The organism is Kribbella sp. NPDC043289 (assembly GCF_056436705.1).
Genome location: NZ_JBWKCB010000008.1, coordinates 115,343 through 173,013, shown reverse-complemented (window position 1 = coordinate 173,013; position 57,671 = coordinate 115,343). Strand labels below are relative to the sequence as shown.

Here is a 57,671-nt window from a genome sequence, read left to right as displayed (position 1 = left end):
CGGGCTCGGCGTCCGGCTGATCGACCTCTATGTCCCGGTGCTGGTGATGGTCGGGCAGATCGTCGTCGGTCTGCAGGCGATGCCGCCGATCATCACCGGCTACCGCGAGCGCGGGATCCTGCGCCGGATGTCGGCGACGCCGGTCCGGCCGTCCGCGTTGCTGGCCGCGCAGATGACGCTGCACGGCGCGACCGGGTTGGTGTCGGCGCTGATCTGCCTGACGATCGGCCGGCTCGCGTTCGACGTCCAGCTGCCGCGTCAGCTCGCCGGCTACCTGCTGGCCCTGCTGCTGACGGCCGCCGCCGCGCTGGCGCTCGGCGCGCTCGTGTCGGCACGGGCCAAGACAGCGCGCCTCGCGACGGCGTTCGGTATGGCGGTGTTCTTCCCGAGCCTCTTCTCGGCCGGGCTGTGGCTCCCCGTCCAGTCGATGCCGCACACGCTGCGGCAGATCGTCGTACTGCTGCCGTTCGGCGCCGCGTCGCGGGCGCTCGACCAGGCCGCGGCCGGGCACTGGCCGGCGTGGTCGCACCTCGGGGTGCTGGCCGGCTGGACGGTCGTGGTGTCGGTGGCGGCGGCGCGCTGGTTCCGCTGGGAGTAGGTTCGTGCAGACTGGGCTGGTGACGACAGCCGACAGCGCGCTCGATCGGCGCCAGGCCGCGGCCCAGCGCTGGGCGCCGTACTTCCTGCTCGGCCTCGGCACCCTGCTGGCGCTCACGACCTCGGGCAGTCTGACTCCGGTCACCCGCGAGCTCGAGTTCGGGCTCGCCCTGCTCGGGGCCGCTTTGGTCATGGAGGTGTGGTGGAGCTGGAGCGGCCGCCGCCACCGCGGGCCGAACGCGGTCTCGGTGACGTTCTACGTGATCCGCTGGGTGATCGCCTGCCTGCTGACGTCGCTGAACGGCTTCTTCTCGTTCTACGTCGTGGCGGGGTACTACGACGCCGACGCGATGATCCCGGGCCGGAAGCGGCAGCGGCTCGCGCTGTTCGCGTGCACGCTCCCGATCGCCGGCGCCCAGACCGGCCACTGGCCGCCGCACGGCCCGATGTGGCTGGCGTTCTTCGGGCTCGTGATCGCGAACAACGTGCTGCTCACGGTGGTGAAGCACTTCGCCGAACAGCAGGAGGCCCGGTCGCAGGCCCGGGCGGACACCATTGCGGAGCTCGAGCGCGCCCACGAGGAGAACGCCGCGCTGCAGGCGCAGTTGCTCGTCCAGGCGCGCGAAGCAGGGGTCGCGGACGAGCGCCGCCGGCTGGCCGCGGAGATCCACGACACGATCGCGCAGGGCCTGACCGGCATCATCGCCCAGCTCCAGGCGGCGGCGAACACCTCCGACCCGGACGTGGTCCAGGACCGAGTCGGCCGTGCGAGCGAGCTGGCCCGGCACAGCCTCGGCGAGGCCCGCCGTTCGGTGCAGAACCTGGCGCCGGCCGGCCTCTCGTACGACGGTCTGCCCGAGGCGATGCGCAAGACCGTCGACCAGTGGTCGGAGCGGACCGGCGTACCCGCCGAGTTCACGCTGACCGGTGCGGCGCAGCACCTGCACGGCGAGTTCTCCGCGACCCTGCTGCGCATCACGCAGGAGGCGCTCGCGAACGTGTCGAAGCACGCCGCCGCGACCCGCGTCGGCGTGACCCTCAGCTTCATGGACGACGAGGTGACGGTGGACATCCGCGACGACGGCAAGGGCTTCGATCCGCTGGCGCTGCCGGCCCGTTCGGGCACCGGCGGGTTCGGGTTGGACGGCATGCGCGCCCGCGCCGAACGGATCGCCGGCTCGCTCACGATCGAGTCCGAGCCGGGTTTCGGTACGGCGATCTCGGCGCACGTACCGTTGGTGATCCATGCCTGACACATCCATGCCTGACATCACCCTGCTGCTCGTCGACGACCACCCGGTCGTCCGCAACGGCCTGCGCGGGATGTTCGAGGCCGCCGACGGGTTCACCGTGCTCGCCGAGGCGCCGGACGGCGTCCGAGCGGTCGAACTCGCGGCCGAACTCGAGCCCGACGTGATCCTGATGGACCTGCGGATGCCGGGCGGCGGCGGGCTGGACGCGATCACCGAGCTGACCCGCCGCGGTATCCGCTCGAAGGTGCTGGTCCTCACGACCTGGGACACCGACACCGACACGTTGCCCGCGATCGAGGCCGGCGCCACCGGGTACCTGTTGAAGGACGCCCCGCAGGACGAGCTGTTCAACGCGGTCCGCCAGGCCGCCGCCGGCCGGACCGTCCTCTCCCCCGCCGTCGCGTCCCGGCTCGTGTCCGCGGTCCGTTTCCCGGCCCCGGCCCCGCTCGCCGCCCGCGAACGCCAGGTCCTCGAACTGGTCGCGAAAGGCACGTCGAACCGCGACATCGCTCGCGAGCTGTTCATCAGCGAGGCCACCGTGAAGACCCATCTCAGCCACGTCTTCACCAAGCTGGGCGTGACCGACCGCGCGGCCGCCGTCGCCAAGGGGTACGACCAAGGGATCCTCGGGCGCGACTGACCTGCAGGGTTGGACGGGGGTACCGGAAGCGGTATGAAGCCAGCCCCAAAACTTCAGGTGGTCCGCTCCGCTCGCCGGCCGGTGAGTGCGAGCGGGCCTTTCGTCTGTAGCTGGAGCGCGGTCGGTGAGTGTGCTGTCGTCCGGGTCGCCGGAGCTATCGACGTCGGCGTACTGGCGACATTCGCCGGCGAACTCCAGCATGTGATCACGACCAAACTCCCCCGGCTCGTGGTCGACCTGCGCCGCGTCACCAGGATGGAGGCGGCGGCCCTCGAGGTTCTCTCGGACGCGCACCGTCTGGCGGTCGAGCACGGCGGTTGGCTGCGCGCGTCCGGTGCCGGGCACTGGCTGGGCGATCTGCTCAGGACCACCTGCACCGTGCATCACCTCGACCACTACCCGACGCTGGCCGAGGCGCTCCCGTCGTACCGTCCTGGGATCACTTACCGCCAGTGAAGGTGATGCCGTTGGTGATCTGCTTCTGGGCGATGAAGAAGATCAGCAGGCACGGGATCGTGATCAGCACCGACGTCGCCATCAGCAGCGGGGTGTCGGTGCCGTTGACGGACTGGAAGCCGGCCAGGGCCAGCGGCAGCGTCTTCCACTGGTCGGAGTTGATGTAGATCGCCGGGCCGAGGAAGTTGTTCCAGTAGCCCATGAACAGCAGGATCGACACGGCGACCACCGCAGGCCGGGCCAGCGGCAGGTACACGAGCAGGAACATCTTGAACCAGCCGCAGCCGTCCACCACGGCCGCGTCGGCCAGCTCGGACGGCATCCGGGCGAAGAACTGCCGGAACAGGAAGATGTAGAACGGCGACCCGAAGAACGCCGGCAGGATCAGCGGGTACAGCGTGTCGACCATGCCGAGGTTGTTGAACAGCATGAACTGCGGCACCATCGTCACCTCCCCCGGCAGCAGCATCGTCGCCAGTACGACGGCGAACAGCACCCCGGCGAACCGCACCCGCAACCGCGCGAACGCGAAGCCGGCGAGCGAGCAGGAGAACACCGTCCCGACGATCGGGATCAGTGTGGTGAGCACCGAGTTCAGCGCGTACCGCCAGAACGGGAACGACGTCACCGCCCGCGTGTAGTTGTCCCACAGGAACTCGTGCGGTACGACGCTCGCGCCCGAACTGCCCACTCCGGCGAGCGACCGCAACGACGTCGCGATCATCCACAGGAACGGGTACACGAAGACCAGCGAGCCGAGCGCGAGGACGGCGTACAGGACGACGGTGACGGTGAGGTTGCGGCGCCAGAACGGCCGGTCGGCGCGCAGGACGAGAGGTTCTGCCAGCGCGGTCATCGTTTCCTCCTCTTACGGCCGCCCAGTTCGGTCTCGTAGTACACGGCGAAGGCGCTGCCGCGGAGCGTGACGGCGGTCAGGGCGAGGATCACCGCGAACAGGATCCAGGCGAGTGCCGACGCGTAGCCCATCCGGAAGTTCTGGAAGGCGTTGTCGTACAGGTAGTAGACGAAGAACAGCAGCGAGTCCTTCGGGCCGCCGTTCGCGATGAAGCCCTGGGTGAAGATCTGCAGCGAGCCGATGATGCCGGTGAGCGCGTTGAACAGGATGATCGGCGACATCTGCGGCAGCGTGACGTGCCAGAACTGCCGCACCGGTCCAGCGCCGTCGAGCGCGGCCGCCTCGTACAGGTTCGACGGCACGTCCTTCAGGCCGGCCAGGTAGATCACCATCGCGCCGCCGACCGTCCACAGGCTCATCAGGATGACCGTCGGCAGCGCCCACGACGCGTCGTTGAACCAGCCCGGCCCCTCGATCCCGAAGCGTCCCAGGACGTCGTTCATCAGGCCGTACTGCGGGTTGAACACCCACAGGAACAGCACCATCTGCGCGACACCGGAGACGAGCGACGGCAGGTACCAGACGGTCCGGAAGAACCGCATGCCCGGGAGCTCCGTGTTCAGCAGCAGCGCGACGAGGAACGCCAGCGCGGTCTGCAGCGGCACGCTGATCACGGCGTACAGCAAGGTCACCTTCAGTGCCTGCGCGACCTTCGGGTCCTGGAACGCCTCGGTGTAGTTGGCGAGGCCAACGAATTTCGGCGGGGTGATCAGGTCCCACGAGGTCAGGCTGACGTAGACCGACGACGCCATCGGGCCGACGGTGAACAGGCAGAACCCGATCAGCCAGGGCGAGACGAACAGCCAGAAGGCGATCGTCTTGTCGGCCCGCGGCCACTTCCGCCGCGCCCCGTACGCCGCCAGTCCGATGACGGCGTACAGGACGATCAGCAGGAGCAGGAACGGGACCAGCGGAACCAGGGCGTTCGGGACGCCCCAGGACGCGGCGAGGTTCCGGATCCAGCCAACGGTCGGATTCACTTCTTCAGCGCCTGCGTGCACTTCTCGGCGAGCTGCGGCAGCACCTTGGCGACGTCGTCCTTGCCGGTGCCGAGCGCCGTGTAGCTGGTCATGCCCTTCTCGGCGTCACCGGAGATCTGCGCCTCCTTCGGCACCGAGACGTCGACCACGCCGGCCTTCAGCGCGCTGGTGAACGCGGCCAGGTTCCGCTCGGCCGGCAGCACCTTCTCGAGCGTCGGCGCGGACGCCTCGATGATCGGTACGCCGAGCGCGGTGTTCCCCTGGATCAGCTGGTCCTGGGCCGCCTGCTGCGTACTGGCGAACTCGACGAACTTCTTCGCGGTCTCCAACTGCTTCCCGCTCGCGTTCTTCGCGATGCCGAGCCCGTCGACCTCCATCGGGAATCCCTTGCCGGGCACCGGGACCAGCGACCAGTTCGGCTTGCTGATCTTGGCGAAGTCGGCGACCGTCCACGGCCCGAAGTCGCTGAACGTCGCGAGCCGGCCGGCCGCGAACCACTGCGCCTGGTCCTGACCCTGGATGTCGGTCGACGTCGGCGAGTAGCGGTTCTTCTGCATGTCGACGACGTACTGCGCGGTCTGCACGCCGGTCGGGTCGCCGAAGGTGCACGACGACGCGTCGGCGTTGTAGTAACTGCCGCCCGCGGCGGTCAGCCAGCCGCGGTACCAGAGGTTGCTGGAACCGTAGACGCGCGCCTTGCCGTCACCGTGCGAGAGCTTGGCGCTGATCGCCTTGAACTCGTCGAGCGACAGCGGCTTGGTTGCGTCCGGCAACGGTACCCCGGCGGCCTTGAAGGCGTCGGTGTTGATCGCCATCACCTTGGGCTTGGCCGCGAACGGCATCGCGTAGTACTTGTCCTGGTACTTCATCGCCGTCGAGATGTTCGGCTGCACGTACTTGCCCGGGTCGACGGTCTGCTCGGCGAAGCTCGGCGCGAACCCGGCCAGGCTGGTGTTGCTGATCTCCATCACCGTCGACTGGGTGCCGGCCGCGATCGACGTCTGCAGCTTCTGCTCGTAGTCGGACTGGATCCAGTTCGTGGTCACCTTGGTGCCCGGGTTCGCCTTCTCGAACTCGGCCGCGATCGCCTTCAGCGAGGCCGCCTCGGAGTTCGTACCCCAGAACGAGAAGCTGATCTCTGCTGATCCGTTGTCGGTGCTCGACGCCGGCGCGTTGCCGGTCGCGCAGCCGGCCGCCAGCAGGAGGGCGAGTACAGCGGGGACGGTGGGGAGGAGTTTCTTCATGAGGGGTCCTTCGGGTGCGTGACCCGGGCGGTCCGACCGGGTGCGAGGGAGTGGGTCTCGGAGTCGCCTTCTGGCCCGACCGTCACGGTGAGCGGACCCGGTCCGCTGTACACGGTGACTTCGGTGCTGTGCTTGCCTTCTTGGTGGATGCGCAGATCCCAGTCGCCGACCGGGACGTGGTCGGCGGTCAGGACGCCGATCTCGGCGGGCAGGTGGGAGGTGATGCTCAGCGCGGCGTTCGGTGCGTCCGGCCGCAGCCCGAGCAGCCCGGCGACCAGGTGCTCGACGACCGTGAACGAGATCTCCGGATAGTCGTCGCGGCTGTCGATCAGATGCTTGGTCCAGCGCCACGCCGACTCGTCCCGGCCGTGGTCGAACAGGAACTCGGGCCAGTAGCTGAACGACTCGATGTTCAGCGGCGGGTGCGACTCCATCTGGGTCTCGAGGTAGTCGAGGAACCGCTCGGTGCGCTCCCCCGTACCACTCAGCCCGAACAGCGGGACGAGCGTGTGCGACTCCAGTCCCCAGCTGAAGTCCAGCCCGTCCTTGGTGATGCCGCGCGCGAAGTGGTCGCCGTTCCACCACTCGTCGTATGTGGCCTGGATCTTGTCGGCCTCGGCGTCCCGGCCGAGTTTGCGGAGCGCGGCGTACTGCGTGGCGAGGCCGTCGCCGGCTCGCAGCAGCGGCGCCTCGCGTTCGTTGTACGTCGCCGTACCGAGGAAGATGTCGGCGGTCCCGGCGGCTTGGGGGATGCCGTCGCCGTCGGAGTCGTGGGCCGCGACGAACTCGCCGACGCTGTGCGCGTAGTACGCCGCCAGGTCGGGGTCGTCGATCCAGCGCCGGTCACCGGTCCAGTCGTACTGTTTCAGCGCCCGGTAGGTCAGGTCGAACACCGCGGGGATCTCCCGGACGAAGTGCTCGTCGGAGTGGTAGTCGAGGGCGGCGATCCGCCCGTCGAAGTGGAACGCCCAGATCGGGAACCACTTCCGCGCCGGCGTCGCCGAGCGGGCGAAGTGCCGGAACATCGCGAAGTTCTCCGCGTCCAGGCCGAGCAGGTGCGCGCCGGCCGCCTGGTGGCAGACGTCGCGGGAGTAGAACATCGCCCGGGACGGGTAGCCGGCCCAGTAGGACGGCAGGTTGCCGGGGGCGGCATCGGTCTGGACCCACGCCAGCGCCCGGTCCCGGGCCCAGGTGAAGGCGTCCTCGACGTACGCCAGGTCGGAGCTGACAGCCAGCACGAGCAATCTCCCGTCAAGAGCACTTTAGCGGTAAAACTAGAGACAGTTGACCAATTCCGTCAATACCTTCTTGCCGATTGGTTTTACCGCTATAGTCCAGCCCGTGACGACATTCGAGATCCGCTCCGGTGACGGCCGCACCCGCCGTACCGGCTCTGTGTCAGGGGCCGCCCGGCTCACCGAGCGAGCCGACCTGGAGCCCGGACTGCGGTGCTTCGACGTGGCGCCGGACGGGCCGGTGACCCTGCGCTGGACGTGGCCGGCCGAGGACGCGGTGACGCTCTGGCGGGCGAGCCAGGGATCCCGGCGCGACCTGCCGACCGACTGGGGTTCGCACCGCGAGATCCGCTCGGTCCGCTCGGCTCCGGTCGCGAGTCTGGTCGACGCGCGGGACCGCGCGCTCACGACGATCTCGTTGTCGTCGGGCGTCCGCGGCTGCGACTTCGCGGTCGGGGTGAACGAGGAGACCGCCGAGCAGCTGATCGAGCTGACGGTGACCGACTTCGAGGGCGATTCGTTCGCGCTCCGGATCGACACCCGCGAGCAACACTTCGCCGACGCATTGCGCGACGTCACGGCCGAGTGGACCGCCGAGCTCGGCGACCGGATCGCGCCGGTGCCCGCGGTCGTCCGGAAGGCGATGTACTCGACCTGGTACAGCGACCACCAGCACGTGTCGGCCGAGTCCGTCGAGCGGCACGCCCGCGCGGGAGCGGCGTACCGGACGAAGGCGGTCATCGTCGACGACGGCTGGCAGACCGACGACACGCGGCGCGGGTACGCGTACTGCGGCGACTGGGAGCCGACCAGCGAGACGTTCCCCGACATGGCCGAGCACGTACGACGTGTTCACGAGCTCGGGCAGCTCTACGTGCTGTGGCTCGCGCCGCCGCTGATCGGCGTGCACTCGAAGGCGTGGGCGCGACTGCAGGACCGGATTCTCGGGTTCGCGGACGCCGACGTCACCGCGGTACTGGACCCGCGCTACCGCGAGGTCCGCGATCACCTGCTGGAGTGCGCGATCCGCCCGGTGCGGGACTGGGGTGTCGACGGACTGAAGATCGACTTCATCGACTCCTGGGCGTTCGACTCGCCGCCGCCCGCTCCGGACGCGGACTGCGAGTCGGTCGACGAAGGCGTCGAACTGTTGCTGCAGGCCATCACCGACGAGCTGAAACGACTCCGGCCCGAGGTGCTGATCGAGTTCCGCCAGGACTACGTGAACCCGCGGCTGTGGCAGTTCGGTACGTTCCTGCGGGCCGGCGACTGCGCGCTCGACCCGGTGGAGAACCGGGTCCGCACGATCGACTGCCGATTGCTGGCCGGCGATCGCGCGGTGCACTCGGACATGCTGATGTGGAGTCCGGCGGCGTCCGTAGAGAACGTCGCGCAGCAGTTCATCGGCGCCCTGTTCAGTACGGCGCAGGTGTCGATGGAGCTGGACGCGTTGTCGGCGGAGCACGACGAGGTGGTCCGGTACTGGCTCGGGTTCCTGGACGACCACGCCGACGCGTTGCTGCACGGCGTACTGCTGCCGTCGCGACCGGACGCCCGCTACACGCAGGTGCGGGCCGTCGGCCAGTCGGAGACAGTCGTTGCCGTGTTCACAGACCCGGTTGTGCGGGTAGAGGACCCGTGCACGGTCGTCGTCAACGGCGGCGCCGACCAGCGGCTCTACGTCGAAGGGGCCGGCGGTGGGCCTGTGGACCTCGTAGTGTCTGACTGCTCAGGCCACGAGGTGCAGCGCGCGACTACGACGCCGCCCGCGGTCTGGGTGATCGACGTACCGGTCGGTGGGGTGGCTCGGATCGTCCGGACTTGAGGGGGAAAACGGACTTGGCTGCAGAGAAACAACGGCGTACGACGGTCGCGGACGTCGCGCGGCTGGCCGGGGTGTCGGCGATGACGGTGTCAAACGTCCTGAACGCGCCGCACCGCGTCAGTGAACCGACCGTCCGGACGGTCCGCGCCGCGATCGACGAGCTCGGGTACATCCCGAACCACGCGGCCCGCGCGCTGTCGTCCGGCCGCAGCCAGGTGATCGGCCTGCCGCTGTACTTCGAGGACAACTTCTCCGACGACGAGAATCCCGGTCTCGGCGGCTTCCTGCACGGGCTGCTCGGCGGCCTGGTGAAGGCGGCCGCGGTCTCCGGGTACGGCGTGCACGTCACCACACCGACCGAGGGCGCGACCGAGATCGCGCTCTACGAGAAGCTGATCGCGGCCCGGCAGGTGGACGCGATCGTGGTGCTGGAGACGATGCCGCACGACCCGCGGATCGAGTTCCTCAGCCGGCGGCGGTTCCCGTTCGTCGCGTTCGGGCAGACCGGCCCGGAGCAGCGGCAGTGCTGGGTCGACGTCGACAACGAGACCTCGATGGCGGGGATCGCCGCGCATCTGCGGTCGACCGGCCGGGAGCGGGCGGTCTATCTCGCGACCGACAGCGCGCTGCCGTGGGTCCATCAGCGCCTGGACGGGTTCGTCCGCGAGTTCCCGTCGACGGTGGTGCGATCGTTCGGTTCGCTCGACGCGGTGGCGGCGTACGTCGCCGATGCCGAGGCCCCGGACGCGTTCGTGGCCGACAACGACGCGTTCGCCGTGGTGGCGATGCGGTCGCTGCAGCGGCGCGGGATCGCCGTCGGTCAGGACGTCGCGGTCACTGGGTTCAACGACTTCCCGTTCGCGAGCATGCTCGACACTCCGCTGACGACGGCCCGGATCCCGCTCCGGGATATCGCCACCTGCCTGTTCGACCGCGCGTTGCGGGAGATCTCCGGCGAGCCGGACGCGCCGGGACGCCTCGTCACCGCGCCGCTGGTGGTCCGCTCGAGTGCCTGACCGCCGCCTCGACGAAGGCGGCCAGCTCGGTCGACCGGCTGCCGGCCGGCCAGACCACCAACATCCGGTACGGCTCGACGTCGGCGACCGGCCGATAGACGACGTCGGGCCGGATGTTGCGCTCGGCCATCGACCGCGGGACCAGCGCGACCGCCTGACCGAAGGCAACCACCTCCAGCAGTTGCGACGAGTCCTGCACGATCGGCCCGTCCACCGGGTCGTCCGGGCGCGCCGACCAGTAGTTGCGTTCGGCAACGTTGGACCGGCTCCACCGCGGCGCCGGGATCCCGGCCAGATCGTCCGCCCGGAGTACGTCGTACGCCGCCAACTCGTGCCCGGCCGGTAGCGCGGCCACCCGGGGCTCGGTGTACAGCATCTCCGCTTCGAGTCCGTGATCGTCGAACGGACGGCTGACCAGCGCGACGTCGGCGCGGCCGTCCCGCACCATGTCCGCCTGCTCGCCGAACCCGCTCACGACCACTTCGATCCTCGGCAGCTCGTCCCGGAGCTCTGTGACGATCCGGTGCAGCAGCTCGGTCGCCACCCCGGGCTTCGCGGTGACGATCAGCCCGCGCGTCGACGACCCGGCCCGTTGCGTCCGGCGGACCGCCGCGTCGAGCGCGTCGAAGATCGGGCCGGACTCCTTGAGCAGCGTCTCCCCCGCCGCGGTCAGCGCGAGCCGCGGGCCGGAACGGTCGAACAGGCCGACGCCGAGGCGGTGCTCGAGCTGGCGCATCGCGCGCGACAGCGGCGGCTGCGCGATCCCCAGCCGCTCGGCGGCGCGGGTGATGTTCAGGTCCTCGGCGACCGCGCGGAAGTACCGCAGCTCGCGGATCTCGGGTTCCGGCATACCTCCAGGGTATGGCGGACCACCTGATCGGTGTTGGTCCGCAGGGGTCGGTCCGCGCTGGACTGGTGGCATGAATCAGAACGAAGTCGCCCTGGTGACGGGCGGAAACAAAGGCATCGGCCGCGAGATCGTCCGGCAACTCGGCCGGCGCGGGCTGACGGTTTATCTGGCAGCACGCAACGCCGCCTTGGGCAGCAGCGCGGCAGCGGAGCTCGTCGGCGAGGGTCTCGACGTACGGTTCGTGCAGCTTGAGGTGACCGACGCGGAGTCGGTCACGGCGGCCGCGAAACAGGTCGACGCCGATTCCGGCCGGCTGGACGTACTGGTGAACAACGCCGGCATCGTCGCCGAGTGGGGTACGCCGGTCGCCGACATCACGGCCGAGCAGGTACGAACGGCGTACGACGTGAACGTGTTCGGAGTGGTGTCGGCGATCAACGCGTTCGTGCCACTGCTGCGCCGGTCGCCGAACGCGCGGATCGTGAACATGTCGAGCGGACTCGGCTCGGTCAACCTGCTGTCGGAGCTCGACGGCCACCTCGCGACGCAGGGCCTGCTCGCGTACAGCTCCTCGAAGGCGGCGCTCAACGCGCTGACCCTGGTCTACGCGAGCGCACTGCGTGTGGACGGCATCAAGGTGAACGCCGCGACCCCGGGCCTGGTGCCGACGGACCTGAACACCCAGGCCTCCGTCCCCCGCGGAACCCGTACCGTCGAGGACGGCGCCGCGGTCCCGGTCGCGCTGGCGACCCTGCCGGCGGACGGCCCGACCGGTGTCTTCAGAGGACCGGAGTCGCTGTCCGACGTGGCTCCGTGGTGAGTGCCTGACGGGCGATCAGCAAGGTGGTCGCCGTACCGAGGAGGCCGGCCGCGGCGATCGTGAGGTTCGGTGCGAGGAACGAGCCGACGACGCCGCCGAGGGCGATGCTGACGCCCTGGATCGCCATCAGGCCGCTGGTCTGCACGGTGAACAGCCGGCCGCGGTACGCCGGTTCGACGGACTCCAGGATCAATGGGTCGACACCCTGGTTGAACGCGTACCCGGCGCCGGAGATCGCGAGCAGGACGGCGGCGACCGGGATCGGCGGCTGGGCGAGGAACGCGATCGCCGGGAGCTGGCTGGTCAGCAGGAACGGGACGACGAGCCGTCGCCGCGCGGAAGGGGTGAACCGCGCGACGACGAGCTCGCCGAGCACGCCGCCGACCGCGTACCCGGCGAACAGCGCACCGGCCGCGGCGGCCGCCGTACCGACCTGGGCGGTGTAGGCGACGGCGAGCCCGTCCGGGACGGACGAGAACGCCGGCGCCACCCAGGTCAGCAGGATCAGGTTGCGAAGCTTCGGGTTCGCGAACAGGTACTGCAGTCCGGCCCACGACTCGCGGACGGGATTGGCGGTCCGCTCCCCCGGCGGTGTGGACGGCGTACCGGTGCCGATCAGGATCGCCGACGACACGAAGGTCACGACCTCGACCACCAGCAGCCACTTGGCGCCGATCGCGGCCACCGCGATACCGCCGACCGCGAAGCCGGTCAGTACCGCGATCTGACCGATTGCCCGGAGCAACGACCTCCCGATCGGGAACAGGTCCGCCGGCAACAGGTGCGCGAAGCTCGCGGCGCGGGCGCCGGCGAAGATCGGCGCGATCAGTCCGGTCCCGAGCAGCAGCCCGAGCAGACCCGCGACCGGCATGTTCGGCACCAGCATCCCGGCCACGCAGGTCGCGCTGAGCAGGTCGCACACCACCAGCACCCGGCGCGCGGGGAAGCGGTCGGCGACGGACGACAGCACCGTGCCGCCGACGGCGTACGGGAGGAACGAGCAGACCAGGACGAGCGCCGACAGCAACGGCGAACCGGTGCGCTCGAAGATCAGGATCGACAACGCGACCTGCGCACCGACCATGCCGAGCATCGACACGGTGTGCGCGGCGAACACGGCACGCATGCCGGGAAGCTGCAGAACAGCGCGGTAGGACCTCACGGCGCGAGAGTGCCCGACCGCGAGGTGGTCGGCGTAGAGTTTTGGTTGTGACCGAAAGTTCCCCGTCATGACCGCACTGCCATGACGGTACTGCGCTTCACTCAAGCCGACGCGCTGCGCTGCCGCTTCGGGGTCTCGCCGTTGTGGGAGACGATGTCCGCGGTCCGGGTGCTGAACGGATCCCGGCACCGACCGCTCTACACGGACTGGGTCGAGGCGAAACGGGAGGCCGCGGCGACCGTCGACCTGCGCGGCCTGAAGGCGCTACAGCCACGCGTCGGCTACACGCCGGACTTCCTCACGCCACCACCCAAGGCCTCCCGGGCGAGGTTCGCGACCGAGATCGCAAGGGTCCGCAGTACGCCGCTCGATCGCGTGCGCAGCGAGCTGATCCAGTCCCGTGACGAGCTGAACAACCCGGCCGCACCGGTGATCAATCGCATGCTGGACGACGTCGCCGGCACCCGGGAACAGCTCGCCGACGCGATCGAGAACGCCTGGCAGACACTGATCGAACCGGACTGGCCGCTGATCAGCCGGGTACTCGAGGACGACATCGCGTACCGCGGCCGGCAGCTCACCGACGGTGGCCTCGCGGGCCTCTTTGACGATCTCCATCCGACGCTGACCTGGGAGGACGAGCGTCTGGTCGCCGCCCGGCACCGGGCCGAGGACCGCGACCTCACCGGTCAGGGCCTGCTCCTGGTCCCCGGTGTTTTCGCCTGGCCGTTCCTCGTCATCGTCGTCGACCCGGCGTACCACCCGACCCTGGTGTACCCGGCCCGCGGCGCCGCCCGCCTCTGGTCCGACGCCCCCAGTCCCCCGGACTCGCTGGCCCGCCTCCTCGGCCGCAGCCGCGCCACGCTCCTCGTCGCCCTCGACCCACCGGCCACGACCAGCGCACTGTCCGCGGACTACGGTCTCGCACTCGCCACCGTGGCCGAGCACCTGTCTGCTCTGTACGACGCGGGGCTCGCGACACGTCGTCGTACCGGGCATCAGGTCCACTACCGGCGTACCGAGGTGGGACAGGCCGTCGTCGACGCGTCCCTCGGCTGACCGCGGATCGGCGGCAGAATGCTGCAGTGGAGACGAGTACGCGGCACACCCGGCGGTGGCCGGCCTCACTGGCGGTCATCGCGGTCCTGATCCTGCAACTGCTGGTTCCGACGCAGATCAACGCCCTTCCGCGCTGGCTGATGCCGGTTCTCGGTTTCCTGCTGCTGGTGCCGCTGGTGTGGATGAACCCGTTCCACCTCCGCCGCGACGAACCCTGGCTGCGCTGGGTCGAGCTCGTTCTGGTCGGGGTGCTGGTCCTGGTGAACGCCTACTACCTGGCCGGGATGATCTTCTTCCTGAACAACGGCGACGCCAACGAGGGCGGCGTGCTGGTGAAGAGCGCTGTCCTGATCTGGGTGACGAACGTGGTCGCGTTCGCCGTCTGGTACTGGGAGATCGACCGCGGCGGCCCGTTCGCCCGGGCGCCCGAGCACGAACGGCGTACCGAGCGGCCGGATCTGTTGTTCCCGCAGATGACGGTCGACCTGCCGGGCTGGAAAGGCTGGCTGCCCGGATTCACCGACTACCTGTTCGTCTCGTTCACCGCCGCGACCGCGTTCAGCCCGACCGACACGATGCCGCTGAGTGCCCGAACGAAGACGCTGATGGGGGTCCAGTCCGCGATCTCGCTGCTGACGATCGCGATCATCGCGGCCCGTGCCGTGAACGTCCTCTGAGATCTCTCTCGACAGCTCTGTAATGGGCGTGAGACCGTTATGCTCATGTACAGCACGAAATCAGTGGGGTTGGGGTTCGCGGTCTTCTCCGCGATCACGTTCGGGGGGTCGGGGCCGTTCGCCAAGGCCCTGATCGGAGCGGGTTTCACCCCGCAGCAGGCAGCCTGGTTACGGATCCTCGGCGCCGCCGCGCTGCTCGTGCCGCTCGTGCTGGTGTTCCGCGGTCGCGCCGGAATCCGCGCGGCGCGGGCGTCCTGGAAGTCACTGGTCCTCTACGGCCTGACCGGGATCGCCGGATGTCAGACGTTGTTCTTCGTCGCGGCCAGCCGGCTGCCGGTGGGCGTCGCGTTGATGCTCGAGTTCTCCGGGCCGGTGCTGGTGGTGGCGTGGCTGAAGTTCGGGCAGAAGGTCGCCGTACCGCGGTCGGCCGCGATCGGGGTGAGCATCGCGGTCGTCGGTCTCGCGACCGTGGCAGAGATCTGGTCCGGGTTGCGGCTCGACCTGGTCGGCCTGCTCGCCGGACTCGGCGCGGCCGCGTGCCAGGCGACGTACTTCATCCTGATCGACAAGTTGACCGGGGCCGCCGATCCGCTGGTGATGACCGCGGCGGGCAGCGTGGTCGGAGCCGTCGTCCTGACCGCGATCGCGGCCCCCTGGGGTACGCCGTGGCACGTCCTGACCGACACGATCGCGATCGGTCACCGGCACGCACCCGGGTGGCTGATGGCGACCTGGCTCATCGTGGTGAGCACCGTGGTCGCCTATCTGGCCGGCGCTGCCGCGGTCCAGCGATTGTCGGCCGCGATCGCCGGTGCGGTCGCGTACGTCGAGGTTGTCGCGGCCTGCGTCTTCGCACTGATCCTGCTCGGCGAGACCCTGCGGACCAACCAGATCATCGGTGGCGCGATCGTCCTGGCCGGTGCCTTCGTGGCCCAGTCGTCGGTCGGGAAGGTGGTGCCCCCGGAGATCCCGGACACCGACACTCCCCGCACCGACGTACTGGATCCGGTCATCTGAGCGAATCCACCAACTCGCGCGGCAGGCCGTGCGTGTCGTGCAGGTACTCGTAGTCGGTGTCGTCGAGCGACTTGTGGAAGCGCTCGTGGCTGAGCACCTTCCGGCCGCGGTCGAGCAGGTTGCTGAACCGGATCTCCTCGTCGATCAGGATCCGCCGGATCAGCGTCACCGTCTCGCCCTGGTGGAAGTGGTTCAGGGTGTGCTCGAACAGCTCGATCGGCACGTCGGACAACGACCGCGACTCGTCGTCGCGCCACAGCACCGTGAGCATCCGGCGGATCAGCCGGCGCAGCACGTACCCGCGGCCGGTGTTCGACGGGTGCACGCCGTCGCCGACGATCACGATGCTGGATCGCAGGTGGTCGATGACGATCCGGCGAGATCGCTCGTCGAGCTTCCACATCGACGGAATGATCCGCATCCACGGCTCGAACAGCGAGGTCTCGTACACCGACTGCTTTCCCTCGAGCAGCATGGTGAGCCGCTCCAGGCCGAGCCCGGTGTCGATGTTCTGCTGCTTCAGCTCGTCGAGCGAGCCGTCGTCGTGCCGGCGGTAGCGCATCATCACGTGGTTCCACACCTCGACCCAGCGGTCGTCCGTGGTCGGCGTACCCTCCGGGTCGCCGTCGCCGGTCCAGATGAAGATCTCCGAGTCCGGGCCGCACGGACCGGTCGGGCCGTTCGACCACCAGTTGTCGTCGGTGGTCAGCTCGACCGGCAGACCGAGCTGCTGCCAGGTGGTCAGCGACTCCTGGTCGAGCGGCACCTGGTCGTCACCGCCGAACACAGTCACATACATCTGCCGCGGGTCGAGTCCGAAGCGCGTGGTCAGCAACTCGTAGCCCCACTTGAGGGTCTGGCTGCTCCCGTAGTCCCCGAGCGACCACGAGCCGAGCATCTCGAACACGGTCAGATGGGTCGGATCGCCCACTTCGTCGAGGTCGGTGGTGCGCAGGCAACGCTGAATGCCCACGAGTCTGCGCCCCAGTGGATGAGGTTCACCTTCCAGGTACGGCGTGAGTGGATGCATCCCGGAGGTCGTGAAGAGCACCGGATCACCCAGCCGCGGGATGAGCGTGGACCCGGTGGTCGGGACGTGGCCACGGTCGATGAAGAAGTCGATGAAAGTCCTGCTGATGGTCATGATTCTGTCCTTGTGAACTCGGACCGGAACCAGACCACCGGGCTACAGAAACAACAACACCGGCGAACCGTTTCCGGTCGCCGGTGAAAGTTTCGAGGATGTCAGGCAGCGGCAGCCGGGGAGCGGGAAGCTCGTACGGCTGCGGCAAGTCGGAACATCCGGTGCATGGTCGCCAGAGTACACGACTTGCAACGTCAAATGTCCAGTAATTGCTTCAGCGTGGCTCCGGAGCGTGTCCAGGTCCAGTTCTGCTCCACCCACGCGCGGCCCGCGGCGCCGAGCGCCCTCGCCTGTTCCCGATCGGTCAGCAACTGCGTGATCCGCTCGGCGACCGCCACCGGGTTGTACGGGTCCACGAGATAGCCCGTCTCGCCGTGCCGGACCGTGTCCGGCGTACCGCCCGAGTCGCCCACCACCACTGGCTTGCCGGTCGCGGAGGCCTCCAGCGTGACGATCCCGAGCGCCTCGGGCTCCAGGCCGAACCGCCGGGTTCGGCAGGGCATCGCGAACACATCGGCCGCGTCAACGTACGGCGGGATGTCGGCCCACGGCACCGCGCCGGTGAACACCACCGATCCAGGTACCTCGCCGGCGAGCCCTTCCAACCGCTCACGATCGGGCCCGCCCCCGACCAGCAGCAGCTTGGCGGACGGCACCGTGGCGAGTACCCGCGGCCAGGCGCGGATCAACGTGTCCTGGCCCTTCCGCGGGATCAACCGGGAGACGCACGCGACAACCGGGACGCCTTCGAGACCGAGCCCCTTGCGGATCTGCTCTCCCCCGCAGCCCGGGAAGAACCGGTGCGTGTCCACACCGGGAGTCAGGCGGCGCATCCGACGTACGGCCTGTGGAGACAGCGCCGGCGCGATCCGGTCCGCACACCACGACGAGACCGTGGTCATCGTGTCCGCCGCGTCGCCGATGCGGCGCAGCGCCTGCCGTGCACCGGGTACGCCGGCCCACCATGTCTCATGCCCGTGGGTCAACGCGACGATCTTTCGCGCTCCAGCCCGTCGCAAGGCCGGTCCCATCAACCCGAGCGGCGCGGCGGCGCCGAACAGAATGCGGTCGGCGTCATGCTTCCGCATCAACTGCGCAGCCCGCTTCGTGACGCGAGGCGTCGGCAGCAGCATCGACGTCCGGTCCCGAATCACCGGGAACGACAGCGTCGCGTCGTACGCCGTGTCCGCCGGTTCGTGGGAGGTGTAGACGACGACGTCCGGCAGTTCGTCGCACAGTGAGCGGACGAACGACTCGATCCCGCCCTGCCGCGGCGGGAAGTCGTTGGTGATGACCAGGACTGTCATCGTCAGCTCATCGTTGGGCCAGCGGCGGGACCGGCCCGGTGTTCTGCGCCGCCCACGCGCGGCCCATCGCGATCCGCTCCGGCGCGGGCGGGTGGGTCGCGAACATCCAGTACCGCCAGGGACTCGGGTCGAGACCCGAGATGTTCCGCACCGCCAGGTCGTGTTGCATCGCGACGAAGTTCTGCGGATCGTTCGTCAACCGCAGCGAGTGGTAGTCGGCCCGGGCCTCGATCTTCCGGCTCACCAGGTTCTGCACCGGGGACGCAAGCGTCGTACCGGCGACGACCAGCGCGACGAACACCCCGACCCGTCGCGGATCCGCCATCCGCGACCCGAGCAACAGGTACAGCAGCGTGATCGCGAACGCCGTCCCGAGCACCCCGATCAGCGTCCCGTGCAGTACGTCGTCCTCCGCGGCGTGCCCGAGTTCGTGCGCGACCACGAGCCGGATCTGCGCCGGCGGCGTGTCCTTCAGCAGCGTGTCGTACACGACCAGCCGGCGCGTCGACCCGAACCCGGACACGTAGGCGTTCAGCGCCGTCGTTCGTTTGGAGGCGTCCGCGACGAGCACATCCTTGACCGGGACGCCGTCCGCGGCCGCGAGCTTCAGGAAGTCGTTGCGCAGGGCACCGGCCGGCATCGAGGTGAAGTTGTTGAACCGTGGCTCGACCAGCACCGGGTACGCGAACGACACGCCGAGCACCAGCAGCGCCGCGACGATTGCTCCGGGCAACCACCAGCCCTGCGGCCGGCGTTTCGCGAACGCCATCAGGACTACCGCGATCACCGCGACACCGAGCGACGTGAGCGCCCAGTTGACGCCCCGGTCCGAGACCCACAACCGCCAGTTCTCCACCGACAGGCCGTACTTCAGACTCACCCGCTCCGCGAGGACGTCGGTCGGCACGGTGAGCAGGTTGGTGATCAGGGCGATCCCACCGACCACCACCGGTACGGCGAGCCACCACGGGCGGACCCGCAGACCGTCGTACAGCCGGCGGCCGAGTGGGCTGAAGCCGATCACCAGCGGGACCACGATCGAGATCACCCAGGACGTGGTCGACCACGGCAGGATCTCGTGCCGGAACGCGTCCTGACGGGCGATCTCGGCGGTGGTGAAGTCCAGCGTGGCATCAGGTTTCGGCAGGTCGATCAGGTGCCACGGGGTGGTGACCGCGATCGTGAAGACCAGCGCGAGCGCCAGCAGACCGCCGGCGACGCGGGGCGCCCACCGGCCGGGCGGCTTAGGCACCGGCGAGCCTCTCCAGATACTTCTGCCACTCCACGACGAACTCGGCCTCGGTCATCCCGAGCACCGACTTGAACGCGTCCGCCAGCCCGGTCGACGACCTCGACGCGTGCACGGTCCGGTAGAACTTCACCAGCTTCTCCTGGCCCTCACGCTCCGCGATCAGGCGGCAGGCCAGCCACGCCGACTCGTACGCCTGCGGCAGCTCGGTCGCCGACGCCGCGAACGCCTCCGGCGTCGGCAACGTCTCCGGGACCTTGCCGGCCCGCACGGCCTTGAAGAGCTCCTTCGCCGCCGACTCGTCCTGCACCGGCACGGCGGTGAACGCGACGTAATCCGCGAAACCCTCGGCCAGCCACAACGGCACCGGCGACGCGGTCGCGGTCGACGCGACGTGGGTGGTCTCGTGGGTGAGCACGATCCGGCGGCCCTGCTTGCCGAGCTCCTCGAACAGCTTCGGGTTCGCCACGATCCGCACCGGCGCACCGACCGCCGGCTGGTCCAGTTCGGCGAAGGTGACGGCGGCGATCTGGGTGTACGTGTTCGGCTGGGCGCCGAGGACACCCTCCATCTGGCTCTGCTTGGCGGGCAGGTAGACGACCACCTTCTGCCGCCAGCTCTTGCCCCAGACCTTGCTCACCGACTCGACCGCCTTGTCGGCGACCGAAACGTAGCTCCGGGCCTCGGACTCGGAGTCCAGGCTGATCACCAGGCTGTGTTTGCCCTTCGCCACGTCCACCGCACCGAGCGCCCAGACCGGCTTGCGTTGCCCGGCGGCGAACCGCTCCGAGAACGATGCGGCGTAGGTTTTCCCGTCCCGAATGACGAACGTCACAGGCAGCGTCTCGCGCGCGGGCTTCACGTCGTACCCCGTGAGTTGCCAGGAGACCTCGACCTGGGCCAGCCAGGACTGGCTGCCGCCGAGCTGACTCTGCCGGTCCGGGGTCAGGGCACCGATGTCGTCGCTCACGTAGCGCAACTGGAACGTGCCGATCGGGAGCGTGGTCAGGTTGCTGAAGATCGTCCGCGCGCTGGCCCGGAAGTCCGTGGCCTTCGGGTCGATCGTGTTCAGGAACTCGGTGCGGTTGTCGTTCTCGACCGCGTCGGTCATCTTCTGCAGCACGGCCTCACCGGCCACGGCCCGCTGGACGCCGGCCTGCGCCTGGTCGGGCGTCGACGCACTGGACGCCGGTGCGTGGGCGCCGGGCGCGTTCGGGTCGGCCGGCGCATTGGCGATGTGCTGAAGTCCGGCGTACCCCGCTCCGGCGACCAGGCAGACGGCGACGCCGAGGGCAACCTTCTTCAGGATCGGCGCGAACGGCGGGCGATGCTCGTCGTCCGCCGGCGGGCGGTGACCATCGTCCGGAGGCGGAGGCGCGGCGTACGACTGCCCTTGGTGCTCGATCAACTCCGTTACGTCATCGGAGGACGGGATCACCGGCAGCGGAACCGTATCGCCGTGCTCGTCGATCACCTCGGCCCCTCGCTGCTCACCTGCCCCAGTCAGGTGGGACACCCAGCCTCCTCCGACACTACGGCATCACCACACAATGACTCGGCTCCGGGGAGAGATCCCCGGAGCCGCAGAGTATGTCAAAGGTCTCAGGTCAGCCCGGACGGACCATGCTGTTGATCGGCATCTCGTCGAGCGGGGCGATCTCCACGCTCTTGCCCGGACGCGGGGCGTGCACGATCCGGCCGTTGCCGAGGTACAGGGCGACGTGCGTGATCGGGCTGTAGTAGAACACCAGGTCGCCCGGGGCCAGCTCGGACTTGCTGATCCGGCGGCCCTCACCGGCCTGCGCCTTCGAGGAGTGCGACAGCGAGACGCCGGCCTTGCCCCAGGCGTACATGGTCAGGCCGGAGCAGTCGTACGAGCTCGGGCCGTCGGCACCCCACACGTACGGGTCGCCGAGCTCGGACAGCGCCGCGTTGATCGCGATCGCGCCGCGGCCGCTGGCCGGGATGTTCGGGATGTTCTCGCCGGTCCGGTCGCCGCTGCGGGTCGGACGCTGCTTGCGCGCCGCCTCCGCTTCCTTGGCCTGCTCTTCCTCGAGTTTCTTGCGCTCGGCGTCGCTGAGCTTGTCGAGCACCTTCTGCGCGGAGTCGAGGTTGTCCTGGATCTGCTTCTTCAGCGCGTCCTGCTTCGCCTGCACGGCCTGCAGCGAGGCCAGCTCGGTCTGCTCGCTGGCCTGCAGGTCGGTGAGCTTGCCCTGCGCGACCTGGTAGCGACGGAGCGCCGAGTTCTGCTGGCCGGCGAAGGCCTGGGCGGTCGACGCCTGGCTGAGGAACTGGTCCGGGTTCGTCGACAACAACAGCTGGGCCGTCGTGGAGATCCCGGAGGTCTGGTAGCCGGCGACCGCGAGGGAGCCGATCTGCCGCCGCACCGAATCGACCTGCGTCTGCTGCTTGGCGATGCCGGTCTGCAGGGCCTTCACGCGAGCGGAGGAAGCGGTGATCTGACCGCGCAGGTCGTTCGCCGTCTCGCCGATGGCGCCGGCCTTCTCCTGCAGCGCGGCGACCTGCTTCTTCGCCTGGTCCAGGGTGGGCTTGGGTTCGGCGTCAGCCGCTCCCTGGATGAAGAACACACCCGCGGCGACAGCCGTGCTGGTGATGGCGGCGAGGGCGATTCCCCTGGTGCGGTTGATGCGTCCGATGGACACAGCCCGGTCGGTCCCTTCCTCTGCTCGCGCCGTCCCCGTTGACCAGGCCACCGCGGACGTCACGCCCGCAGGATCCGCCGGATCACTCGCTCGGCTTTCCTGCTACCCGGTCGGCCGGAGCGGCCGACACCCTGAGGCAACGAGAGGTAACAGTAGTGACCGTTTCGTGACCAGTGCAATTCGCCCCTCGGGTTTGATCGAAAATTAACGAAGGCCGGTCCCGGCCAAACGGTCGTTTCGCCTTCCCATACAGGGGTTTCGGTCCCGGTCAGGCGCACCACGCAGTGGCATGGTCCTGACATACGACCGGCGTGTCAGCCCGTCTGTTCCTTCGGGTCGACGGTCGGGTCCACGCTGTTCACCGCGTGCACGAGGCGTAGCGGTGGGACCAGTCCGGAGTCGGCCAGGGCGTCCAGCGCGGCCTTCTCGTCGTCGTCGATCCGCAGGCTGCCGGACCGTTCGGCCGAGAACCCGAGCACCACCGTGACGACACAGTCCTGGCAGCCCGGACCTTTCATCGCACAAGCGTCGCAGTCGATCAGCACAACGTCCTCCAAGGGGGGAAGCACCCGGACTTGCATCCGGCTGAGAAGGACGCTAGAGAACGCCGCCGACAATTCCGTTCGTCAGGTGCGGGCGATGCGGGCGATCAGGCTGGTCGCGGAGAGTGCGCGGGCGCCGAGCTTGATGATGCTCTCGGCAACTTCGCGGTCGGTGGAGACCACCACGACCGGGCGGCCCGGCGGCTCGGCGCGGACCAGTTGCCGGATCACCTCGTCGGCAATCACACCGGCCGGACTGAACCGCACCCGCACGCCGCGGGGTGGATTCAGCTGCACCGGGCCCGAGAGCTCGGCGCCGTCGAAGACCACGGTCACTTCGACGCGACGTTGCGCCACCAACGCACCGAGCGCGGTGACGAGGCGCTGGCGCTGCGAGTGCAGCGGTGAGTTCGGCCACGCGGTCTTCGTCACGTTGTAGCCGTCGATGATCAGGTGGACCTGCGGCAACGCCAGCAACTCGTCGAACAACGCCGGGTCGTCCTCGGGTGCCGTCCGCCCGACCGGAGCCGCCTCGGGCTCCGAGCCGGCCACCGTGTCGGCGGGCCGGAGCTCTCCCCCGGGCGGCAGCGCCAGCTCGCGCCGCAACCCGCTCGCTGCCTCCAGCAACGTGTCGAGCAGCAACCGGGTCCGCGTCGAGGCGAGCTCCCGTTCCTGTCCCGCCGTACGCCGGGCGGCGTGCTCGACCGCCTCTAGTTCGGTGATCCGGGATCGCAGCTTGCGCAGCTCGCGCTCGACCTCGGCACGGACCGCGTCGACGCGTTCGTCGGCGGTCTCGGCCTCCTTGGTGCGCTGCTCGACCTCGGTGTGCAGACCGGTGATCCGCTGCCGGGCCTCGTTCAGCTTGCGCCGGAGCGTGACGTTCTCGGCCTTCAGCTCGTTGACCTGTTCACGAAGCCGTTCGCGGACCTGCCGCGCTTCCGTGCGGGCCTGGTCCAGTTGGTCGGCGAGCCGGTCGACCGCGGCGGCGTCGGCGTTCGGGTTCTCCACCGGGATCTGGGCGGCGGCCGCGACGTGCTGCTCCCAGTCGTCCGGCCGGAGCAGGTACGCGAGGGCGGCGACCTCCACGGGATCCGCGGCCGGGACCGGGACGCCGTCCGCGACCGCGTCGCCGAGCTCCGGGTGCTCACGCCGTACCTCGAAGGCGGTCAGCCGGCGGAAGTGGTCGTCGGTCTCCAGGATCGGGCCGAGCACCGAGGCGGACAGCTTCGCGCGTTTCGCCGGCGCGAAGCTGGCGAAACGGCGCAGCGGCGCCGGGATGTCGGTCGCGGGAAGCTGGCCGAGGGCGTGCGCAGCGAGTGTCAGGACGCGTTGCCGGACCGGTTCAGGCAGAGTCGTAGTGGCGGAGCTCGCGGCGGTGCCTGCCTCAGTCACCGGTCCGCAGTCCGGCTGGAACGACGGCCTGGCAGCTGCTGCTCGGCCAGTGACGCAGACCACAACGAACGGGCATCCGGCCCGGATTCGCGGTGATCGCCTGTGTACGCATACCGAGAGCCTAGTCGACTCACAGGCGTGTCACCTGCGGAATTGTCGGTGGCGGCTCCTAGCGTCGTGGCCATGACCAGCCCAGGGCGTGCGCAGACCGCGGATCCGCAGTTGCCGATCCGTGGCGTCCAGCACAGCTTCGACGACCTGGGGACACCGCTGCGCGACATCACGTTCTGCGTGGTCGACCTGGAGACCACCGGCAATCCGCCGGGCGAGGGCGGCATCACCGAGATCGGCGCGGTCAAGGTCCGGGCCGGCGAGGTGGTCGGCGAGTTCCAGACCCTGGTGAACCCGTCCGAGGCGATCCCGGCGTTCATCGCGGTGCTGACCGGCATCACCAACGGGATGGTTGCCTCGTCACCGCGGATCGACTCGGTGCTGCCCGCGTTCCTGGAGTTCGCGCACGGCTGCGTGATGGTCGCGCACAACGCGCCGTTCGACATGGGCTTCCTCAAACACGAGAGCCTCGTGCACGGGTACGACTGGCCCGACTTCGCGGTCGTCGACACCGCGCTGCTGGCGCGCCGCGTGATCACCCCGGACGAGGCGCCGAACTGCAAACTCGGCACGCTCGCGAAGCTCTTCCGGACGACGACCACACCGAACCACCGCGCACTGTCCGACGCTCGCGCCACGGTCGACGTACTGCACGGGCTGTTCGAGCGAGTCGGGTCGTTGGGCGTGCAAACGTTGGAGGATCTGCAGACGTACTCGTCGCGGGTCGCGCCGGCGGTGCGGGCCAAGCGCCACCTGTCCGAGACGTTGCCGCACGCACCGGGTGTGTACCTGTTCACCGACGACCGCGGCGAGGTGCTGTACGTCGGCAAGTCCAAGGACCTGCGGACGCGCGTCCGGTCGTACTTCACCGCGTCCGAGACCAGGAACCGGATCGGCGAGATGGTCGGCATCGCCACCGGCGTCCGCGGTATCGAGTGCGGTACACCGCTCGAGGCCGAGGTCCGCGAGCTGCGGCTGATCGCGGAGCACAAGCCGCGGTACAACCGGAAGTCCAAGTTCCCCGAACGGCAGCACTGGTTGAAGGTCACGGTCGAACCGTTTCCGCGGTTGTCGCTGGTCAAACAGGTGCGCGACGACGACGCCGGGTATCTCGGGCCGTTCAGCTCGAAGAAGACCGCCGAGCGCGCGATGGCCGCGTTGCACGAGGCGTTCCCGATCCGGCAGTGCACGGCGCGGATGTCCCGCACCCCACAGCTGTCACCGTGCGTGCTGGCCGAGATGGGCCGCTGCGTGGCGCCGTGCGACGGCCGGATCTCCGCGGATTCGTACGGCGAGTTCGTGTCCGCGCTGCGGGCCGCGCTGACCGACGACCCGACCCCGGTGGTCGACGCGCTGGACCGGCGGATCGACGTACTGTCGGCGGACGAGCGGTTCGAGGACGCCGCGGTGCACCGGGACCGGCTGGGTGCGTTCGTGCGGAGCTCTGCGCGGATGCAGCGGATGGCGTCGGTGACCGGGTGCGCCGAGATCTGCGCCGCCCGGCGGACCGAGGACGGCGGCTGGGAGCTGCATGTGATCCGCCGCGGGCGGCTCGCGGCGGCCGGGTTCACCCCGCGCGGGACGGATCCGCGCCCCCACCTGGAGATGCTGCGGGCGTCCGCCGAGACCGTGCTGCCCGGGATCGGCCCGGTCGCGGCCGCGTCGCCCGAGGAGATCGAGCTGATCCTGCGCTGGCTCGAGCTCCCCGGCATCCGTCTGGTCGAGGTGGACGGCACCTGGACCTGCCCGGTCAGCGGCGCCGGCCGGCATCTGACGCGCCTCGACAACGCCAACTCCGACCGGCACCAGCACCCCACCGAACGCCGCCGCAACCTCCGCCCGCTCGGCCCTGCCCGGGTGGGTTAGGCCGGGTGGGTCAGGCCCGGGTGGGTCAGGCCTCGATGAACTGGTAGTCGGTGACGATCCTGCCGTCGGCACCGAGCAGGAGAAGGTCGATGCCGACGGCAAGCGCCTCTCCCCCGCCGGCCGGGACCATCGCCCAGCGCAGCTTCACCAGGTCCCGCAGTCCGACGGCCGTGCCGTGCGGCACGAACTTGTACTGACCGGGCGCGACGAACTCGTCGTACGCCGTGCTCACGCGGCGGGTCAGCGCCTCGTGCCCGCGCGCCTCCAGGCTCGCGGAGACGCCGATCGCGGTCGCGCGCTCGACGACCTCCTCCGGCGGTTCGAGCAGGTGGATGCCGTCCTCGGTCCAGAGCTCTTCGACGGCCTTGCGACGGAGGCCGGCGTCGGGCTCGTTCCAGATTGCTACATATCGCTGTGCCAGTTCTTGTGCTGAGTTCTTGTTCACATCCACGACCATGCCTGCGGCGCCGGTGCGACCTCAATTCCCTGCTGGGTATGAACTGTCGGTGCCGTGCGTTAGAACTCGGGGCATGGCATCTGAGCTGGCCGCAGGTCTGCGGTCGTGGCGTCACCGGCGGCGCGTGAGTCAGCTGGAGCTGTCGGTGCGCGCCGGGACCACGCAGCGGCACGTCAGCTTCATCGAGAGCGGCCGCTCGGTGCCGGGCCGGGAGATGGTCATCCGGCTCGCCGAGTCGCTGCAGGTGCCGCTGCGAGAGCGCAACCAGTTGCTGGTGGCCGGCGGGTACGCACCGGCGTACGACGAGACGCCGTACGGGGCGCCGCGACTCGGTGCGATCCGCGCGGCGCTGACCGGGATTCTCGAGGGGCACTGGCCCAGTCCGGCAGTGGTGGTGGATCGCCGGGGTGACTTGGTGCTCGCGAACCGGTCGTTCGACGTGCTGTGCGCGGGAGTCACGCCGTACCTGCTGGAGCCGCCGGTGTCGGTGCCGCGGCTGCTCCTGCACCCCGACGGGCTGGCACCCCGGATCGTGAACCTCGCGGAGTGGTCGTGGCACGTGATCGACGCGCTGACCCGGGAGGCCGCGCTGGTGCCCGACCAGGAGGCGGACGGGTTGATCGCGGAGTTGACCGCCCTGATCCCGCCGCGTCCGGAGCCGGGGCCGGACCACCTCGGGTTCGCCGTACCACTGCGGCTGCGCTCGGCGGACACCGAGCTCCGGCTGATCACCACCCTGACCAGGTTCGGTACGGCGATCGACGTGACCGTGGCCGAGCTGCGGATGGAGGCGTTCCTGCCCGCGGACGAACGGACGGCGACGGCGTTGCGGGGCCTCGACCGCACTATGCTTCAGCGGGTTGGGGTGTGAGTAGTCACTGGTGCTGAAAAGCGAGTTCCGAGGAGAGGACGGCATGGTCACCGCGATCGTGTTCATCAAGGCCGACGTCGCACGGATCCCGGAGGTCGCCGAGCAGGTGGCCGCGATCGAGGGCGTCAGCGAGGTGTACTCCGTGACCGGTGGGCTCGACCTGATCGCGCTCGTCCGGGTCGCGCGGCACGACGACCTGGCCACCGTCATCCCCGAGCACGTCAACCGGGTGCCCGGCGTACTCAGCACCGAGACCCATATCGCGTTCCGCGCGTACTCCAGTCACGACCTGGAGGCAGCCTTCAGCCTCGGCGACGAGGACGGTGTCTGAGGACCGGTCCGATTCGATCCGACTGACACGAGCTGAAGTTACGGTGAACACATGAACGTCCGGGGCCAGTTCGCTACCGAGTCCGCCGCGGTCCGCACGGTCGTGCCGACCGCCGAGCGAGGACGCGGATGAGCAACCCTCCCGCCGGCTGGTACCCCGACCCCACCGGCCAGCCCGACACCATCCGCTTCTGGAACGGGGAGAAGTGGACCAACAAAACCGAGAAGGAGGACGCGGCCACCAAGGAGGACCCCTCCCCGCAGCCGACCTCCCCCTCGGACCCCACTCCGGAACCGGCCACCCCTGAGCCGCAACAACCGGAACCGCAGGCCCAGTGGTCCCAACAGCCCGACCCGCAGGCCCAGTGGTCCCAGCAGCCCGACCAGCAGGCCCAGTGGTCCCAGCAGCCCGACCCGCAGGCCCAGTGGACCCAGCAGCCCGACCAGCAGGCTCAGTGGCCCCAAGAACCTGAGTCGCAGCCCCAGTGGTCCCAGCAATCCGAGCCTCAGGTCCAGTGGTCGCAGGAGTCTGAGCCGCAGGTTCAGTGGTCCCAACAGCCGGATACCGCGAACCAGTGGCCGCAGCAGCAGTCCACACCTGACCAGCAACCGACGTGGGCCCAGCAGGAGCCACAGCAGTCGTGGCTGCAGCAGCCGGCCCAGGAGTCGTCCGGACCAGGGCTGCGATCGGTGCAGCAGCCGGAGACGGGTGCTGTCGGCCCCGAGCCGTCGGACGGCTCAGGCGCTTGGCAGCAGTCGAATGCTCCGCAGCCGTGGGATGCAGGCTCAACCACGGGCGACGGCCAGCCGAACAACGGACCACACCTGCGCGCCGTCTCACCGGACGACGCCACACAGATCCAGAACTACCCCGCAACGTCCCCGCAGTCGACAACACCCACGCCCACGCAGCATGCGGGCTCCGGCGACTCGACCGGCCCGGCGCCATCCACCGGCTCCGCGCAAACCGACGGCTCCGCGCAGACCGGCTCTGCCCAGTCGACCGGTTCAGCGCAGTCGACGGGTGCAGCGCAGACCGACGGCTGGGCCCAGTCCGCCGGCTCGGCGGCGCAGGCCACCGGCTCGGTGCAGTCGACAGGTACTGGCCAGGCGACAGATTCGGGGCAGTCGACGGGTGCGGCCGCGGTTGGCGAGTCGGCGCCGGGTGACGGGGCTGAGCCCTCTCCGGCTGATCGGGCGAAGGCCACGTGGAATGCCCCGGAGATCGCGCCCGCACCTTCTGAGCATTGGTCGCAGCGTGAGGTCACCGAGGCAGAGGCAGCAGCAGCGGCCGCGGTGGCAGCCGACGTACCGGAGACACGGCCGACGGAGCAGACCAACGGCTGGACGCTGAAGCTCGCGCCGGATCCCTCCGACGGGTCGGACGATTCCGGCGCCGGGTCAGGCGGCGCGGCGGGCGCCGATTCGGGCGAGGGATGGTCCGACGTCAGTTGGACCGCGCAACCGAGGTTCGCGCCGACCCCAAAGGAAAACGTCGAGGCCGCAGGCGCGAACATCCCGCCGGCGAACATGCCCTCCACGCAGCAGACCCCCGAGACGCAGACCTCCAGCACGCAGGCAGCCGGCGGGCAGACCGCGGGCACGCAGACCTCCGGCGCGCAAGTATCGGGAACGCAGGAAGCGGGCGGGCAGGGTGCGGGCGGGCAGGGTGCGGACTCGGAGGTCTTTGACGACGAGGCGATGACGGACCTGCAGCCGGACTGGGGTAGTCAGTCGGGTGACGCGGACGATCAGCAGTCCACCGACGGACCGTCCTGGGGTGTCGAGGCTCAGGACGAGGACGACCTGCAGACCCCCGAAAAGGCCGCTCCCCTCTGGACCGTGCCGACTTCGGACGACACCACGCAGGAGCAGCCGGCCTGGGGCGCATCCAGCAACCAGCAGCCCGAGCCGGTCCAACTCTGGGGCGACCAGCCGTCGACCGACCAAGGCCAGAGCTCGAACGACCCGCAGTCCCCCGCTCAGCAACCGAGCTGGGAGAACCAGCAGTCGGGCGGCCAACAGCCCAGCTGGGAGAACCAGCAGGCCGGCGGTCAAGAGAATGGCTGGGGCAACCAGCAGTCGGACGGCCAGCAGACGGGCTGGGGCAATCAGCAGTCCGGCGGGCAGGAGCCCGGCCGGGAGAACCAGCAGGCCGGTGGTCAAGGGAGTGGCTGGGGCGACCAGCAGTCTGGCGAGCAGCAGCCCAGCTGGGAGAACCAGCAGACCGGCGGCCAGGAGAACGGCTGGGGTGGTCAGCAGGCGGGTGGTCAGGCTTCGAACGGCTGGGATGACCCGCATGCGGGTGAGGGCTGGGGCGCGCAGCAGGGTGCGGCTGGGGCTGATTCGCAGGCGGTGGACAACGGGTGGGGCGTTGGCGACCAGCACGGCGGCGTACAGGAGTCCGGGCCGTGGGGTCAGCAGGCGACTGCGGACGCACAGAGTGGACAGCAGGGCGGACAGCAGGGCGACCAGTCGTGGGGCGGCCAGAGCTGGCCGGTGCAGCAGGGTGACGATCAGCAGGGCAATGGCTGGGGTGACGCTCAGCAGTCCGGCCAGCAGGCTTGGGGCGCCACGCAGGAGACCGAGCAGTCTTGGGGCTCTGGGCAACAGGGCGGCGACCAGGCCTGGGGCTCTGGGCAGCAGCAGGGCGGACAGCAGTGGGGCGCTGAGCAGAGTGGTCAGGGTTCCGGTGGCGCGCAGGCGCTGCAGCAGGGCGGCGGGCAGCAGACCTGGGGAGAGCAGCAGACTCAGCGCGCCTGGGGTGACGACGGCAACGACTCCTGGGGCGGCCAGGCGGACCTGAGCTCCGGGGTCGGCAAGGACAAGAGCAACAAGAGCAAGGGGAAGAAGCCGAAGGGACCCGGCGGTGGCGGCGGCCCGTTCGGCGCGAAGCTACCGCTGATCATCGCCGGTGGCGTCGCGCTGGTGATGGTGATCGTCCTCGCCGTGGTGCTGATCGCGAAGGGCGGCGACGACCAGCAGGCCGACCCGAACCCGACCGGTTCACCGACCCAGAGCAGCTCGCCGACGGGGCAACCGACGGGCGAGTCGAGTACCAAGCCGGGTCAGTCGAAGAACCCGAAGCTGCACGAGGGCTTCGGGCGGATCGCGTCGGACGCGATCTCGTTCCCGCGCCGGAGCTCGCCATGGTCGGACCGTAAGCGGCTCGTCCAGCAGCTGCTCAGCTCGGCCGGCCAGCGGATCGTCCTGCAGGAGAACGCGAACGGCAGCGACGACTGGAGCGCGGACATCTTCGTCGGCGGTCTCGGTACCGGCTCCGGGTTCAACGGTGACCCGAAAGCGACCGCGTCGGCGCTGTCGGTGCAGTTGCGCAAGGACATGTACGGGACCATCCCGGTCACCTACACGACGATCGCGAACGGGGCGGTGAAGCGGTCCGGCAAATCGGGCTGGTTCTTCCAGCAGACCGTGACCGCGAAGTCGGCCGCGGTGACCGATCGAGTGCTTACCCTGACGGTGGCCGTTTTCGACCTCGGTGACGGAACGGCGGTCGCCTACATCAGCGGAATCCCGAACAACCGGGCAGACCTGAAGGCGGCCGAGAGTCAGGCCTACAAGGGAATCAACGTTGGCTGAGAACGAAGACCAGAACCCGCCCCGCCGCCACAATGCTCCCCCGGGCACCCCCGCCGATCCGGCGCGCCCGGTATCAAGCGACCCACTGGCCGGCACCCCCCAAGCACCCCCGTCCCCCGCCGCCCCCACCCACCAACAGCCGGGTGAGCAGCCGGGGCATGGGTTGGGGACGCAGTCGGCGAGCCAATGGCAGCAGTCCGGGCTAGAGCCGGGCCAGCAGTCAGGGCAGCCGTCGGGGCAGCAGCAGTCGGGGCAGGGTTCGTCGGGCGGGTCGTCGGATGCGCTGTTCGGGCAGTCGCCCGCGCCTGCGCCGCCGCCCCCACCGGCGGCCCGCCCACAGCACGCGGCGCCGCCCCAGCAACAACACTGGACCAGCCAGCCCACACCACAGCCCGGCCAGCAACAGCCAGCGCCGCAGCCCGGCGCCCAGATGTGGGGCACCCAGCCGCAGCCAGGCCAGCAACAGCCTCGGCCACACCAGGCACACCCGCAGTCGGGTGCGCCGCAGTCGGGTGCGCCGCAAACTCCGCAGTACGGCGACCAGCAGCCGAACCGCCCGCCGACGGGTCAAGCGCCGTCGGGCCACCCGCAGTCCGCGCAGCCGCCGCACTGGGGTCAGCCGCAGTCACGTCAGCCGCAGTCAGGCCAGCCGCAGCCGGGGCAACCACAGTCGGGTCAGCCCCAGCCGCAGCCGGGTCAAGCACGCCCCGGTCAACCACAGTCCGCACAACCCCAACCGGGTCAAACCTCACCGGGCCAACCCCAGCCGGGTCAGCCGCAGGCGGGGCAGATGTGGGGTGCGCAGCAGCCTGGTCAGCGGCCGCCTGGTTGGCAGAACCAGGCGTTGGGGCCTCAGCCCGGTGGACCGAACCCACCCCAGCAGCACTCGGCCGGTCAGCAGGGCGGCCAGCCGTCGCGGGGTGGCCAGCACGCCGCTCAGCCAGGTCAGCCAGGTCAGCCAGGTAATCAGCGTGGGCCTCAGCCGGGGCAGCAGGCTGGGTTCGGGCAGGTTGTTCAGCAGGCAGCCGGGCCGCGGGCCAAGGGCGACGGACAGGCGGCACACGCGGCTGGGCACGCGGCCGGGCATGCCGCTGACGGTGGTCGTGGCGCCGGCGGTGGTCGGCTGCCTGGGAGCGATGGGGGCGACGGGACGCCGGCTGGTGTGAACGGGCGGGCTCGGATGATCGGCGCGCTGGTACTGGTGGTGACCGCGCTCGCGGCGACCGGGCTGAGTGCCGGCTGGATCTGGACGAAGGCCGACGCGGTCGCTCCGGTGGCGCTGCCGTCGGAGGGCAAGTCGATCGAGACCGTCAGCCCGTCGGTGAAGCCGTCCAGCACGCCGACCCCGGTCGGCAAGGTGCTCGGCACCGAGATGCTTGCTTCCAACAATGACTCGATGCCGATCATGAGTTCGGCCTGGAGCAACAACTACGAGCGCACCGGGCTCTGGGGCGGCGCCGCGATCTGGCTGACCGTGCACAAGAACTACGACGGCAAGACCGCGAGCTGGGGCAACTACGTCTCCTTCGGCCAGCTCCCGCCGGACATCACGTACCAGAACACCCCGGCGGGTCTCAAGGAGGCCGCGGTGCAGATCGGCGGCCGCGCGATCGTCAGCCTGTACGACAAGGACACCAAGGTGCTGCCCGGCACCACCCACAAGGCGATCAGCGTCGGCGGCCACCCGGGTCACGAGATCGTCGCGAAGATCCCGGTCAAGGTCCCGAAGCTGACCGAGACCTACTCCACGGTGATGATCGCGGTCATCGATCGCGGCGACGGTACGGCGGATGTGTCGATCGCCGACATCGCCGGATCGACACCAGCTTGGCAAAATGTCTGGCGCTACAAGGTCAGCCAGATCAAGATGAACTAACAGCAGGGGCCGGCGTGCAACCACCCGCCGGCCCCTGCTGCCATCTCGAAGGTCAGCCGCGCACCTCGGCGCAGGCAGCGATCCACCGGTCCAGCACGTCCTTCGCCGCCCCGGAGTCGATCGCTTCGGCCGCCCGGTCCATCCCGACCCGGATCCGCGCCGTCACGGTGCCTTCCTCAGGCGTGTACGCCGCCAGCGCCGCCCCGGCGTTCAGCAGTACGACGTCCCGTACCGCTCCCGGCTCGCCCTCGACCAACGCCCGTACGACCTTCGCGTTGTACGTCGCGTCCGCGCCCTTCAGCGCATCGGCCGACACGGGCTCGATCCCGAGGTCCCGCGGGTCCAGCGTGACCGGCCCCTCGACCTTCCCGCCGCCGACGGTCCACACCTGGGACGTCGTCCGTGTGGTCAGCTCGTCGAGACCGTCGTCGCCGTGGAACACCAGCGCGTCGATCCCGCGCCGCGCGAGTACGCCGGCCATCAGCCCGGCGACCCGCCCGTCGGCGACCCCGACCGCCTGCGCGGACGGGTCACCCGGGTTCGCCAGCGGCCCGAGCAGGTTGAACGTCGTCGGTACGCCGAGTTCGCGCCGCGGCACCGCAGCGTTCCGCAATGCCGGGTGGAACGCGGACGCGAAGCAGAACGTGATCCCGGCCCGCTCCCCCACCTCGGCCACCTGCGGCCCGGTGAGGTCGAGCGGGATCCCCAGCTCCTCGAGTACGTCGGCCGCGCCGCACGCCGACGACGCGGCGCGGTTGCCGTGCTTCACGACCTTCGCCCCGGCGCCCGCGGCAACGATCGCGGACATCGTGCTGATGTTCACGGTGTGCGCTTGGTCACCGCCGGTGCCGACGACGTCGAGCGTCCGGCCCGGAACGCTGACCCGGGTGGCGAACTCGCGCATCGTCTGCACGAGCCCCTCGACCTCGGAGACTGTCTCGCCCTTGGACCGCAGCGCGATCACGAACCCGGCCAGCTGCGCCGGAGTGGCCGCGCCGGACAGGATCTGCTCCATCGCCCACGCGGTGGCGGCGGCCTCCAGGTCCTCGTGCCGCAACAACGGACCGATGACCTGGGGCCAGGTGTAGGCGGCCACTGGGTCAGGCGGTGGTGGCAGGGAGCTTGGCGAGGCGCTGGCGGAGCAGGTCCGCGGTCACCTCGGCCATCTTGATCGGGTCGATCGGGTGCGAGATCGCGCCCTCGGCGCGCGACCAGGTCGCCAGCCAGGCGTCCTGCGGGCGGCCGGTGATGACCAGCACCGGCGGGCACTGGAAGATCTCGTCCTTCAGCTGCCGGGCGATCCCGAGGCCGCCGGCGGGAACCGCCTCGCCGTCCAGGATGGCCAGGTCGATGCCGCCCTTGTCCATGGTCTTGATCACGGCCGGCTCGGTGGCGCACTCGACGTACTCGAGCTCGGGCAGATCAGCGGCGGGCCGCTTCCCGAGGGCCAGCCGGACGGACTCCCGCGTCGTACGGTCGTCGCTGTAGAGCAGGACCTTCAGCGGACGCTCTGAACTCATCGATCCATCCCAAGCTGTGTTCTGTGACGAGTGGACATGCGCATGTTACCGGGGTGCCTGTCCGGTCCGGCGAGCCTGTTCCTCCAAGCGGTCCAGGCGGCGGTCCTCACGGCGTGCCTCACGCTGCGACTCACGCACCCACTGGACGAACAGGACGGCGAAGAACGCGACGCCGACGAGGTCGCCCGAGCCCCAGAGCAGACCGCCGGCGATGTACTGGTCGTGCAGCGGTGACGGCGGCCACGAGCGGCCGAAGCTGGTGTACCAGTCCTCGGCGATCAGCGTGTTCGCGGACATGATCGTGATCCCCAGGAACGCGTGGAACGGCAGTGTGAGGAACGTCAAGATCAGCCGGAACGGGTAGATCACGCGGCCGGGGACCGGGTCCAGCCCGAGCAGCGGCCAGAAGAACAGCGATCCGACCAGGATGAAGTGCAGGTGCAACAGATCGTGCAGCGCGGTCGAGCGGAGCGTGGCGTCGTACCAGCCGCTGAAGTACAGCGCCCAGGGGCTGAGGACGAACAGCGTGAACCCGATCAGCGGGAAGCAGAGCACCTTCGCGAGGCGAGAGTGCAACACGGAGAGCAACCACTTTCGCGGCCGCTGCGGCAGCGTCCGGAGCGCCAGCGTGATCGGCGCGCCGAGCGCCAGCGCGAGCGGCGTCAGCATCGACAGGATCATGTGCTGGACCATGTGCACGCTGATCAGCACCGTGTCGTAGGTGCCGAGGGCGGACTGGGTGGCGATCACCGCGCTGCCCAGACCCACGCCGACGAAGGAGAACGTCCGGCCGCGGGACCATTTGTCACCGCGGGCGCGCAGTTTGTGTACGCCGTACAGGTAGACCGCGCCCAGCAGGATGATCACGCCGAGTAACACCGGCTCGAAGGTCCATGCCGTCAGCAACCGGAGCGGCGTGAGCGGCTCGATCTGGTCGCCCGGCGTGGCGTGAAGGGGAAGCACGCTTCCACAGTAGAAAGCACCAGTCGGCGACATGCACGGGGGTGGTCGTAGCGCTGAACGCAAGGACCGACATAATGACCGCGTGGCCACTGCAACCGCGCTCCCAGCGTCTCGTGAACACGGACACCACGACCGTCCCAGCATGGTCAGTGTCGGCACGATCGTCTGGCTCTCGAGCGAACTGATGTTCTTCGCCGCCCTGTTCGCGGCGTACTTCACGATCCGGTCGGTGACGACCGCTGCCGCCGCTCCGGGTACGGAGACCCTCTGGCAGTCGATGACCCAGATGCTGGACGTGCCGTTCGCCTCGGTGAACACGTTCATCCTGGTCGCGTCGTCGTTCACCTGCCAGGCGGGCGTCTTCGCCGCCGAGCACGGCAAGGTGGGCCGCAGCGGCTCACTGGCGAACATCCGGGGCTGGGGTATGCGTGAGTGGTTCATCCTCACCTACCTCATGGGCGCCGTGTTCGTCGCCGGCCAGGTGACGGAGTACACCGGGCTGGTCCACGAGGGCCTGACCATCTCGTCCAACGCGTACGGCTCGGTGTTCTACCTGGCCACCGGGTTCCACGCGCTGCACGTGACCGGCGGCCTCATCGCTTTCGTGTTCGTCCTGGCCAGGACGTACATGGCTCGTAAGTTCACCCACGAACAGGCCGTCTCGGCGATCGTCGTGTCGTACTACTGGCACTTCGTCGACGTGGTCTGGATCGCCCTGTTCGCGACCATCTACCTGCTCAAATGAGTGAGAAGAGACATTCCTTGTCACCGGCGCGCTTTCTCTCCGCGCGACGACGGCACCGGTCCGCCGGCCTCGTCGTGCTCCTGTTCGGCCTCCTGGCAGTCGGCTCGGCGTACGCCGCCTTCGCCCCTGACGACGCGGCCGCGGACAACTCGGCCCAGTCCCAGCAGATCGAGGAGGGCAAGAAGCTCTTCGCGGTCGGCTGTGCCAGCTGCCACGGCCTGAACGCCGAGGGTGGCGGGAACGGCGAGGGCAAGATGGCCGGACCGTCGCTGATCGGCGTCGGCGCCGCCGCGGTCGACTTCCAGGTCGGGACCGGCCGGATGCCGGCCATGCAGCCCGGCTCGCAGATCCCGCGCAAGACCCCGGCGTACTCACAGGAGGAGATCGAGGCCCTGGCCGCGTACGTCGCCTCGCTCGCCCCCGGTCCCGCGGTCCCGGCGTCGGAGTCGTACGACGTGAGCAAGGCCACCGACGAGCAGGTCACCCGCGGTGGCGAACTGTTCCGCACCAACTGCACGGCCTGCCACAACTTCGCAGGCCGCGGTGGCGCACTGCCGAACGGCAAGTACGCGCCGTCGCTGATGGGCGTCAGTGAGAAGCACATCTACGAGGCCATGCTGACCGGCCCGCAGCAGATGCCGGTCTTCTCCGACCAGGTGATGCAGCCGGAGGACAAGCGCGACATCATTGCTTACCTGAAGGCGCTGCAGAACCAGAAGGACCCGGGTGGCTTCGGCCTCGGCCGGCTCGGCCCGGTCTCCGAAGGCCTCTGGGGCTGGTTCATCGGCATCGGCGTCCTGGTGTGCGTAGCGGTCTGGATCGGCGCCAAGGGCGTCAAGGCCAAGGGAGCGAAGGCCAAGTGAGCGACGACAAGAACCTCCCGGTGAAGGCGGACGACGAGCACCACGGCGCCGTCGAGGTCGCCGAGCCGATTCCGGACCCGGGGATCGAGCCGCACGAGCCGCGGATCACCGACATCGACCCGAAGGCCGCCGACCGCGCCGAGCGTCAGGTGTCGTCGATGTTCGGCCTGGCGACCCTCCTGGTGCTGGGCGCCTGCGTGGCGTACTTCGCGATCCCGCGGGACGCGCACATCGTGTTCGGCCCGCTGTCCGGCAACGCGAACAACATGGTGATCGGCCTGTGCATCGGGCTGGCGCTGTTCCTGATCGGTGCCGGCGCGATCCAGTGGGCCAAGAAGCTGATGGTCGACGAGGAGATCGCCGAGGACCGGCACGCCGCGCACTCCTCGCCCGAGCAGATCGCGGAGATCACCGAGGCGTTCAAGGAAGGCGCCGCCGAGTCCGGTTTCGGCCGCCGCAAGATGATCCGCAACTCGCTGATCGGTGCGCTGGCCGCGCTGGGCCTGCCGGCCATCGTGCTGCTCCGCGACCTGGGCCCGCTGCCGGGCCGGGCGCTGTACAACACGATCTGGGCCAAGGGCATCCGGGTCGTCAACGATGTCACGGACCGCCCGATCAAGCCGTCCGACATGGTTGTCGGCCAGCTGGTCAACGCGGCGCCGGCCAACCTGGCCCCGCTGCAGGAAGAGGACCCGACGGAGTACCAGAACGCCAAGGCGAAGGCCGCGGTGATCGTGGTCCGGATCAAGCCGAGCGAGATCCGCACCCCACCCGGCCGCGAGAACTGGGGCGTCGACGGGATCCTCTGCTACTCGAAGATCTGCACCCACGTCGGTTGCCCGATCTCGCTGTACGAGCAGACCACGCACCACGTGCTCTGCCCGTGCCACCAGTCGACCTTCGACCTGGCCGACGGCGCCAAGGTCGTCTTCGGCCCTGCGGCCCGTCCGCTTCCTCAGCTACCGTTGGCAGTTGACGGTGAGGGCTACCTGGTAGCGCAGAGCGGCTTCCACGAGCCGGTCGGCCCGAGCTTCTTCGAACGAGGGTGACAACAGTGTCAACAAACACAGAGTTCCCTGGACCGGTCAAGTGGGTCGACGATCGCCTCGGCATCGCGAAGATCGGGAAGAAGAACCTGCGTAAGGTCTTCCCCGACCACTGGTCCTTCATGCTCGGTGAGATCGCGCTCTACAGCTTCATCATCCTGATCCTCACCGGCATCTTCCTGACCTTCTGGTTCAAGCCGTCGATGGCCGAGGTCGAGTACCAGGGCTCGTACAGCCTGCTCAAGGGCCTGCACATGTCGGAGGCCTACGCCTCGACGCTGGACATCACCTTCGACGTCCGCGGCGGTCTGCTGATCCGGCAGATCCACCACTGGGCGGCCGTGCTGTTCATCGCCTCGATGATGGTGCACCTGCTCCGGATGTTCTTCACCGGTGCGTTCCGCAAGCCGCGCGAGCTGAACTGGCTGATCGGCTTCGGGATGCTGTTCCTGGGCATCATCGAGGGCTTCCTCGGCTACGGCCTCCCCGACGACCTGCTGTCCGGTACCGGTCTGCGGATCACCAACGGCATGATCCAGGCGTCACCCGTGGTCGGCACGTACATGAACTTCTTCATCTTCGGCGGCGAGTTCCCGGGCAACGACTTCGTCTCCAGATTCTTCATCGTCCATGTGCTGCTGATCCCGGGCCTCATCCTGGGGATGGTCACGGCGCACCTGTTCCTGGTCGTGTACCACAAGCACACGCAGTACGCCGGTCCCGGCCGCACCCAGAAGAACGTGGTCGGCTACCCGCTGTTCCCGGTGTACATGGCCAAGGCCGGCGGCTTCTTCTTCGTCGTGTTCGGCATCACCGCCCTGATGGGTGCCCTGATGCAGATCAACCCGGTCTGGCTCTACGGGCCGTACAACCCGGCGGAGGTGACCGCGGGTTCGCAGCCCGACTGGTACATGGGCTGGCTGGAAGGCTCGGTCCGGATCTTCCCCGGCTTCGAGTCGACCTTCTGGGGCATCACGATCAGCTGGAACCTGCTGATACCCGCGCTGATCGTCCCGCCGGCGTTCGTCACGCTGGTCGCGCTCTATCCGTTCATCGAGGGGTGGATCACCGGCGACAAACGGGAGCACCACCTGCTCGACCGGCCGCGCGACGTACCGACCCGGACCGGAATCGGGGTCGCCTTCATCACCTTCTACGGCCTGCTGTGGGTCGGTGGTGGTAACGACCTGATCGCCACCCACTTCGGCATCTCGCTGAACGCCGTGACCTGGTTCCTGCGGTTCGCGGTGTTCCTGGGGCCGATCCTGGGCTTCTGGATCGCCCGCCGCTGGGCGATCTCGCTGCAGCGCGCCGACCGGGACCGGCTGCTGCACGGCCTGGAGACCGGTGTGATCGTGCGGGACGCGGACGGCAAGTACACCGAGAAGCACCAGCCGATCTCGACGTACGAGGCCTACTCGCTGACCGCGCGGGACCGGCTGGTGCCGCACGAGGTCGGTCCGGAGACCGACGAGAACGGTGTCCGCGCCCCGCGCCGGGCGCTGCACAAGGCCCGGGCCGCACTGTCCCGGTTCTACTACGCCGACGCGGTGCAGAAGCCGACGGCCGAGGAACTCCACGAGGCGCAGGAGCACGCTCACGACGCCGACGAGATCCACGAGTTGACGGAAGAGACTGAGACGTACCGCGAGGTCACGAGCGACCGCTCGTAATCGCACAGAGCAGCACCCTAAGGGCCCCCGGCACTCGCCGGGGGCCCTTCGTCTGTCCGTCAGCCGATCGCCTCGTTGACGTCACTCAGGTAGCTGGCCACGACGCCCTGCTCCGCGGCGGTGAGCGAACCGGTCACCGTGATCAGGCGGTCCAGAAGCGGGCCGAAGAACTGCCAGCCGAGAGCTATAGCGGTGTCGGTGACCTGGAGTTGGGAGCTGCGGCCGTCTGTGCGGCTTCTGAGGCGTTCGACGTGGCCGGCGGCCTCCAGGCGGTGGATGACCGCCGTCGTCGCCTGAGAGGTCATTCCGAGCTGCTGAGCCAACCAACTGGGCGTGGGCTCCCCTCCGGCCCGTTCGGCGTCCAGAAGCCGAACCAGCGCCCGTACGTCGGTGCTGTGCAGACCGGTCGTCCTGGCGAACTCGCCGATCGCCAGTTCGAGCCGCAACGCGACCTCGCGCAACTGGTGCACCAGCCCCAGGGCAGCCGCACGTTCCGGATCGGCCGGTGTCACTCCTTCTCGCATGCCCGGCAATTTACCTCACTCAGTGAGCTATTCTCGGCATCATGAGTTTCCAGGACGCGTACGACGCTCTGCTCGCCCGCTGGGACGTCCCGGTCGAGCACCTCGACATCGACGGCACCCACGTGAACGTCTGCGGCCCGGCCGACGCCCCGCCCGTCGTCCTCCTGGCCGGCCACGGCGCCACCGCACCGGTCTGGTTCGCGGTCGCCCCGCGGCTCGCGGAGCAGCACCGCGTCTACGCCCCCGACCTCCCCGGCGACGCGGGCCTCAGCACCGCTCCCCCGCCCCGCACGACCGGCGACGTGATGAACTGGCTCGCCGGCGTCATGAAGGGCCTGGACGACCCACTCCTGGTCGGCCACTCGTACGGCGCCTGGATCGCCCTCACCTACGCGCTGCAGGCCCCTGTCCGGAAACTGGCCCTGATCGACCCTACAGACTGCTTCAGCGGTCTCAAACCCTCATACGTAGCCAGAGCCCTCCCGATGCTCCTCAAACCGTCAGAGCGTCGCCACGAGGCTTTCATCCGCTGGGAGACCCAGGGGCTTCCCGTACCCGCGGACTGGCTGCACTTGGCCGGCCTTGGATCTCTTGAGCCCACCACGCGACCGGTCAAGCCGCGCCGCCAGACAGCTCTCACCGGCCTGCCAGCGACAGTTGTCCTCGTCGCCGACCGCAGCAAGGCGCACGACCCACAGGTGGTTGCTCAGCGCGCGGAGTCCGCCGGCGCCACCGTCGTACACCTCCCGGACGCCACCCACCACTCGCTGCCCGCGCTCCATGCTGATGAGGTGGTCAAGGCGCTCACTTCTTGACCAGGCACATCACGCGCCAGCTGGAGCCGGTCCCGACGGTGTACTTCGTGCCGGTGTCGGTGCCGTCGGAGCAGGTGCGTTCGCCGGAACCGTCGACCATCTCCGAGGTGGTCACGTTGTGCACCGAGACCACGCGCCGGTCGGCAGCGCCGTACCAGCAGGGCACTACGCGGTAATTGTCTGCCTCATCGATGTCGGCCTCGCCTGCGCAGCTCGGAGAGCCCGTCCGGGAGGCCGATCTCCTTGATCGCGACGTCGACCGCGAGCGTCTCGTCCCGCGCCCGCCAGACCCGTCCGAACCCGCCGGACCCGAGCTCGTCGAGCAACCGGTACCGACCACCGACCAGCCGCTGCACGCCGTCCGCCACGAACCACCCCGGAAGTCCTCACCAGCCACAGACACTCCGTGACCACCGATCTCCGAGCGTAAGCGCCGCACCGGGTCCCCAGCCCCCAAGGGCCACTTCAGGCCACCACAAAACCGGCCGCACAGGCCGAAGGGCGGCCCGATCGAGTCGGGTCGCCCTTCGGGTGGTGTGTGGGTCAGGAGAGCGCGGAGCCGGCCTTGTAGGCGGCCCAGGTGGTGTTCCAGTCGGTCCAGCCGTTGCCGGGCTCCATGTGGCGGGTGGTGCCGGTGACGATCACCGGGTCGCCGCGGAGGGTCTGGTTGAAGAACCACTGGGCGTCCGCGAGGCTCATGCCGACGCAGCCGTGGCTGACGTTGGCGCTGCCCTGGCTGCCGGCCGACCACGGGGCGCCGTGGATGAACTCGCCGGAGCTGGTGACCCGCTGGGCCCACTTCACGTTGCTGATGTTGTAGTACTCGGGGTCGCCGGGCTTGATGCCGACGGTCGCCGCGTCCATCCGCTTGGTGGTGAACTTCTCCATGATCACCTTCACCCCGCTGCGGGTGGTGAAGCCGTCCTTGCCGGCGGTGATCGGGATGGAGCGGGCCACCTTGCCGTTGATCGTCACCGTCATCGTGTGCTTCTTCACGTTGACGTTGCTGACCACGGACTTGCCGATGTTGAAGGAGATCTTCCGGCTGGAGGTGCCCCAGGTGTTGTTGCCCGCGGCCACGCCCTGGGTGTCGATGTTCACCGTCACCTTGGTGCCGGCCGGCCAGTAGTTCTTCGGGCGGTAGTTGACCTGCTTGCTGCTCACCCAGTGCCAGCTGCCGTCGACCGGGACCGAGGTCTTCACGGACAGCCGCTTCTCGACCGCGGCACGGTCCTTGACCGGGTTGTTCCAGAAGATCTGGATCGGCAGCGCGACGCCGACGGTCTCACCGTTCAGCGGGACGACCGAGGCCTTCAGGCTCTTGGTTGCCTTCAGCGTCTTGAACGACGAGCTGATCGGCACGCTGGCGCCGTCGGTGCCCTCCGCGGAGCCGCTCACCGTGTACGACGCGCCGGGCTTGAGCTGCGGCACCGAGGTCCACTGGGTCTTATCGGTGTTGAAGTTGCCGCTGACCTTGTCGCCGTCGTCGTCCTTCAGCGTCACCTCGGTGAGCTTGCCGGCCGTCGTGGTGACGGTGACGGGCTTGTTCGGCTGAACTGCCGTGGCGCCCTTGGCGGGCACGAACGCGATGTCGGCCGCGGAGTTCGACTCCGACGGGCTCGACGAGGGTGTGGTGGAAGCGCCGGGCGAGTTGCTCTGCGACGTCGAGTTGCTGGGCGTCGACTGACCGCCGTTACCGCCACCGTCGGCCTTGGTGTCGCTACACGCCGTACCGGCCAGCAGCAGCACGCAGATCCCCGCCACGGCAAGGCCGTGCTTCCTCACCGAACTGCTCACCATTCCCCAGCTCTCCCCTGTTTAGTCAAACCGCGGTAAGGGTAACCTGCCGCACTGACATTTCCCTGCATCGCATCGCCACCGAACTGGTACGGACCACAACCGTCCGTACTGGCGGCATCCTTAAAGACGCACGAAAACGCCGACCGGTTCGTTCCCGGTCGGCGTTTTTCGTACGGTTCTCAACTAGTGAGCGTGGTCCCCGCGGTAGTACTCGAAGATGAACCCGCTCAGCGTCACGATGCCGATACCGCAGCCGGCGATGAACAGCCACCAGCCGAAGACGATGCCGAGCACGACCACCGACAGGGTCAGCGCGCACCACAGCGGCCACCACGAGTACGGCGGGAAGAAGCCGAGCTCGCCGGCTCCGTCGACGATCTCCGCTTCCTTGCGGTCCTCCGGCCGGGCGTCCATCCGCCGGGCGGTGACGCTCAGGTAGAACGCCACCAGCAGGGACAGGAAGAACACCATCACCAGCGCGGTGGTACCGGTGGGGTCGCCGGACATCAGCCAGTAGATCGGCGTGACGACCACCACGAAAACGCTCAGGATCCCGAAGACCCAGGCTTCGACCTTCACGCCTTGTCCTTCCCTTCGGTCTCCCCATCGGAGCTCTTACCGGACTCGTCGAGCTGCTCGATCAGGTGCTCGACGCGTCCCTGGTCGTCGCCCGCGTCCAGCAGGTTGTCGGCGCCGGCCCGGTTGTCCGGGTACTCCGCCAGGGCCAGGTCGGCGTGGTGCAGGTCGAACGCCGGCGACTCGGACCGGATCCGCGGCAGCCTCTCGAAGTTGTGCCGCGGCGGCGGGGAGCTGGTCGCCCACTCCAGCGAGCGGCCCCAGCCCCACGGGTCGTCGACGCCGACCAGCGGCGCCTTCCGCGACTTGTACACGTTGTAGAAGAACGGCAGCATCGACAGGCCGAGCACGAAGGCGCCGACACTCGACACCTCGTTCAGCGTGGTGAAGCCCTCGTTGGCGCCGTACGACGCATAGCGCCGCGGCATGCCCTCGACGCCCAGCCAGTGCTGCACGAGGAACGTGGTGTGGAAGCCGATGAACAGCAGCCAGAAGTGCAGCTTGCCGAGCCGCTCGTCGAGCATCCGGCCGGTGAACTTAGGCCACCAGTAGTAGAAGCCCGCGAACATCGCGAACACCACGGTGCCGAACACGACGTAGTGGAAGTGCGCGACCACGAAGTACGAGTCGGACAGCTGGTAGTCCAGGGCCGGCGAGGCCAGGATGATGCCGGTCAGACCACCGAAGAGGAAGGTGGTCAGGAAGCCGATCGACCAGAGCATCGGGGTGTCGAAGGACACCGATCCGCCCCAGATCGTGCCGATCCAGTTGAAGAACTTCACACCGGTCGGGATCGCGATCAGGAACGTCATGAACGAGAAGAACGGCAGGTTCACCGCGCCGGTGACGAACATGTGGTGCGCCCAGACCGCGACCGAGAGGACCGCGATACCGAGGGTCGCGCTGACCAGACCGATGTAGCCGAAGACGGGCTTGCGGCTGAAGACCGGGAGGATCTCGGTGATGATGCCGAAGAACGGCAGCGCGATGATGTACACCTCTGGATGTCCGAAGAACCAGAACAGGTGTTGCCACAGCAGTGGCCCCCCGTTCGCGGCATCGAACACATGGGCTCCCAAGGTTCTGTCCGCCTCGAGGACGAGCAGCGCGCCGGCCAGGATCGGGAACGCGATCAGCACCAGGATCGAGGTCACCAGGATGTTCCAGGTGAAGATCGGCATCCGGAACATCGTCATGCCAGGTGCGCGCATGGTGATGATCGTGGTGACGAAGTTGACCGCACCGAGGATGGTGCCCAGACCGGCCATCCACAGACCCATGATCCACAGGTCGCCGCCGACACCCGGCGAACGGACCGCGTTGGACAGCGGGGCGTAGGCGAACCAGCCGAAGTCGGCCGCGCCGCCCGGGGTGAAGAAGCCGCTGATCGTGATCAGACCACCGAACAGGAACAGCCAGTAGCTGAACATGTTCAGTCGCGGGAACGCGACGTCGGGGGCACCGATCTGGATCGGCATGATCTCGTTCGCGAAGCCGACGAACAGCGGGGTCGCGAACAGCAGCAGCATGATCGTGCCGTGCATCGTGAAGAGCTGGTTGTACACCTCTTCGTTCACGATCTGCAGGCCCGGCTTGGCCAGCTCGGCGCGGATCAGCAGCGCCATCACGCCGCCGATCAGGAAGAACGCGAACGACGTGATCAGGTACATGTGCCCGATCAGCTTGTGGTCGGTCGTGGTCAGGTACTTGACCAGCAACTGACCCTTGGTCCGACGCCTTGGCAGCGCGGTGGTGCTACCGATGGCGCCGGTGCGCTCGGCGAACTCGGTCACTTCTCGCCCTCCCCTGAACCGGGAATGGTGGTGGCGTCGGCGCCACCGGTGGCGGCTCCGGTCTGGCCCTTGGCGGCCAGTTCCTTCAAGTGCGCGTCGTACTCGTCGCGGTCGACGACCTTGACGCTGAAGACCATCCGGCTGTGGTAGAGGCCGCAGAGCTCGGCGCACTTGCCGGCGAAGGTGCCGGTCTTGGTCGGGGTCAGCTCGAACTTGTTCGTCCGGCCCGGGATCACGTCGAGCTTGAAGTAGAACGACGGCACCCAGAAGGAGTGGATGACGTCCGGCGAGGTCAGGTCGAACTTGACCGACTCGTTCACCGGCAGCCACAGCGTGGCCGGCTTGTCGAGGGTTCCGGTCTCCCAGACGCCCTCCTTGCCGTCGACGGTGTCCTTGTAGTTGAAGGTCCACTGCCACTGCTGGCCCACCACGTTCACGGTGTGCTGCGGGTTGGCCGACATCGCGGTGATCTTGTTGCCGTGCTCGACGGTGTAGAAGAACAGCACACCGATGATCGCGAACGGCGCCAAGGTGTAGAGCACCTCGAGCGGCAGGTTGTACCGCACCTGCCGGGGCGCGTCGTCGTTGCGCTTGCGGTACCGCACGACGACCCAGAGGATCAGGCCCCAGACCATCACGCCGACGATCAGAGCGGCGATCCACGCGCCGATCCAGAGGCTTCGGACCGACTCGGTCCGGTCGGACGCACCCTCGGGCAGACCGAGTCGCTTCCACTGCTCGGTGGTCGCCGACGAGCAACCGGTCATCGACAGGGTGCCTAGCACCACTGCCGCACCGACCAGCAGGCGTCGCTTCGCCGGACGTGTGGCGCCGGCAGAACCTGCCGGTCGCTCGTCCACTCCGGGCGTGCCGTTCGAACCCACGGGGCGCCTTTCCCTTCCCAAGTGAGACTGACGACCAAACACTACTGGACACCTTCCGCGGTCCCGCGCATAGGTAGGGCTTAGCGTTTCCCGTGTGAGCGAGCGTACGTATCTGGACGCCGCGTCGGCGGAGCCGATGCATCCCGCGGCACGGGAGATGTTGCTGTCGGCAGTGGATTCCGGATGGGCCGATCCGGTGCGTCTGCACCACGAGGGACGGACCGCCAGACTGCTGCTGGACAACGCCCGCGCGGTGCTCGCGGACGCCGTCGGAGTACGCCCTGACGAGCTGTACCTGACCACCTCCGGTACGGCAGCCATTCGGTCCGGACTGTCAGCGGTCCGCAACGCCAGAAGCCGGAGCGGTACGACGATCGTGCACAGCGCCGTCGAGCACTCGGCAGTTCTACATACCGCTGGTGAGTCCGGGGTCGAGATCGGCGTGGACATGCACGGCCGGGTCGACCTCGAGGCATTCACGCAGGCGGCCCAGGCGCCGGGTGTCGCGGTGGCCGCACTGCAGTCCGCGAATCATGAGGTCGGTACCCGCCAGCCCATCGGTGCGGCCGCGGAGGCGTGTGGCGACGTACCGCTGTTTGTTGACGCGTCCGCTTCTGTGGGGCACGACGTCGTACCGGCGGGGTGGTCGGTGCTGGCGGCAAGTGCGCACAAGTGGGGTGGGCCGGCCGGTGTGGGGCTGCTGGCGGTTCGGAAGGGTACGCGGATCACTCCGGCGTGGCCGATGGACGAGCGGGAGGACGGCCTCTCCCCTGGTTTCCCGGACGTACCCAACACGCTGGCTGCCGCTGCGGCACTGCAGGCCCGGAGTGCCGAGCTGGCGGAGCTGGACAAGCAGCACCGGGCCTGGATCGACGAGATCAGGCAACGGGTCGCAGCGGAGGTTCCCGATGTCGAGGTGGTGGGCGACCCGGACGACCGGCTGCCGCACATCCTCACCTTCTCCTGTCTCTACGTGGACGGTGAGGCCCTGGTCACCGGGCTGGACGCCGAGGGCTTCGCCGTCTCCAGCGGCTCGGCCTGTACGTCGAGCACCCTGCGTCCCTCGCACGTACTGGCGGCCATGGGCGTACTGACGCACGGCAACGTGCGTGTCTCGCTGGCCCGCGACACCAGCCACGCGGACGTGCAGCGGTTCTGCTCCGTGCTGCCAGGGATCGTGGAGCGGATCCGAGCGGAGGTGGGGATGTGAACGTCGACCTGGACTGCCTTGGTCTGCTCTGCCCACTCCCGGTGATCAAACTGGCCAAGGCGCTACCGACCGTTGCCGTCGGCGACACCGTCACCGTGCTGGCGGACGACCCGGCTGCAGCCACCGACATCCCTGCCTGGTGCCGGATGCGCTCGCAGGAGCTGGTGTCGTCCGACGAAAATCGGTACGTCGTCCGGCGGGTCAGCTGAAACACTCCGCTCTGTGACCGATTTCGCGCACAAGCCGACGCTGACCGGAGACCTGGTGACCCTGAGTCCGACGGCGTACTGCGGGACGCGCTGCGCTGGGACGGTGAGTGGGTCGACGAGGTGCTGATGTCCGTTCTGGCCACCGAATGGATACCGTCGGGGGTGTGATCGACGCTCTCAGGGACGCTGGACGCATCGCCGTACTGACCGGGGCCGGGATCTCGACGGCGTCGGGGATCCCCGACTTCCGGGGGCCGCAGGGAGTCTGGACGAAGGACCCGGCCGCGGAGGCGATGTTCGACATCGACGAGTACGTCGCCAGTCGGGAGGTCCGCGTGGCGACGTGGAAGCACCGCCTCGCCGTACCGGCGTGGACCGCGGAGCCGAACCCTGGGCACCTCGCACTGGTCGAGCTGGAGCGACAGGGGCGTCTGACCGGTCTGATCACGCAGAACGTGGACGGCCTGCACCAGAAGGCCGGATCGTCACCAGAGCTGGTCCACGAACTCCACGGGACGGTCTGGTACGTCGCCTGTCTCCAGTGCAACCGACGGATCCCGATGGCCGACGTACTGCCCCGGTTGGACGCCGGTGACGAGGATCCGGCGTGCGAGGTGTGTGGCGGCATCCTGAAGTCGGCCACGGTCTCGTTCGGCGAGTCACTCGACCGGACCGTCCTCGATCGTGCTGCCGCCGCCACTGCGGAGGCTGACGTCTTTCTGGCCGTCGGGACCTCGCTGCAGGTCTACCCGGCCGCAGGTCTCTGCGACCTCGCGCTGAAGGCCGACAAGCCGCTGATCATCCTGAACGCGCAGGCCACGCCGTACGACGAGCACGCGACCGCCGTCGTGCACACGCCGATCGAGACGACGCTTCCGGAGCTCGTGACCCGACCGTGACATTCGAGCTCTCCTCACGGTAAACGCCTGCCGCTACCGTCCCCCGCAGATGAGTCGGCGGGGAGGGGACCTCGATGCGCGGGTTCAGGCGTTTGACGGCGGGTTTCACGGCGGCCGCGGTGGTCGTGCTGGGGCTGGGGACTGCGTCACCAGCACCGGCTCAGGTCGCGGCGGAGCGGGTGATCACCCTCGCGGGATCACTGCAGAGCGAGCTCGGGTGCGCGGGTGACTGGGACCCGGGGTGTGCCGCGACCAGTCTGGGCGCGAGTGCGCCGTACACGAAGGTGTTCGACGTACCGGCCGGGACGTACGAGTACAAGGTCGCGGTCAACAAGAGCTGGGACGAGAACTACGGCGCCGGTGGGGTGCTGAACGGACCGAACATCCCGTTGCGGATCGAAGGCCCGGCCAAGCTGCAGTTCAGTTACAACGACACTAGTCACATTGTGACGGTGAAGCCGGTGGATCTGGCCGGCTCGACCGTGATCGCCGCGGACAAGGCGCTCGCGACACCGAGCCTGCGGCCGGATCTGACCAAGGAACGCTTCTACTTCCTGATGGCGGACCGGTTCGCCAACGGCGACAAGTCGAACGACGCCGGCGGTCTCACCGGCGACCGGCTGCAGACCGGGCTGGACCCGACGGACAAGGGCTTCTACCACGGCGGCGACCTGGCCGGCGTGATGCAGAAACTCGACTACATCAAGTCCCTCGGCACGACGTCGATCTGGCTGACCCCGTCGTTCAAGAACCGCCCGGTGCAGGGTTCCGGCGCCGACGTGAGCGCCGGGTACCACGGCTACTGGATCACCGACTTCACCCGGATCGACCCGCACCTGGGCACGAACGCGGACATGAAGAAGCTGATCGACCTCGCGCACGCGAAGGGGATGAAGGTCTTCTTCGACATCATCACCAACCACACCGCGGACGTGATCGACTACCAGTCCCACCAGTACGGCTACGTCCCGAAATCCACGTCGCCGTACAAAGATGCCGCGGGCAACGTCTTCGACGACAAGCAGTACGCCGGTGGCGACACGTTCCCGCCGCTCGACGCGAACACGAGCTTCCCGAACGTGCCGGTCTTCCGGACCCCGGCCGACGCCACGGTGAAGGTGCCGGCCTGGCTGAACGACCCGACGCTCTACCACAACCGCGGCGACTCCACCTTCGCCGGCGAGAGCGCGGAGTACGGCGACTTCGTCGGCCTGGACGACCTGTTCACCGAGCAGCCGCGAGTCCGCGACGGGATGATCGACGTCTACAAGACCTGGGCCGAGTTCGGCATCGACGGGTTCCGGATCGACACCGTGAAGCACGTGAACATCGAGTTCTGGGAGAAGTTCTCGCCCGCGATCCTGGCCGCGGCGAAGAGCGCGGGCTCGAAGAACTTCTTCATGTTCGGCGAGGTGTACGACGCGAATCCGCAGTACATGTCGACGTACACGACCAAGGGCGCGCTGCAGGCGACGCTCGACTTCGGGTTCCAGCAGAACGCGGTCGCCTACGCCAAGGGCGATCCGAGTACCAAGCTGGAGGACTTCTACGCGGACGACGACTACTACACCGATACGGACTCCAACGCGTACGAGCTGCCGACGTTCCTCGGGAACCACGACATGGGTCGCGTCGGCACGTTCCTGCAGCAGAGCGGTGCGACCGGCCCCGACCTGCTCGCCCGGGACAAGTTGGCGCACTCGCTGATGTACCTGACCCGCGGCCAGCCCGTCATCTACTACGGCGACGAGCAGGGGTTCACCGGCCCGGGTGGTGACAAGGACGCGCGACAGGACATGTTCGCGACCAAGACAGCCGACTACGCGGACGACGAGGTCGTCGACGGCACCGGTACGACGAAGATCGGCAGCAAGGACCGGTACGACGTCAGCTCGCCGATGTACCGGCACATCGCGGAGCTGGCGAAGCTGCGGGCCAAGTACCCGGCGCTGTCCGACGGACGGCAGGTCCACCGGTACTCCTCCAAGAGCAACGGTCTCTACGCGTTCAGCCGGCTGGGCAGTGACAACGTCGAGTACCTGGTGGTGGCGAACAACTCGAAGACGGCAGCCTCCGCGACGGTTCCGACGTACGGGCCGAACACGTGGCTCGACCCGGTCTATGGCGGCTCCAAGGCGGTCAAGACCGACCGTGAGGGCCGAGTGGTCGTCAGCCAGGGTCCGCTGTCCGTTACGGTGTACCAGGCGCAGACCAAGGTCCCGCCGCGTGCCAAGGCACCGGCTGTGTACATGAGCTCGCCGGAGCTCGGCGCCACGGTCGGTGGGCGCGCTGAGATCGCCGCGGCTGTCCCGGAGAACACGCCGGCGACTGTGACGTTCGGCTACCGACCTGTGGGTACGACGGAGTGGAAGCGGCTCGGTGCCGACGACAACGCGCCGTACCGCGTGTTCCAGGACGTCACGGGTCTGCCGAAGGGGACGCTGCTCGAGTACCGCGCCGTACTACGGGATGCCTCGGGCAACTACTCGGTCTCGGGTTCGTACGGCGTGGTCGGCGACGCTGCCGCACCAGGTGGGGGCGGTGGGAGCACCGGTCCGGTCGTGCAGCCGGCCAACGTGTCGGTGCCGGGCGATCACAACTCGGAGATGGGCTGCGCGGCGGACTGGTCACCGGACTGCGACCAGGCGCAGCTGACGCTCGACCCGAAGGACAAGGTGTGGAAGGGCACGTACACCATCCCTGCGGGTGAGCACGCCTACAAGGCGGCGATCAACAAGACCTGGGACGAGAACTACGGTGCCGGTGGGGCGCCGAACGGCGCCAACATCTCCTACACCGCACCGAACGGGCCGATCACCTTCTACTACGAGCACGGGCGGCACTACGCGACGTCCAGCGCGCAGGGGCCGATCATCACAGTCCCCGGGTCGTTCCAGTCCGAGCTGGGCTGTCCGGCCGACTGGGACCCGTCGTGCATGCGACCCTGGTTGACCGACGAGGACGGGGACGGCACGTACACCTGGTCCACCAGCGAGTTGAAGGCGGGCAACTATGAGGCGAAGGTCGCGCACAACCTGTCCTGGGACGAGAGCTACCCGGCGAACAACGTGCCGGTCACTGTGCCTGGCGACGGGCTGGTCGTCACGTTCTCGTACGTACTCGCGACCCATCAGCTCACTGTGACGACGTCCAAGCCCGGTGCGCAGCCCGACCTCGGTCAGGCGAAGGCGTACTGGCTGAACCGCGACACCCTCGCCGTACCGGCCGTCGACCACCCGGAGCGGTACCGCTGGCGCCTGCACTGGTCGGACACCGGCTCGCTGAAGGTCGACGCGGACGACATCGGCGGTTCGTCGGCCGGACTGCGCTACGACCCTGCCGTGGTCAAACCGGGGTACACAACGCTTCGCCTGGACCACGCTGACGTCAAGAAGATCCTCACCGGCCAGCTTGGACTCGCGCAGTACGACGACACGGGCCGACTGCTCGACGCGACGGGCGTGCAGATCCCCGGTGCGCTCGACGACGTCTACGGGAGCGCCACTGGACGCTCGTACGGCGTCACGTGGACCGGCGGTCAGCCGACGTTCACGCTGTGGGCTCCCACGGCACAGAACGTCAGGCTGCTCGTCGGCTCCAGCACAGTCCCGATGAAGCGCAGCGACGACGGCTCCTGGTCGGTGAGCGGACCACGGTCGTGGAAGAACGCGTCGTACCGCTACGAGGTGACGGTCTACGCGCCCAGCACCGGCAAGGTGGAAATGAACGTCGTCACTGACCCGTACTCGGTGGCGTTGACCACAGACTCGGCGTACTCCGTTGCTGCCGATCTGAACGACCCGGCGGGCAAGCCGGCGTTGTGGTCGAGTACTCCGTCGCCAAAGCTCGCCAGGGGTGTCGACTCGACCATTTACGAGCTGCACGTGCGGGACTTCTCGATCAACGACAGTACGGTGCCGGCCGCGCACCGCGGTACCTATCTGGCGTTCGCTGACGAGGGCGACGGGACGAAGCACCTGCGGACGCTGAAGGCTGCGGGGCTCAACACCGTGCACCTATTACCGACATTCGACATCGCGTCGATCCCGGAGACCGGGCAGCAGACGCCGGCGTGTGATCTGAAGGCGCTGCCGGCGGACTCCGAGCAGCAGCAGGCCTGTGTGACGGCTGTGGCCGCGAAGGACGGCTTCAACTGGGGTTACGACCCGTACCACTGGCTGGCGCCGGAGGGGTCGTACGCGACGCAGAAGGACGGGCTGGCTCGGGTGTCCGAGTTCCGCACGATGGTGGGCGGGCTGCACAAGTCAGGGCTGCGCGTCGTACTCGATCAGGTCTACAACCACACACCGGCCGCTGGTCAGGCGCCGACGTCGGTGCTGGACCAGATCGTGCCCGGGTACTACCAGCGGCTGAACGCCACCGGGAAGGTCGAGAACTCGACCTGCTGCAGCAACATCGCCACCGAGCACGCCATGGCCGAGAAGATCATGGTCGACGGCACCGTGAGCTGGGCGCGCAACTACCACGTGGACGGCTTCCGCTACGACCTGATGGGCCACCACACCAAGTCGAACATGCTGAAGATCCGGGCCGCGCTCGACAAGCTGACCCTCGCCAAGGACGGCGTGGACGGCAAGTCGGTCTACCTGTACGGCGAGGGCTGGAACTTCGGCGAGGTGGCGAACGACGCACTGTTCGTCCAGGCCCGGCAGGGCAATCTCGGCGGCACCGGGATCGGCACGTTCTCGGACCGGCTGCGGGACGCAGTACGCGGCGGCGGGCCGTTCGACGACAACCCGCGCGTGCAGGGCTTCGGCTCCGGCGAGGCGAGCGACCCGAACGGCGACCCGGTGAACGGTACGCCGGACCAGCGCGCGCAGCGGCTCGCCCACGACACCGATCTGGTGCAGCTCGGTCTGGCCGGCAACCTCAGGTCGTTCAGCTTCAAGTCGGCGTCGTCCGGGGACGTGGTCCGCGGCGACCAGGTCGACTACAACGGCTCACCGGCCGGGTACGCCGACCAGCCGGACGAGGTGATCACGTACGTCGACGCGCACGACAACGAGACGTTGTGGGACACGCTGACCTACAAGCTGCCGACGACGATGCCGATGGCCGACCGGATCCGGATGAACACGTTGTCACTGGCAACGACCGCATTGGCGCAGACGCCGTCGTTCTGGCACGCCGGCGCGGACATGCTGCGCAGCAAGTCGATGGACCGCAACTCGTACGACTCCGGCGACTGGTTCAACACGCTGGACTGGACCGGCACCGACAACGGCTTCGGCCACGGCCTCCCACCCAAGGCGGACAACGAGGCCAAGTGGTCCTACATCAAGCCACTACTCGCCAACCCGGCCCTCAAGCCGTCAGCCACCGACGTGACGACGGCCTCCACCGCGGCCGCTGACCTCCTCAAGCTCCGCTTCTCCACGCCGCTCTTCCGATTGGGCTCAGCCGCCCTCATCAATCAGAAACTCACGTACCCGCTCAGCGGTACGACACCGGGCGTCATCACGATGCGCATCGACGACACCGTCGGACCGGACGTAGACCCTGCCCTCAAGGGTGCCCTGGTCGTCTTCAACTCCACCGGCTCCGCAGTAAGTCAAACCGTCCCCGGTCTGGCAGGCGCGAACCTCTCCCTCTCCCCCATCCAGGCCAACGGCACCGACCCGATCGTCAAACAAACCACGTGGACCCCCACAACCGGCACCGCAACAGTCCCACCCCGAACCGTCGCCGTACTCCTCCAGCACTAACTCACGGACTGTGTCAGGTGAGGGTGGCGAAGCGGGCGGTTGCTACGAAGGTGGCTAGGGCTAGGAGGATGGTGTTGGCGGCGGTTGATTTGGGTTCTCGGAGGGAGGAGTGGGAGGTCGCGGCGCCGATCATGACGAGGGCTAGGCCTACTGCGGCGAGCGGGGTGAGGACTCGGGCGTGGTTGGTCAGCCAGGGGGCGAAGAGGCCGGCGACGGCGGCGAGTTCGCAGAGGGCGACCAGGCGGATCAGCGGCATCGGGAACGGGGCGATGCCGGTCTGGCCGGTGGCGATCAGGCGGTCCCGGGACATCGTGGACTTGAGGATGCCGGAGATCGTGAAGACGACGGCCAGCGCGCCGGTGAAGATCCAGGTGATCGTGTTCATGTCGATTGCAGACGATCGAACGATCCGACCTGTGACACTGTCACTGGGAGACCGCCTCGATCGTCTGTGAAGGATGTGATGGAGGAACTCAGGCCACTGCTGCTCTCGATCGCCTACCGGATGCTCGGCACCTTCGGTGACGCGGAGGACGTCGTCCAGGAGGCGTACCTGCGACTGCACCGGGAGCCGCACGTCGACTCGCCAAAGGCGTTCCTGACGACCGTGACGACGCGGTTGGCGATCGACCAACTCAGGTCCGCGCGGCGCCAACGAGAGCTGTACTTCGGCCCATGGCTCCCGGAACCCGCCGTCGACGAGTACGTCGATCTCGCGGACCGCGCCGCCCTCTCGGACTCGCTGTCGACCGCGTTCCTGGTCGTTCTCGAGCGCCTCTCCCCCGACCAGCGCGCGGTCTTCCTGCTCGGTGACGTCTTCGGCTACTCGTACGACGACCTCGCAGGCATCCTCGGCAAGACCCCGGCCAGCTGCCGCCAGCTCGCCGTCCGCGCCCGTCGCCGGATCGCCGACAACCGCCCGCGCTTCGACCCCTCGCCCCGCGAACGCGACGAGCTGGTACGACGATTCGTCGCGGCCGCCGAGGACGGTGAACTGGACGCCCTCGTCGCACTCCTCACCCCGGACGCGACGTTCACCGGCGACGGCGGCGGGAAGGGCGGCTTCCCGCGGCCCGTGCACGGTGCCGGCAACGTCGCCCGGATGCTCATCGGCGCCTTCGGCAAGTTCGGTCAGCTCCGCACCGAGGGGGTGCACGTCGGCGGCCAGCCCGCACTCCGGATCCGCGACGGCGCCAACCGCACCGTCGCGGTCTGGTCGTTCGTCGTCGCGGAAGGCCGAATCAACGCCATCCACGGCATCGTCAACCCGGACAAACTTACCCACGCCCAACCGTCACGGCACGCGGACGATCAGCGCTGACGGATCCACCTCAGCGACGAGAGACGTGCCCTCGGCGATGGCGTCGCCGTCGAGTTGGCGGCGTACGGCGCGGTCGGCGCGGACCTGGATGCGCCGGCCGGTGAAGCGTTCGACGTGGCGCTCCCGCCAGGACTTGACGACCAGGCCGAGCGCGAGCCGCGGCCAGTGGCTGATCCGCCGTGGCGTGAGCACGACCACGTCGATCCGGCCGTCGTCGGGTTCGGCGTCCGGAAGCAACGGGATGTTCGCCTGCAGCGTGCCGACGTTGCCGATCACCACGGTCCGCGCGCGGCGGCGTACCGGCGGCTGGTCGTCGACGGTGATCTCGACGCGCACCGACGGATGGTTCAGGTTCTTCAGCGTCGAGACGACGTACGCCGCCCAGCCGACCTGCTTCTTCAGATCGTCGGGCGCATCGTCGATGATCGCGGCGTCCAGACCGAGACCGGCCATCACCACGAAGCGATCGCGGGGCAGCTGATCCCCCTCGACCAGCACACTGTCGATCGGCCGCTCCGATCCGTCGAGCAGGTCGTGCAACGCGACCTCGAGCTCGAGCGAGATCCCGAGGTTGCGAGCGAGCAGGTTCCCAGTCCCGCCGGGCAGCACGGCCGCCGGGATCTTGGTTCCGGCGAGTTCACCGCACACCACCCGCACGGTGCCGTCGCCGCCCGCGACCAGCACCAGGTCCACCTGCTCGTCGATCGCGCGCCGCGCCATCCCGACGCCGGCGTCGTCCTCGGTCGTCTCCAACCACAACGGCCCGTCGAATCCCCGCTCGGCCAGCGCGCTCTCGACGGTACGCCGGAACGCGGCACCGTCGACCTTGACGGGATTGACGATGACGGCTGCTCGCCTGGCAGAACTCACCTTATTTTTGTCCGTTCGGGAAGATAGCGTTCTCGGGGTGAGCAGACTTCCACGGAGTACGCCAGAAGCCCAGGGATTGTCCGCCGCGGCGCTCGACAGTTTTGTCGGAGCCCTCGACGCCGGCGATCCGGAGATCCAGACCGTGATGTTGCTGCGGCACGGCCACGTCGTGATGGAGGAGGCCTGGGCGCCGTACCGGTCGACGGATCGGCACCTGCTCTTCTCGGTGTCGAAGAGCTTCACGTCGACGGCGATCGGGCTGGCGATCGACGCCGGGCTGTTGTCGCTCGACGACCAGGTGATCTCGTTCTTCGACGCCGACCAGCTGCCGGAGACGATCAGCGACAACCTGGCCGCGATGAAGGTCCGGCACCTGCTGACGATGACGACCGGGCACTCGCAGGACACCGTCGAGGCGCTCAGCCGGGACCGCCGGATGGTGAAGATCTTCCTCGGCCTCGAGGTGAGTCACGCGCCGGGCACGGTGTTCGTCTACAACAGCGGCGCGACGTACATGCTGTCCGCGATCCTGCAGCGGCTCACGGGTGAGACCCTGCTGGACTACCTGCGTCCGCGGCTGTTCGAGCCGCTCGGCGCGACCGAGGCGACCTGGCAGGTGTCGAAGGAAGGGATCACCGTCGGCGGCTGGGGTCTCAGCATCAACACCGAGTCGATGGCGTGCTTCGGGCAACTGCTCCTCCAACGGGGAGATTGGCAGGGCACGCAGCTGGTGCCCGCCGAGTGGTTCGAGGCGGCGACGTCGAAACAGGTACCCAACGACAATCAGGAGAATCCGGACTGGAAGCAGGGCTACGGCTTCCAGTTCTGGCGTGGTCGCCACAACACCTACCGGGGCGACGGCGCGTTCGGGCAGTTCATCCTGGGGCTCCCGGAGTACGACGCCACGCTGATCGTCACCAGTGCGACGACGGACATGCAGGCGATCCTCGACACCACCTGGGAGTACCTGCTGCCCGCGCTCGAGGGCAAGGAGGTGCCCGCGACGCAGCGCCCGGAGCGGCTCGAGCTCGCGCCGCCGACCGGTCCCGCGCCGGCGCCGGGCGACGGCCGGACCTACC

53 protein-coding genes (2 of these 53 running past the window's edge) are annotated in these 57,671 nt (G+C 68.7%); 26 read left to right on the top strand and 27 right to left on the bottom strand.

What is annotated here, in order from left to right; translation table 11 throughout:
* The 4 genes in view from AC0662_RS35835 to AC0662_RS35820 are tightly spaced (at most 33 nt apart) and all read left to right on the top strand, a layout consistent with a single transcriptional unit that may run on beyond the window.
* Window positions 1-598, top strand: partial view of an ABC transporter permease gene (locus tag AC0662_RS35835; RefSeq protein WP_478306241.1) — the 3' portion only. The gene continues 170 nt to the left of window position 1, outside the view; 598 of the gene's 768 nt are visible here — the last part of the coding sequence; its start codon lies beyond the left edge, outside the window; it ends in the stop codon at window positions 596-598.
* Window positions 599-617: 19 nt separating this feature from the next.
* Entirely contained in the window at window positions 618-1,850 is a 1,233-nt protein-coding gene (locus tag AC0662_RS35830; RefSeq protein WP_478306239.1) for a sensor histidine kinase, read from the top strand.
* Window positions 1,843-2,490: a response regulator gene (locus tag AC0662_RS35825; RefSeq protein ID WP_452203378.1), complete on the top strand. Its 648-nt coding sequence runs from the start codon at window positions 1,843-1,845 to the stop codon at window positions 2,488-2,490. Before AC0662_RS35830 ends, AC0662_RS35825 begins: the two co-directional genes overlap by 8 nt.
* Before the next feature lie 33 nt (window positions 2,491-2,523).
* Window positions 2,524-2,946 (top strand): STAS domain-containing protein, encoded by a 423-nt coding sequence (locus AC0662_RS35820; RefSeq protein ID WP_452203379.1) that lies wholly within the window; start codon window positions 2,524-2,526, stop codon window positions 2,944-2,946.
* Here the strand turns inward: AC0662_RS35820 and AC0662_RS35815 are convergent.
* The 4 genes from AC0662_RS35815 to AC0662_RS35800 are packed head-to-tail and all read right to left on the bottom strand — an operon-like array spanning window position 2,930 to window position 7,324.
* Window positions 2,930-3,802 carry a carbohydrate ABC transporter permease gene (locus AC0662_RS35815; RefSeq protein WP_452203380.1) on the bottom strand — a complete coding sequence of 291 codons (873 nt, stop codon included), beginning with the start codon at window positions 3,800-3,802 and terminating at the stop codon, window positions 2,930-2,932. The two genes, AC0662_RS35820 and AC0662_RS35815, sit on opposite strands and share 17 nt — an antisense overlap.
* The gene (locus tag AC0662_RS35810) at window positions 3,799-4,842 is read right to left on the bottom strand and encodes a carbohydrate ABC transporter permease (RefSeq protein ID WP_452203381.1); all 1,044 of its coding nucleotides are present in this window, start codon (window positions 4,840-4,842) and stop codon (window positions 3,799-3,801) included. Before AC0662_RS35810 ends, AC0662_RS35815 begins: the two co-directional genes overlap by 4 nt.
* Window positions 4,839-6,086 carry an ABC transporter substrate-binding protein gene (locus tag AC0662_RS35805; protein WP_478306236.1) on the bottom strand — a complete coding sequence of 416 codons (1,248 nt, stop codon included), beginning with the start codon at window positions 6,084-6,086 and terminating at the stop codon, window positions 4,839-4,841. The genes AC0662_RS35810 and AC0662_RS35805 overlap by 4 nt, the downstream gene beginning before the upstream one ends.
* Entirely contained in the window at window positions 6,083-7,324 is a 1,242-nt protein-coding gene (locus AC0662_RS35800; protein ID WP_478306234.1) for a hypothetical protein, read from the bottom strand. The genes AC0662_RS35805 and AC0662_RS35800 overlap by 4 nt, the downstream gene beginning before the upstream one ends.
* Window positions 7,325-7,427: 103 nt before the next feature.
* On the opposite strand from AC0662_RS35800, the gene AC0662_RS35795 reads away from it, so the two are divergent.
* Window positions 7,428-9,146, top strand: coding sequence for a glycoside hydrolase family 36 protein (locus tag AC0662_RS35795; protein WP_478306232.1), 1,719 nt, complete (start codon window positions 7,428-7,430; stop codon window positions 9,144-9,146).
* 14 nt (window positions 9,147-9,160) lie between these two features.
* Window positions 9,161-10,162: a LacI family DNA-binding transcriptional regulator gene (locus AC0662_RS35790; RefSeq protein ID WP_452203385.1), complete on the top strand. Its 1,002-nt coding sequence runs from the start codon at window positions 9,161-9,163 to the stop codon at window positions 10,160-10,162.
* Here the strand turns inward: AC0662_RS35790 and AC0662_RS35785 are convergent.
* Complete coding sequence (locus AC0662_RS35785; RefSeq protein ID WP_478306230.1) at window positions 10,128-11,012, bottom strand: LysR family transcriptional regulator; 885 nt, start codon at window positions 11,010-11,012, stop codon at window positions 10,128-10,130. The two genes, AC0662_RS35790 and AC0662_RS35785, sit on opposite strands and share 35 nt — an antisense overlap.
* A gap of 70 nt (window positions 11,013-11,082) precedes the next feature.
* Between AC0662_RS35785 and AC0662_RS35780 the strand changes: the two genes are divergently transcribed.
* On the top strand, window positions 11,083-11,832 hold the full coding sequence (locus tag AC0662_RS35780) for an SDR family oxidoreductase (RefSeq protein WP_478306228.1): 750 nt from the start codon (window positions 11,083-11,085) through the stop codon (window positions 11,830-11,832).
* Here the strand turns inward: AC0662_RS35780 and AC0662_RS35775 are convergent.
* Window positions 11,792-12,958: an MFS transporter gene (locus AC0662_RS35775; protein ID WP_478306226.1), complete on the bottom strand. Its 1,167-nt coding sequence runs from the start codon at window positions 12,956-12,958 to the stop codon at window positions 11,792-11,794. The two genes, AC0662_RS35780 and AC0662_RS35775, sit on opposite strands and share 41 nt — an antisense overlap.
* Before the next feature lie 117 nt (window positions 12,959-13,075).
* On the opposite strand from AC0662_RS35775, the gene AC0662_RS35770 reads away from it, so the two are divergent.
* Genes AC0662_RS35770 through AC0662_RS35760 form a run of 3 tightly spaced genes read left to right on the top strand, consistent with a single transcriptional unit; the run spans window position 13,076 to window position 15,747 of the window.
* Window positions 13,076-14,053 carry a DUF5937 family protein gene (locus AC0662_RS35770; protein ID WP_452203389.1) on the top strand — a complete coding sequence of 326 codons (978 nt, stop codon included), beginning with the start codon at window positions 13,076-13,078 and terminating at the stop codon, window positions 14,051-14,053.
* Window positions 14,054-14,079: 26 nt separating this feature from the next.
* Window positions 14,080-14,730, top strand: coding sequence for a hypothetical protein (locus AC0662_RS35765; RefSeq protein WP_452203390.1), 651 nt, complete (start codon window positions 14,080-14,082; stop codon window positions 14,728-14,730).
* 45 nt (window positions 14,731-14,775) lie between these two features.
* Window positions 14,776-15,747, top strand: coding sequence for an EamA family transporter (locus tag AC0662_RS35760; RefSeq protein ID WP_478306224.1), 972 nt, complete (start codon window positions 14,776-14,778; stop codon window positions 15,745-15,747).
* On the opposite strand, the gene AC0662_RS35755 is transcribed toward AC0662_RS35760, so the two are convergent.
* From AC0662_RS35755 to AC0662_RS35725, 7 genes are all read right to left on the bottom strand, one after another.
* Window positions 15,740-16,891 carry an alanine--tRNA ligase-related protein gene (locus tag AC0662_RS35755; RefSeq protein ID WP_478306222.1) on the bottom strand — a complete coding sequence of 384 codons (1,152 nt, stop codon included), beginning with the start codon at window positions 16,889-16,891 and terminating at the stop codon, window positions 15,740-15,742. The genes AC0662_RS35760 and AC0662_RS35755 overlap by 8 nt on opposite strands.
* Before the next feature lie 194 nt (window positions 16,892-17,085).
* Window positions 17,086-18,198 carry a glycosyltransferase family 4 protein gene (locus AC0662_RS35750; protein ID WP_478306220.1) on the bottom strand — a complete coding sequence of 371 codons (1,113 nt, stop codon included), beginning with the start codon at window positions 18,196-18,198 and terminating at the stop codon, window positions 17,086-17,088.
* A gap of 7 nt (window positions 18,199-18,205) precedes the next feature.
* A complete protein-coding gene (locus AC0662_RS35745) occupies window positions 18,206-19,450 on the bottom strand; it encodes a M48 family metallopeptidase (protein ID WP_478306218.1) in 1,245 nt (414 codons plus the stop codon).
* On the bottom strand, window positions 19,443-20,963 hold the full coding sequence (locus AC0662_RS35740) for a hypothetical protein (protein ID WP_478306216.1): 1,521 nt from the start codon (window positions 20,961-20,963) through the stop codon (window positions 19,443-19,445). Before AC0662_RS35740 ends, AC0662_RS35745 begins: the two co-directional genes overlap by 8 nt.
* A 91-nt stretch (window positions 20,964-21,054) precedes the next feature.
* Window positions 21,055-22,110 carry a C40 family peptidase gene (locus AC0662_RS35735; protein WP_452203396.1) on the bottom strand — a complete coding sequence of 352 codons (1,056 nt, stop codon included), beginning with the start codon at window positions 22,108-22,110 and terminating at the stop codon, window positions 21,055-21,057.
* Between the two features lie 314 nt (window positions 22,111-22,424).
* Entirely contained in the window at window positions 22,425-22,628 is a 204-nt protein-coding gene (locus tag AC0662_RS35730) for a hypothetical protein (protein ID WP_387772606.1), read from the bottom strand.
* A 108-nt stretch (window positions 22,629-22,736) separates the two neighbouring features.
* Entirely contained in the window at window positions 22,737-24,044 is a 1,308-nt protein-coding gene (locus tag AC0662_RS35725; RefSeq protein WP_452203397.1) for an NYN domain-containing protein, read from the bottom strand.
* A 183-nt stretch (window positions 24,045-24,227) separates the two neighbouring features.
* Here AC0662_RS35725 and AC0662_RS35720 point away from each other — a divergent pair, with 183 nt between their 5' ends.
* A complete protein-coding gene (locus AC0662_RS35720; RefSeq protein ID WP_478306213.1) occupies window positions 24,228-26,021 on the top strand; it encodes a DEDD exonuclease domain-containing protein in 1,794 nt (597 codons plus the stop codon).
* 25 nt (window positions 26,022-26,046) lie between these two features.
* Here the strand turns inward: AC0662_RS35720 and AC0662_RS35715 are convergent, their stop codons facing one another.
* Entirely contained in the window at window positions 26,047-26,466 is a 420-nt protein-coding gene (locus AC0662_RS35715) for a hypothetical protein (protein WP_452203399.1), read from the bottom strand.
* 85 nt (window positions 26,467-26,551) lie between these two features.
* Between AC0662_RS35715 and AC0662_RS35710 the strand changes: the two genes are divergently transcribed.
* The 3 genes from AC0662_RS35710 to AC0662_RS35700 all read left to right on the top strand — a co-directional run bounded on the left by AC0662_RS35710 (window position 26,552) and on the right by AC0662_RS35700 (window position 31,279).
* A complete protein-coding gene (locus AC0662_RS35710) occupies window positions 26,552-27,349 on the top strand; it encodes a helix-turn-helix domain-containing protein (RefSeq protein ID WP_452203400.1) in 798 nt (265 codons plus the stop codon).
* Between the two features lie 43 nt (window positions 27,350-27,392).
* On the top strand, window positions 27,393-27,680 hold the full coding sequence (locus AC0662_RS35705) for an Lrp/AsnC family transcriptional regulator (protein WP_452203401.1): 288 nt from the start codon (window positions 27,393-27,395) through the stop codon (window positions 27,678-27,680).
* A gap of 128 nt (window positions 27,681-27,808) precedes the next feature.
* Window positions 27,809-31,279, top strand: a complete 3,471-nt coding sequence (locus tag AC0662_RS35700; RefSeq protein ID WP_478306210.1) for a hypothetical protein — start codon at window positions 27,809-27,811, stop codon at window positions 31,277-31,279.
* 748 nt (window positions 31,280-32,027) lie between these two features.
* Here AC0662_RS35700 and AC0662_RS35695 read toward each other — a convergent pair.
* A complete protein-coding gene (locus AC0662_RS35695; protein ID WP_478306208.1) occupies window positions 32,028-32,366 on the bottom strand; it encodes a hypothetical protein in 339 nt (112 codons plus the stop codon).
* 75 nt (window positions 32,367-32,441) lie between these two features.
* On the opposite strand from AC0662_RS35695, the gene AC0662_RS35690 reads away from it, so the two are divergent.
* Window positions 32,442-33,155 (top strand): hypothetical protein, encoded by a 714-nt coding sequence (locus tag AC0662_RS35690; RefSeq protein WP_452203404.1) that lies wholly within the window; start codon window positions 32,442-32,444, stop codon window positions 33,153-33,155.
* Window positions 33,156-33,207: 52 nt separating this feature from the next.
* Here AC0662_RS35690 and trpD read toward each other — a convergent pair whose 3' ends face one another.
* Genes trpD through AC0662_RS35675 form a run of 3 tightly spaced genes read right to left on the bottom strand, consistent with a single transcriptional unit; the run spans window position 33,208 to window position 35,638 of the window.
* On the bottom strand, window positions 33,208-34,251 hold the full coding sequence (gene trpD, locus AC0662_RS35685) for an anthranilate phosphoribosyltransferase (RefSeq protein ID WP_478306206.1): 1,044 nt from the start codon (window positions 34,249-34,251) through the stop codon (window positions 33,208-33,210).
* A 4-nt stretch (window positions 34,252-34,255) separates the two neighbouring features.
* Window positions 34,256-34,675, bottom strand: a complete 420-nt coding sequence (locus AC0662_RS35680) for an Rv3143 family two-component system response regulator (protein ID WP_452203406.1) — start codon at window positions 34,673-34,675, stop codon at window positions 34,256-34,258.
* 45 nt (window positions 34,676-34,720) lie between these two features.
* Entirely contained in the window at window positions 34,721-35,638 is a 918-nt protein-coding gene (locus AC0662_RS35675; protein WP_478306204.1) for a cytochrome c oxidase assembly protein, read from the bottom strand.
* Window positions 35,639-35,669: 31 nt separating this feature from the next.
* Between AC0662_RS35675 and ctaE the strand changes: the two genes are divergently transcribed.
* From ctaE to qcrB, 4 genes are read left to right on the top strand one after another with little or no spacing between them, the layout of a single operon-like run.
* The gene (ctaE, locus tag AC0662_RS35670) at window positions 35,670-36,383 is read left to right on the top strand and encodes an aa3-type cytochrome oxidase subunit III (RefSeq protein ID WP_452203408.1); all 714 of its coding nucleotides are present in this window, start codon (window positions 35,670-35,672) and stop codon (window positions 36,381-36,383) included.
* Window positions 36,380-37,246 (top strand): cytochrome bc1 complex diheme cytochrome c subunit, encoded by an 867-nt coding sequence (qcrC, locus tag AC0662_RS35665; RefSeq protein WP_452203409.1) that lies wholly within the window; start codon window positions 36,380-36,382, stop codon window positions 37,244-37,246. Before ctaE ends, qcrC begins: the two co-directional genes overlap by 4 nt.
* A 20-nt stretch (window positions 37,247-37,266) precedes the next feature.
* On the top strand, window positions 37,267-38,295 hold the full coding sequence (gene qcrA, locus AC0662_RS35660; protein WP_452203420.1) for a cytochrome bc1 complex Rieske iron-sulfur subunit: 1,029 nt from the start codon (window positions 37,267-37,269) through the stop codon (window positions 38,293-38,295).
* Entirely contained in the window at window positions 38,292-39,965 is a 1,674-nt protein-coding gene (gene qcrB / locus AC0662_RS35655; RefSeq protein WP_478306202.1) for a cytochrome bc1 complex cytochrome b subunit, read from the top strand. Before qcrA ends, qcrB begins: the two co-directional genes overlap by 4 nt.
* 59 nt (window positions 39,966-40,024) lie before the next feature.
* Here the strand turns inward: qcrB and AC0662_RS35650 are convergent, their stop codons facing one another.
* The gene (locus tag AC0662_RS35650) at window positions 40,025-40,489 is read right to left on the bottom strand and encodes a MarR family winged helix-turn-helix transcriptional regulator (protein ID WP_478306200.1); all 465 of its coding nucleotides are present in this window, start codon (window positions 40,487-40,489) and stop codon (window positions 40,025-40,027) included.
* Between the two features lie 41 nt (window positions 40,490-40,530).
* Between AC0662_RS35650 and AC0662_RS35645 the strand changes: the two genes are divergently transcribed.
* On the top strand, window positions 40,531-41,304 hold the full coding sequence (locus AC0662_RS35645) for an alpha/beta fold hydrolase (protein WP_478306198.1): 774 nt from the start codon (window positions 40,531-40,533) through the stop codon (window positions 41,302-41,304).
* Here the strand turns inward: AC0662_RS35645 and AC0662_RS35640 are convergent.
* From AC0662_RS35640 to ctaC, 6 genes are all read right to left on the bottom strand, one after another.
* Window positions 41,294-41,419, bottom strand: a complete 126-nt coding sequence (locus AC0662_RS35640; protein ID WP_478306196.1) for a hypothetical protein — start codon at window positions 41,417-41,419, stop codon at window positions 41,294-41,296. The genes AC0662_RS35645 and AC0662_RS35640 overlap by 11 nt on opposite strands.
* Before the next feature lie 70 nt (window positions 41,420-41,489).
* A complete protein-coding gene (locus tag AC0662_RS35635; RefSeq protein WP_478306194.1) occupies window positions 41,490-41,672 on the bottom strand; it encodes a hypothetical protein in 183 nt (60 codons plus the stop codon).
* A 175-nt stretch (window positions 41,673-41,847) separates the two neighbouring features.
* Window positions 41,848-43,089: a L,D-transpeptidase gene (locus tag AC0662_RS35630; RefSeq protein WP_452203414.1), complete on the bottom strand. Its 1,242-nt coding sequence runs from the start codon at window positions 43,087-43,089 to the stop codon at window positions 41,848-41,850.
* A gap of 198 nt (window positions 43,090-43,287) precedes the next feature.
* Window positions 43,288-43,683, bottom strand: coding sequence for a cytochrome c oxidase subunit 4 (locus AC0662_RS35625; protein ID WP_452203415.1), 396 nt, complete (start codon window positions 43,681-43,683; stop codon window positions 43,288-43,290).
* Window positions 43,680-45,473: an aa3-type cytochrome oxidase subunit I gene (gene ctaD / locus AC0662_RS35620; RefSeq protein WP_452203416.1), complete on the bottom strand. Its 1,794-nt coding sequence runs from the start codon at window positions 45,471-45,473 to the stop codon at window positions 43,680-43,682. Before ctaD ends, AC0662_RS35625 begins: the two co-directional genes overlap by 4 nt.
* Window positions 45,470-46,357 (bottom strand): aa3-type cytochrome oxidase subunit II, encoded by an 888-nt coding sequence (gene ctaC / locus AC0662_RS35615; RefSeq protein WP_478306191.1) that lies wholly within the window; start codon window positions 46,355-46,357, stop codon window positions 45,470-45,472. The genes ctaD and ctaC overlap by 4 nt, the downstream gene beginning before the upstream one ends.
* Window positions 46,358-46,451: 94 nt before the next feature.
* Between ctaC and AC0662_RS35610 the strand changes: the two genes are divergently transcribed.
* The 4 genes from AC0662_RS35610 (at window position 46,452) to pulA (ending at window position 54,401) form a co-directional block, all read left to right on the top strand.
* On the top strand, window positions 46,452-47,567 hold the full coding sequence (locus tag AC0662_RS35610; protein WP_452204722.1) for a cysteine desulfurase family protein: 1,116 nt from the start codon (window positions 46,452-46,454) through the stop codon (window positions 47,565-47,567).
* A complete protein-coding gene (locus tag AC0662_RS35605) occupies window positions 47,564-47,776 on the top strand; it encodes a sulfurtransferase TusA family protein (protein ID WP_452204721.1) in 213 nt (70 codons plus the stop codon). The genes AC0662_RS35610 and AC0662_RS35605 overlap by 4 nt, the downstream gene beginning before the upstream one ends.
* Before the next feature lie 164 nt (window positions 47,777-47,940).
* A complete protein-coding gene (locus tag AC0662_RS35600; RefSeq protein ID WP_478306189.1) occupies window positions 47,941-48,675 on the top strand; it encodes an SIR2 family NAD-dependent protein deacylase in 735 nt (244 codons plus the stop codon).
* A 74-nt stretch (window positions 48,676-48,749) separates the two neighbouring features.
* Window positions 48,750-54,401 (top strand): pullulanase-type alpha-1,6-glucosidase, encoded by a 5,652-nt coding sequence (gene pulA, locus AC0662_RS35595; protein ID WP_478306187.1) that lies wholly within the window; start codon window positions 48,750-48,752, stop codon window positions 54,399-54,401.
* A 13-nt stretch (window positions 54,402-54,414) separates the two neighbouring features.
* On the opposite strand, the gene AC0662_RS35590 is transcribed toward pulA, so the two are convergent.
* A complete protein-coding gene (locus AC0662_RS35590; protein ID WP_452204718.1) occupies window positions 54,415-54,786 on the bottom strand; it encodes a DoxX family protein in 372 nt (123 codons plus the stop codon).
* Between the two features lie 78 nt (window positions 54,787-54,864).
* Between AC0662_RS35590 and sigJ the strand changes: the two genes are divergently transcribed.
* Window positions 54,865-55,722 (top strand): RNA polymerase sigma factor SigJ, encoded by an 858-nt coding sequence (gene sigJ, locus AC0662_RS35585; RefSeq protein ID WP_452204717.1) that lies wholly within the window; start codon window positions 54,865-54,867, stop codon window positions 55,720-55,722.
* On the opposite strand, the gene AC0662_RS35580 is transcribed toward sigJ, so the two are convergent.
* Window positions 55,696-56,592 carry a diacylglycerol/lipid kinase family protein gene (locus AC0662_RS35580; RefSeq protein ID WP_452204716.1) on the bottom strand — a complete coding sequence of 299 codons (897 nt, stop codon included), beginning with the start codon at window positions 56,590-56,592 and terminating at the stop codon, window positions 55,696-55,698. The genes sigJ and AC0662_RS35580 overlap by 27 nt on opposite strands.
* A gap of 37 nt (window positions 56,593-56,629) precedes the next feature.
* Here AC0662_RS35580 and AC0662_RS35575 point away from each other — a divergent pair, with 37 nt between their 5' ends.
* On the top strand, window positions 56,630-57,671 hold the 5' portion of the coding sequence (locus AC0662_RS35575) for a serine hydrolase domain-containing protein (RefSeq protein ID WP_452204715.1). 356 nt of this gene lie beyond the right edge of the window; 1,042 of the gene's 1,398 nt are visible here — the first part of the coding sequence; the start codon lies at window positions 56,630-56,632; its stop codon lies off the right edge, out of view.

Excerpts from the sequence above, each read along its gene's own strand:
- AC0662_RS35825 (WP_452203378.1), top strand. The coding sequence starts at position 1,843 with ATGCCTGACACATCCATGCCTGACATCACCCTGCTGCTCGTCGACGAC.
- AC0662_RS35820 (WP_452203379.1), top strand. The coding sequence starts at position 2,524 with ATGAAGCCAGCCCCAAAACTTCAGGTGGTCCGCTCCGCTCGCCGGCCG.
- AC0662_RS35815 (WP_452203380.1), bottom strand. The coding sequence starts at position 3,802 with ATGACCGCGCTGGCAGAACCTCTCGTCCTGCGCGCCGACCGGCCGTTC.
- AC0662_RS35805 (WP_478306236.1), bottom strand. The coding sequence starts at position 6,086 with ATGAAGAAACTCCTCCCCACCGTCCCCGCTGTACTCGCCCTCCTGCTG.
- AC0662_RS35785 (WP_478306230.1), bottom strand. The coding sequence starts at position 11,012 with ATGCCGGAACCCGAGATCCGCGAGCTGCGGTACTTCCGCGCGGTCGCC.
- AC0662_RS35780 (WP_478306228.1), top strand. The coding sequence starts at position 11,083 with ATGAATCAGAACGAAGTCGCCCTGGTGACGGGCGGAAACAAAGGCATC.
- AC0662_RS35775 (WP_478306226.1), bottom strand. The coding sequence starts at position 12,958 with ATGCGTGCCGTGTTCGCCGCGCACACCGTGTCGATGCTCGGCATGGTC.
- AC0662_RS35770 (WP_452203389.1), top strand. The coding sequence starts at position 13,076 with ATGACGGTACTGCGCTTCACTCAAGCCGACGCGCTGCGCTGCCGCTTC.
- AC0662_RS35760 (WP_478306224.1), top strand. The coding sequence starts at position 14,776 with ATGTACAGCACGAAATCAGTGGGGTTGGGGTTCGCGGTCTTCTCCGCG.
- AC0662_RS35755 (WP_478306222.1), bottom strand. The coding sequence starts at position 16,891 with ATGACCATCAGCAGGACTTTCATCGACTTCTTCATCGACCGTGGCCAC.
- AC0662_RS35750 (WP_478306220.1), bottom strand. The coding sequence starts at position 18,198 with ATGACAGTCCTGGTCATCACCAACGACTTCCCGCCGCGGCAGGGCGGG.
- AC0662_RS35730 (WP_387772606.1), bottom strand. The coding sequence starts at position 22,628 with ATGAAAGGTCCGGGCTGCCAGGACTGTGTCGTCACGGTGGTGCTCGGG.
- AC0662_RS35720 (WP_478306213.1), top strand. The coding sequence starts at position 24,228 with ATGACCAGCCCAGGGCGTGCGCAGACCGCGGATCCGCAGTTGCCGATC.
- AC0662_RS35710 (WP_452203400.1), top strand. The coding sequence starts at position 26,552 with ATGGCATCTGAGCTGGCCGCAGGTCTGCGGTCGTGGCGTCACCGGCGG.
- AC0662_RS35705 (WP_452203401.1), top strand. The coding sequence starts at position 27,393 with ATGGTCACCGCGATCGTGTTCATCAAGGCCGACGTCGCACGGATCCCG.
- AC0662_RS35700 (WP_478306210.1), top strand. The coding sequence starts at position 27,809 with ATGAGCAACCCTCCCGCCGGCTGGTACCCCGACCCCACCGGCCAGCCC.
- AC0662_RS35695 (WP_478306208.1), bottom strand. The coding sequence starts at position 32,366 with ATGCCCGGCCGCGTGCCCAGCCGCGTGTGCCGCCTGTCCGTCGCCCTT.
- AC0662_RS35680 (WP_452203406.1), bottom strand. The coding sequence starts at position 34,675 with ATGAGTTCAGAGCGTCCGCTGAAGGTCCTGCTCTACAGCGACGACCGT.
- ctaE (WP_452203408.1), top strand. The coding sequence starts at position 35,670 with ATGCACGGGGGTGGTCGTAGCGCTGAACGCAAGGACCGACATAATGAC.
- qcrC (WP_452203409.1), top strand. The coding sequence starts at position 36,380 with ATGAGTGAGAAGAGACATTCCTTGTCACCGGCGCGCTTTCTCTCCGCG.
- AC0662_RS35650 (WP_478306200.1), bottom strand. The coding sequence starts at position 40,489 with ATGCGAGAAGGAGTGACACCGGCCGATCCGGAACGTGCGGCTGCCCTG.
- AC0662_RS35645 (WP_478306198.1), top strand. The coding sequence starts at position 40,531 with ATGAGTTTCCAGGACGCGTACGACGCTCTGCTCGCCCGCTGGGACGTC.
- pulA (WP_478306187.1), top strand. The coding sequence starts at position 48,750 with ATGCGCGGGTTCAGGCGTTTGACGGCGGGTTTCACGGCGGCCGCGGTG.
- AC0662_RS35590 (WP_452204718.1), bottom strand. The coding sequence starts at position 54,786 with ATGAACACGATCACCTGGATCTTCACCGGCGCGCTGGCCGTCGTCTTC.
- sigJ (WP_452204717.1), top strand. The coding sequence starts at position 54,865 with ATGGAGGAACTCAGGCCACTGCTGCTCTCGATCGCCTACCGGATGCTC.